Below are 54,687 nucleotides of genomic sequence, written 5' to 3'. Positions count from 1 at the left end.
CCGCGGGTCGAGCCCAAGGGCAGAACCGCTTTGGCGACGCTGCCCTACCCGCTGCGTGCCGTGGCCGTACTCAGCCCCGGCACGCGGACATAGCGGGCTTCGCGCTTGCGGCGGGGGATGGCAGGAAAAGCCTCCTTGCGGGCACGGATGCAGATGACGCCGCTCATGGCCGGTCCGAAAACGCGGCCGAAGCGCTCGAAGAAGCGCGGATATTTGAGCACCAGCCGCGACTGGAAGGGCGGCAGGAACAGCGCGTCGCGCCAGGCCTCGGGCACGAAGGAATGATCGCGCAGCAGCTTGTCGAGCTGGCCGCCCGAATAGGGATTGCCCTGGCCGAAGGGGGTATTGTCGCGCTGCGCCCAGATGCCCCGCCGGCGCGGCACGACGATCAGCAGGTGGCCATTGGGCGCCGTGATGCGCCAGAGCTCGCGCATCAGCTCCTCGGCATCGGCGACATGTTCGAGCGCGTGGACGACAACGGTCATGTCGACCGCCGCATCGGTCAGCGGCATTTCGAGCGGATCGCAGAGGACGGTGCGCGATGGACCCTCACGCGGCCAGGCCGAAGCGCCCTGTCGCTCCGGCATGAAGGCGAGGACCCGTTCGGCAGGCTCCAGCGCAAAGCGCAGATAGGGCGTCGCAAAGCCCAGGCCCAGCACCCGCTTGCCCTTGAGGTCGCCCGCCAGGGTGATGACCTGTTCGCGCACCAGGGCCCGGGACAGGCGTCCCAGCGGAGACTTGTAATATTCGATGAGGCGGACAACATCGGTCATGGCGCGACCTTGCCAAAGGCACGTGAACTTGTCCAATCCGGCATTGTCTTTGCCGCCCCCGATCCCTAGCTTGCCGGCGACTTGAAAGAAGGAGACATGAAGATGGGCCTTATCGTGGACGTCTTTGCCGCCCGCAGCGACAATTTTGGCTACCTGGTACATGACCAGGCCACCGGCCGCACCGCCGCCATTGACGCACCGGAAGCCGGCCCGATCCGCAATGCCCTGCTTCATCGCGGCTGGACCCTCACCGACATCTTCATCACCCATCACCATATCGACCATGTCGAGGCGATTGCCGAGCTGAAGGCCGCCTTCGGCGCCCGCGTCGTCGGCCCGCGCGCCGAGGCCGACAAGATCGATGGCCTCGACGAACTGGTTGGTGACGGCGACGTGATCGAACTGGGCGACAGCCGCTTTGCCGTCATCGCCACGCCGGGCCACACGCTGGGGCATATCGTGTTCTACAATGAGGACGGCGGTCATCTGTTTTCGGCCGACGCACTCTTTTCCCTGGGTGTCGGCCGCATGTTCGAGGGCACGCCGGGCCCGATGTGGGAGGGCGTCAAGCGCCTGCGCGACCTGCCCGACGCGACCCTGGTCTATTGCGGCCACGAGTATACCCAGAACAATGCGAAATTCGCCCTCTCCATCGACCCCGACAATGCGGCCCTCAAGACCCGCGCCGCCGAGGTGGACCAGCTGCGGGCGGCGGGTCGCCCCACCATCCCGTTCAATCTGGGCGAGGACAAGAAGGCCAACCCGTTCCTGCGCGCCGATGCACCGGAACTGGCGGCCCATTATGGAATTGAAGGCGCCGATCCCGCCGAGGTCTTCGCAGCCATCCGCAAGGGCAAGGACAATTTCTGACCGCTGGCAAACGCCACACGCCATGAGGGCCGCTCCGCAAGGGGCGGCCCTCAGACATTTGCCTGTGCACCAAATCCTCTTTGGGATCGAAATATCTTAACGAAACGTTACCATCTGGCACGGTGATTGCCCCTTAGGGGGTATAGACCCGCAAGGCCTGTGCCATTCCGGCACAGGACGGGCCAAAATGGTACAGACCATGTCCGATCTGGCACAAAGCGAAACAATCCGGGCGGCCCTGCCCCTGTCGCAGGACCCCGCGGGACCGCGGCCGTCGCTGGCTTTTTCGGCCCCGTCAGCCGCCTTTGTCAGCCAGCTCATCGCCGCCCGGGCCCATCTGCCCATCCAGCGCGCCCGCCGCATCGGCACATCGGAAGGCGCGGCATGCGCCTATGGGCAGACGGCCAAGCTCACCCAGCGGCGGATGCCGCAGGGCTATCGCAAGACCATTGTCGCCTGAGAAAGACCTGACCGGCGTCAGTTCATCGACACGTCGCGGCTGGCACTGGTGATCGAGACGGTAAAGCCCGCCACCACGTCGATGAGGCTCATCACCATCAGGAGGAAGAAGACCGAGCTGGAGGCGGCGCCCACCAGCAGGAATTCGACGAGGAAGACCACGAAAACCACCATGGACAGCATGTGCTCGACGATCGAGGAGCGCGCCGTATTGGTGGATTTGAGCACTTCGACAAACAGCAGCATGACCCCGACCACCAGGAGGAAATCCCCCGCGGTGATGGCCCAGGGCATGCCTGAGGGCATGGGCAGCGAGAACAGGCCCGCACCCCAATTGGCCGGATTGCCGCCAAAAAAGACCAAGACCACTAGATTGTAGAGCACCAGCGGCACGGCCAGCAGCGGGAAGATGAACCCATTGCTGCGCGGGCGCACGGCATGGGGGTGGGGTACCATGACGGTTTCGGTCACGTGTCGGGCCTCCGGTTCGTGGGGTCACCATGCCAGAGGATCCTCCCATGCGGAAGGGCTTGTCGAAGCAGCACGGGCTGGAACGTCGCATCCTTGCCGGCCATTGTCAGGCAGGCACCAAGCGAGGAGGACGACCCCATGGCCCAGGCCAAGAACACGATCTGCATCTGGTATGACAAGGACGCCGAGGCAGCGGCCAGTTTCTATGCCGCCACCTTTCCCGACACCCACGTGACCAGCGTCCACCGCGCGCCCAGCGACAATCCCTCGGGCAAGGCGGGCGAGGTGCTGACGGTTGAATTCACCGTCATGGGCATTCCCTGTATCGGCCTCAATGGCGGCCCGGCCTTCAAGCATTCCGAAGCCTTTTCGATGCAGATCGCCACCGAAGATCAGGCGGAAACCGACCGCTACTGGGACGCCATCGTCGGCAATGGCGGCGAGGAAAGCATGTGCGGCTGGTGTAAGGACAAGTGGGGCATATCCTGGCAGATCACGCCGCGCGCCCTGTCCGACGCCATGGCCAAGGGCGGCGAGGCCGGAAAGCGCGCTTTCGAGGCGATGATGGAAATGAAGAAGATCGACGTGGCGAAAATCGAGGCGGCGGTTCGCGGCTAGCAGGTCGCGGCTGAGCCAAAGGTTGTGATGGAACGCCATGGCCGGGAGGAGTCTTGTCCCAGTCCCTTTAGTCAGCATTGATCTGGTCATGCTTTTCGATTCCGAACGTGCCCTGGAAGAGTTCATCAGGGACCCCGCCTTTCCCTGCGTCGGCGCCAAGTCGGCGCTGGGGAAAGGCCAGCTCAGGACCTATGTCGCCCGCAGCATCGACAGCGCCTGGAACGATGTCGATATCCACGATCGGCTCATGCAGTTCGCCTGGGACTACAAGGAACAGCCGGCGCTGTTCACCAGCTTTGCGGTCATTTTCGAGGGCCCGCTGGACCTCGGGGAGGCCGAGTTCGAGCAGTTCTTGTGGGCTCGCGTGCAATCGCTGACGGAAAAGGACAGCTGGCGCGGCCAGCCGCCCGATCCGCGCGTCAGCACCGACCCCGACGACCCGCATTTTTCGCTGAGCTTTGGCGGCGAGGCATTCTTTGTCGTGGGCCTGCATCCCCATGCCAGCCGCCCGGCGCGGCGCTTCGCCCATCCCACCATGATCTTCAATCTTCACGACCAGTTCGAGACATTGCGCGAGCAGAACCGCTACGAAAAACTGCGCAGCTCGATCCTCGAGCGCGATATCGATCTGGCCGGCGATATCAATCCGATGCTGGCGCGGCACGGGACGGTTTCGGAGGCACGGCAATATAGCGGTCGCGCGGTTTCCGACGAATGGGCCTGCCCCTATCACCGCGGTGAGGCGAGGCCCGAAGTGGTTGATCCCTTGGCCGAGCGGGAGGATCTGTGATGGCAGTCGAAATCCCGCCGCGCTCCGGTTCGGCCTTCGAACTATCGGCCGGGCAGATCCTCACGGTCATCGATCCGCTGGGTGGTCAGGTTGCCGACCTGCTGGCGATTTCACCCGCCGATACCCGGGAAATGATCTCGTCGGGACGGACTCTCGACTATGCCGAAACGATTTACCTGACGACCGGCAACAAGCTCTATTCGAACCGCTCCAATGTGATGCTGGAGATCGTCGAGGACACGGTGGGGCGGCACGACTTCTTGCTGACGCCATGCAGCGAGGCGACATTCCGGCTTTGCTACGACAATGAACCGCCCCATCAGGGCTGCCATGGCAATCTCCATCATGCGCTGGAGCCGTGGGGGATCGCCGAGGACGCGATCCCGGTGGCGTTCAACTGTTTCATGAACGTGCCGGTGGATGGCGAAACGGGGAAATTCAAGGTCCTCCCGCCCCTGAGCAAGGCGGGAGACTATATTCGCTTCCGGGCGGCGATGGATCTGGTGATCGGATTGACGGCGTGTTCGGCACCGGCCAGCAATGGCGGGAGCTTCAAGCCCATTCACTATCAAGTGGAAGGCTAGCTGGCATGGGCAGCCATCACCCCACCCCGGCCCCACCCCATCAAGGGGAGGGATCAAGGGGTGGGGGCACAACAGGCGCCGAGAAGCGGCGCCAGACTTACTTCTTGAGCTTGAGCGGTCCGACCATCTGTTCGGGCTTCACTTCGGCGTCGAACTCCTCGGCGGTGAGCAGGCCCAGCGCGATGGCGGTTTCCTTGAGGGTGGAACCGTTCTTGTGCGCGGTCTTGGCGATCTTGGCGGCATTGTCGTAGCCGATCTTGCGGTTGAGCGCGGTCACCAGCATCAGCGACTGGTCGACCAGCTGCTTGATGCGCTTGTGATCGGGCTCGATGCCGATGGCGCAATTGTCGTTGAACGACTTGGCCGCGTCGGCCAGCAGGCGCACCGACTGCAGGAAGTTGTAGGCAATGACCGGCTTGAAGACGTTGAGCTCGAAATTGCCCTGGCTGGCGGCAAAACCGATGGCGGCGTCATTGCCCATCACCTGGGCGACGACCATGGTCATGGCCTCGGACTGGGTCGGATTGACCTTGCCCGGCATGATGGACGAGCCCGGCTCGTTTTCCGGAATGGTGATTTCACCAAGGCCGGAACGCGGGCCGGAGGCCAGCCAGCGCACGTCATTGGCGATCTTCATGAAGGCTACGGCGAGCTGCTTCAAAGCCCCGGACGTGCCGACAAAGGCGTCGTGGCCGGCGAGCAGCGCAAACTTGTTGGGGCCGGTGACGAAGTCGCGGCCGGTCAGATCCGCAATTTCCTTGGCCACGGCCACGGCATAATCGGGGTGGGCGTTAAGGCCCGTGCCGACGGCGGTGCCGCCCAGCGCCAGTTCCTTCAACTGCGGCATGGTCGCCTTGATCGCGGCCATCGCATAGTCGATCTGGGCCACCCAGCCGGAGATTTCCTGGCCCAGGGTCAGCGGCGTCGCGTCCTGCAGATGGGTGCGGCCGATCTTGACCACATCCATGAACTCTTCGGACTTGGCATTGAGCGTGTTGCGCAGCAGTTCGACGCGCTCGTAGAGATAACCCTCCACCGCCTCGACCGCCGCGATATGCATGGCGGTGGGATAAGTATCGTTGGACGACTGGCTCATATTGACGTGGTCATTGGGATGGACAGGCTTTTTCGTGCCCATCGTGCCGCCGGCCATTTCAATGGCGCGGTTGGAGATGACCTCGTTGACATTCATGTTGGACTGGGTGCCCGAGCCGGTCTGCCAGACCACCAGCGGGAAATGATCGCCGAGCTTGCCCGAGATCACCTCGTCGGCGGCAGCAACGACCAGATCGCGGGTCGCTTCGTCCATCAGGCCAAGCTTGTGATTGGCCAGGGCCGCGGCCTTCTTGAGAATGCCGAAGGCGGTGATGATCTCGGTGGGCATCTTCTCCCCGCCGATATCGAAATTCATCAGGCTCCGGGCGGTCTGCGCACCATAGTATTTATCGTTCGGAACCTCGATCTGGCCCATGGTGTCCGATTCGACGCGCGTGCTCATATTGCCCTTGGCTCCCGGTTTGGCCGCATACATTGGCGGCGGAAAAACAAAACGGCCGACCCTTGTGGGGGCCGGCCGTCGAAATATCAGAAAAAGCGCATCAGCGCCCGCTCGCCTTTCGGCTTAGTTCTTTGCCGCGAGGATCTGGCGACCGCGATACATGCCGGTCTTGAGATCAACGTGATGCGGACGGCGCAGCTCACCCGAATCCTTGTCTTCGACATAGGTGGGGTTGGCAATCGCGTCGGCCGAACGGCGGAAGCCGCGCTTCATCGGCGAGGTCTTGCGTTTTGGCACTGCCATGGTCGGTACTCCGAAATTCAAAATCGTTGCGCCGCCGAAAGCGGCCAGAGACGGGTCTCTCTGCAGGATTGGTGGGGTCTATAGAGGAGAACGGCGGGCTTGGCTAGGGGTTTTTGCGCCAGTTTTCCCCGCTCGACCGCACTATAGCGCCAATTGCCCATTCTGGCCCACGCAGCTGGCCCGCTCGCCATATTGGCGGGCCCGGTCCTCGACAATGGCCGCGACCCGCACAAGCCCCGCATTGGGACGGGCCGGATTGCGCAGGATCGGGTTGGGCAGCGTGACGGCCAGGAGGCTCGCAGTTTGCCAGTCGAGGTTTTGCGGCTCGCGCCCGAAAGCGCGCAGCGATCCTGCGGCGACGCCGAATTCGCCATCCGGCCCCCATTCGGCGATGTTGAGATAGATTTCCATGATCCGCCTCTTGGGCAGGACGAGATCGATATAGAACGCCAGCGGCACTTCCAGCGCTTTTCGCACCGCGCTCTGCCCATTCCAGAGGAAGAGATTGCGCGCTACCTGCATGCTCAGCGTCGAAGCGCCGCGCGCCTCGCGTCCGGCAAGGTAGTTTTCGACCTCCTCGCGCAGCGCCACCAGGTCAACCCCCCAGTGACGGCAGAATTGTCCGTCCTCGGAGAGGATGATCGACGCCTTCAGCCGATCCGAGACATCGTCGATATCGCGCCAATGACGGGTGACGGTCTGGCCGGTCAGCATGCGCGACAGCATGGGCACCGAAACCGGCTGCATGACGAGATAGAGCGGGGTCAGCACCAAAGGAATAGTGACCAGCACGGCGAGGATGCCGAGCGGAATGCGGATGATCCGCCAGAGGGTTTTCTTGCGCCGGGGCATGGGTGCTGTGTATCGGCATCGCCGTTGCAGGCCAAGGCCCCAACCTTGATCCTTCTCCCCTCAAGGCTCTCCACCGGAGAGACTTGCCCATTGGGACGGGTCGAAGCCCACAAGGGGGAGGGAGACGATGAACTCCGTCATTCGCCCCTGCGCCTCCCTCCCCTTGATGGGGAGGGAATGAGGGTGGGGTGAACCGGGGCGCAGAGGGGGATTGCCCCGCCTCCTTCGGCGGGCTAGCAACAGACCCATGTATGACTTTTCCGCCGACAGTGCCGATTGCGCCCGTTCCGTCGAGGCCGGGCTTTCCGACTATCTGGTCGCAGCCCGCCTGTCCGGTCCCGGCCCGGCATCGGACCGTGTGGTCGCGGCCATGCGCCATGGCAGTCTTGAGGGCGGCAAGAGACTGCGGCCGCTCCTAGTGCGACAAGCGGCGGCAATCTTTTCGGTACCGCGCGACCAGAGCCTGGCCGCCGGCCTCGCCGTCGAAATGGTGCATTGCTATTCGCTCGTGCATGATGACCTGCCGGCCATGGACGACGACGATATCCGGCGCGGCCGCCCGACGGTCCACAAGGCTTTTGACGAAGCCACGGCCATCCTTGCCGGCGATGCGCTGCTGACCCACGCCTTTGCGGTGCTGGCCGACCCCGCCACCCATGCCGATGCCCATGTGCGCATCCGCCTTGTCGCCGAACTGGCCGCCGGCAGCGGCACGGGCGGCATGGTTGGCGGGCAGATGCGCGACATCGAAGGCGAAACCAGCGGCTTCACGGAAGTCGAGATCGCCGTGATGCAGGCGATGAAGACCGGGGCGCTGATCCGCGCTGCCGTGCGCATGGGCGCCATTCTCGGCGGCGCCGAACCGCGGGCGCTGTCGGCGCTGACCGCCTATGCGGAGGCGGCCGGCCGCGCCTTCCAGCTGGCCGACGATATTCTCGATGTCACCGCCACGCCCGAAGCCATGGGCAAGGCGACCGGCAAGGATGCGGCCCTGGGCAAACAGACCGTGGTGGCACGGCTGGGCGTCGACGGCGCCCGCAAGATGCTCGACGCCACGGTCAACGAAGCGCTGCTGGCTCTGCGCACCTTTGGCCCCAAGGCCGATGGCCTGCGCGCCACCGCCCGCTATTTTGCAGCCCGGGAGAAGTAGCATGGCGTCGCTGGTCGCCGTCTGTATCGGCAAGGCCGAGCATATCGAGGGTTATGCGCCCCTGACCGGCATCAACAAGCGCCCGGCTTCCGGCCCGGTCCGGATCGGTGAGCTGGGCATTGCCGGGGACGCCATTGTTGAGCGCAAGCATCACGGCGGGCGCGACCAGGCCATCTATGTCTATTTTCAGGACGATTATGACTGGTGGGCCCGCCAAGGCGTGACGCCATCTCCGGGCCTCTTCGGCGAGAACCTCGTCATATCAGGCGCGGCCAGCGCCACTACTGCCATTGGCGACCGTTTTGCCATCGGCGATTGTCTTCTGGAAGTGAGCTATCACCGCACGCCCTGCATGACCTTCGCCGCGAAAATGGGCGACAAGTTCTGGGTCAAGCGCTTCCACAGGGCTAACCGGCCTGGCGCTTATTGTCGTGTACTGAGGGCGGGCAGCGTCGAGGCCGGTGACGACGTCGCCATCACGCCCTATGCGGGCGAGCGCATCACCGTGTCCGACCTGATGGAATTCGATGTCATCAAGGACATCCCGCTCGACTTCATGCGCCGTGCGGTCACCACGCCGATCCGCGAAAAGACACGCTTCAAATATGAAACGCGACTGGCGGATCTGTTTTGAGCCTCCTTGCTCCCATCCCAACCACCGTCCCGCCCTCGGACTTGATCCGAGGGCCAGTTGCCAGTTCCGCAGTCGTTTCGACTGCTCCTCGGGTCCAGCCCGAGGACGGCGCAGTGTGTTTTGATCTCTCCGTTTTCAGGACCATTTCATGAGCCTTGCCTCCGTTCGGACCGATCTCGCCGCCCGCGCGCCTGACCTTGCGGTCATCGTCACCGACCATTCCACCGCGACAGTGCAACTGGCGGCCCAGGTGCATGGCGTGGAGCCGGGCCAGATCGCCAAGACGCTCTGCATCCGCGTCAAGGACGAGGAAGTGCTGCTGGTGACGCGCGGCGATGCCAGGCTCGACAATCAGAAGTCCAAGAGTGCCTTTGGCGGCCGTCCGCGCATGCTGGGGCCGGAAGACGTTTTGCGTTTGACCAGCCATCAGGTGGGCGGGGTTTGTCCATTCGGCCTGCCCGCGCCGCTGCCGATCTATCTAGACAGCTCGCTGAAGGTCTATGACCTCGTCATCCCCGCCGGTGGCGATACGCATGCCTCGGTCAAACTCAGCGTCGACAGGCTGGCCGACCTCTGCGGCAATAACTGGGTGGATGCGTGCCAGCTCCCGGAATAGCGAGCGCGAAAGCCTTCATCCGGGAGCGCATGGTGCTGCGCGCCCTGCCCTTTCAGCCGGACATTTCCATTTACATGCCCACCCCGCAAAGCGGGCTCAATGCCTGGCTTGCCGGCGAGGGCCTCGATGACCACCCGCCCTATTGGGCCTATGCCTGGGGCGGCGGGGCGGCGCTGGCGCTCTATCTGCGCGATCATCCCGAGGTGGTTGCCGGCAAGACAGTGCTCGATTTCGGGGCCGGCTCGGGTCTTGTCGGCATTGCCGCGGGCAAGGCCGGAGCCGGGGCGGTAATGGCTTTGGAACCCAACCCGATCGGACAGGTGGCGCTGGCTCTCAATAGCGAGGCAAATGGCGTGGAACTGACATTATGGGACAGGCCGGGCCTGCCCAAAGTGGACGTGGTGCTGGCCGGCGATGTGTTCTACAGCGCCGAGGTCGTGGCCGAGACCCTGCCCGTGCTGACGCAGCTCAGGCAAAGCGGCGCCAATGTGCTGGTCGGCGATCCGTTCCGGAAGGACCTGCCGCTGGACCGGCTTGCGCTCGTGGCGCGCTATGCCGTGCCGGATATGGGCGGCCCGCACCCGGTCGATGCCGCAATCTTTGCCCTGCGCCCCGGGCATATCGGAAATGCCCCATGAACCTTGCCCCCCGCGTCGGGAGGTCCTATATCCCCGGCCAAGCGAGGACGGCCTCCGCCACTATGGGCACAGCGTTCGGGACGGCCCGGAATTCACCAAGGGGAATTCCATGCGCACCACCGCTGATCGTATCCGCCACGCCATTTCCTTCGAGATCATCGGCATCCTGGTCGCGACGCCGCTGGCCGCCTTTGCCTTTCACCTGCATGCCGGCGACAGCGCCGTCATCGTCGTGGGCAGCGCCACCGTCGCCATGCTGTGGAACTATGTCTACAACCTCGTCTTCGACAAGACGCTGAACCGCTTTGCCGGCACGACGCTGAAATCGGGCCCGATCCGGGTGCTGCATGCGGTGCTGTTCGAGATCGGCCTCCTGCTCATGCTGATGCCGCTGATCGCCCTCTATCTCGGGATTACGCTGTGGCAGGCCCTTGTCATGGATATGGCCTTCGCCCTTTTCTACATGGTCTATGCGCTGGTCTTTAACTGGGCCTATGACCGCATCTTCCCGCTGCCCGAATGGCAACAAAATGCGTGATTGCGGAATTAGGGCAGGTAGATCAACAGCCAAGGACAGACCATGCTGAAGCCGCTCGCCCTGATCGCCCTTACCCTGGCCGGAATCGGCGGCGCTTCCGCCGCCTCCGGCGACGCCTGGGCCGAATTTGCCGCCGAGGGCGAAGAGGCCTGCCGCACGGCGACAGCCGACTATCTCACCCATGCCAGTGTCGTGGTCGATCCGTTCGGCAGCGAGAGCTTTGGCCTCGCCATTGTCTCAAACCAAGCATCGAGCATTGTCTGTGTTTTCGACAAGCAGAGCAAAGCCGTGGAGATCGGTGGCGAACTGCCGGTCACGGTGACGGCCACCGAAACGCCTGCCACCTAGCCCGGCAATCGCGCCAGCAAGGCCGCGCTGTCGGCCGCAAAGGCAACGGCGCGGTCATTTTCCTGCATCACCGCAAATCCCAGACGCCGATGCAAGCGCAGGGAGGCTGCGTTGTTGCGCCGGACATGGCTTTCGAGCCGGACCGCGCCGATGTGCCGGATGAGGCTCGCCATTTCCCGGCCAAGCGCAGCCGTCACGGGCGCAGTGCGACAATCGGGATGGATGGCCAACCCACCGACAAACCAGCTGTCGCCATCCGGAAGCGGCCAAAGATAGCCATAGGCGACCAAGGCTCCGTCGCGGTGAACCGTTACCCATTCCGAGCGCGGTATGGATTGTTCGAGCGCGACACGATGCGCCTCGGCATCCAGCGGCCCGCCCTCGGGCGCCTCGAGGCAGAGAAGGTCCAGCGCCAGCACCTCGTCCACCTCGGGTCTCATCCCAGGTGGCCGGTCCATTTGAGGACGCCGAGCACGATGATCAGCATGGCCAGCCAGAACAGGCGGCGTTGGTTGCGCTCGGTCATTCCGCGGCGTTCTGCTTGCCGGTGCCGAACTTGCGCTCGATATAGTCGGCGACCATGACCTTGAACTGGTCGGCCACGTCGGCACCGCGCAGGGTCGCGACCTTCTCGCCATCCACGAAAACCGGTGCAGCCGGCGTCTCGCCGGTGCCCGGGAGCGAAATGCCGATATTGGCGTGCTTGCTTTCCCCCGGCCCGTTGACGATGCAGCCCATCACCGCCACCGATAGCGTCTCGACGCCGGGGTAGCGCTCGCGCCATTCCGGCATGGAGGTGTTGAGGTGATCCTGGATATCCTTGGCCAGCGTCTGGAACGTGGTCGAGGTGGTCCGCCCGCAACCGGGGGCAGGCGGCAACCACCGGCAGGAACTGGCGGAAGCCCATGGTCTGCAGCAATTCCTGCGCCACCTTGACCTCGGTGGTGCGGTCGCCGCGGCTCGGGGGTCAGGGAAATGCGGATCGTGTCGCCAATGCCCTGCTGCAGCAGAATGCCCAAAGCCGCCGAGGAGGCGACAATGCCCTTCGATCCCATGCCCGCTTCGGTGAGGCCCAGATGCAGCGCATAGTCGCAGCGGGCCGCCAGATCCTGATAGACCGCGATCAGGTGCTGGACGTCGGAAACCTTGGTCGAGAGCAGGATTTGGTTGCGCCGCATGCCCAGCTCCTCGGCGCGCGCCGCCGAGAGCAGAGCCGACTGGATGATCGCCTCGCGCTGTACCGCAGCCGCCGAAATCGGCGCAGACGAGGCAGCATTCTCGTCCATCAGTCTTGTGAGCAGTTCCTCATCGAGCGAGCCCCAGTTGACGCCGATGCGCACCGGCTTGTCATACTTGTTCGCGATCTCGATGAGGGTCGCGAACTGGGTATCGCGCTTGGCCTTGAAGCCCACATTGCCCGGATTGATGCGGTATTTCGCCAGCGCCTCGGCACAGGCCGGATGGTCGGTGAGCAGCTTGTGGCCGATATAGTGGAAGTCGCCCACCAGCGGCACGTCATAGCCCATGAAGGCGAGGCGGTCGCGGATGATCGGCACGGCGGCCGCGCTCTCATCCCGGTCGACGGTGATGCGCACGATTTCCGAACCGGCGCGGGCCAGTTGCATGACCTGTTTCACCGTCGCGTCGATATCGGCCGTATCGGTATTGGTCATGGATTGCACGACCACGGGAGCGCCGCCGCCCACCATGACGCCACCGACATTGACACCCACCGATTGCCTGCGCGGCGCTGGACCGGCCATCTCTAACCTCGAAAATCGCTTCCTCTTGGGAAATAGGCTTTCCCTCTACACCTGGCAACCGGACATTGGCATGACGGGATGCGCCATTTCGTGATCGGGCCGATCTTGAATCGGCGTTCAGCGGGGCCATTTTAGGGTCATGATGAACATGCTCCTCCCCCGCCTGATCCTGTTCCGCAAGGAAGTCGTGCTGCTCTGGAAGGCCTTCTGGGCCCCGCAGACGCCCTTCTATCTGAAGGCCGCAACGCTGTTTGCCGCCTTCTACCTGGTCAATCCGATCGACATCCTGCCCGATCTCATTCCGGTCCTGGGCTGGGTCGACGACATCGTGCTGGTGCCGATGATGGTGAGCTGGATCGTCTCGCGTCTGCCGGTCCCGGCAAAGGCTTATGCCGGCAAATATGGCCCGACGGTGGATGGCCGCTCGCGCCGGCTGTAGCGGTCCGGCGCCGATTTGACTTTGCTGGTGATATGGCCATGATGGCGCCCATGAACGCCTTTCCTGCACCAGACTGCCGCTTTTTGACTCGCCTCAGCCAGGCAGGCTGATCGCCTGGTGTTGCCACCTGCCCCAGGGCAAGCGCGACACCAGGTTTGCTGAACAGTTTTCCAAAAATGTTCCGGCATGCCCGCTCCATGCGCCTTGCGCAGGGAGGCCTCGGCATGCCCCAGCAAGGCGACAGAGATGACCTTCAAATATTCCGTAACCCTGCCGATCAGCGGCAGCCACAAGCTCAACCGCTTCCGCGCCTGGGCCGACACCAACCTGCCCGCGCTCAGCTACAGCCTGCCGCCCCAGACCCCCATCAAGACCGAGACCATGACCATCCGCCTGCGCTCGGTAGAAGACCGGGCGCTGGTGCTGCAGACCCTTGCCGCAACGCCGCTGGCCTGAGGGAGGGACACAAAGTGCAGATCCTGCGCTATTGCCGGTCCTGTACCGGCCCGCGCCCCCGGGCGGCTCGCCGCTGTCCGTGGTGCCATCGGCCCTATGGCATGCCGGCAGGTCCACCTGAACACCTGTTTGCCAGTTTCGAGCGCAAGGCTGGGCCCACCCAAGGAGGCACGTCATGACCACGATTTCGCTCGCTGACTGGACCCGATCGCCCGACATCGTCATGGGCAAGGACGAGCACAGGCGCCTGACCATCGTGGCGCTGACCGATCTGGGAGAGCGCGGGGACAATACCGATTTCCTGCTCTACGAGCTCGATCGCGCCACGCTCGTGCCCGACAGCATGCTGCCCTGCGATGTCGTGCGCCTCGGCTCCATGGTGCGCTATCGGCCCGTGCCGGGCCTCGAACGGATGGTGAAACTGGTCATGCCCGACGGTGCCGCGGGCGGGGAAGGCTATCGTCTCTCCGTCACTTCGGAACATGGCGCCGCCCTGATCGGCACCCGCCCCGGCCATATCATGGCCTGGCTGAGCCCCGACGGCACGATGCAGCGGCTCGAAGTGATCAAGGTGGCCAATACCGGTCCGACACCGCCCGAGCCGGACGACGACCCGGGGCCACGGGCGGCCTGAACGCGAAAGGCCCGGATTGGTCCGGGCCTTTCAATCCACCCGCTTCGCCTGGCCGGCGCGAAAACTGATCCAGACGAGATAGGCCTCGATGGCGCCAAAGAGCGCAATGGGGGCAATGGCGCCGGGCCAACCCGCCTGTTCGTAGCCAAAGCGAGCCACCGCGATCAGGAGGATCACCATGGTCATGGCCATGCCCACGAGCCCCGGCGTGCGCCATTCAAAGCTGCGGTGATAGCCGACCCAGAAGACGAAGCGCAGGGCGATCCATACCACTGCCGTGGCGGTGACAGCGCGCAGATCCTCGCCCGATTGCGCCTGCCAGGCCACAAGCAGCAGCGTGGGAATGAAGATCACCAGCTGTTCGAGCGTATTCTGCAGGTAGCGCAGATTGACCTTGAGTCGGGCGCTTTCCGCTCCTGCCAGGGGGTTGATCGCTGGCGTGAACAGGCGCTCATGCGCCACCGCCTCGACGCCGCTGAAAAGGGTCAGCAGGGTCGCCACCCCCAGCCAGCCCAGGGCAAAGCCGATCCGGTTGATCGGCTCCTCGGCCCCAGCAAGGGGTGGCGTCAGAACATAGAGCGCGACCCAGGCGCCCAAAGCGAGCGGCACGACAAGCGCGATGCTCGCCAACATGCGACGGCGGCTGGCAGCGACATCAATGTCCCCGCCCGCCGCCATTTTCTCAGTCCAGCCTGACAAGCAGGTCCTTGGCGTCGATCTGGTCGCCGGGCTTGATGAGGAGTTCAGCCACCACGCCGTCGACTTCGGCATGGATGGCGGTTTCCATCTTCATCGCCTCGATCGAGCAGAGCACGTCGCCGGCTGAAACCTTCTGGCCTTCCTTGACGGCAAGTGTCGAGATGACCCCCGGCATGGGCGCGCCGACCTGCTTGGGGTCGCCCACCGCAGCCTTGGCACGGACCTTGACCTCGCCGGCCTTGAGGCGATCGGGCACGACGATGGTGCGCGGCTGGCCATTGAGATCGAAGAAGACGCGGACTTCGCCCTTTTCATTGGTCGGCGCGCGACCCTGATAGGTGACGACCAGCGTCTTGCCCTTTTCGATGTCGACCAGCAGTTCGTCGCCCTCGTTGAGGCCGTAGAAATAGACCGGCGTCGGCAGCACTTCGGTCGGGCCGTAGCGATCCTGGGTCTTTTCGAAGTCTGAATAGACCTTTGGATACATGAGATAGGAGGCGAGCCTGAAATCATCGACCGGCATGCCGATCTCGTCAGAAATCTTCTTGCGCTCGGCTTCGAGGTCTATGGGCTTCAGATAAGAACCCGGACGCTCGGTGAGCGGCGTGCGCCCCTTGAGCACCTTCTTCTGCAGCTTTTCCGGGAAACCGCCCGGCGGCTGGCCGAGATCGCCGGCAAAGAAACCCACCACCGAGTCGGGGAAGGCAATGTCCTTGTCCGGATTCTCGACATCGGCGCGCGAAATGCCGGCCGAAACCATGGCCAGCGCCATGTCGCCCACCACCTTGGACGAGGGCGTGACCTTGACGATATCGCCGAACATCTGGTTGACGTCCGCATAGGTCTGGGCGACCTCGTGCCAGCGGGTTTCCAGACCCAGCGAGCGCGCCTGTTCCTTGAGATTGGTGAACTGGCCGCCCGGCATTTCATGCAGATACACTTCCGAAGCGCCGCCCTTGAGATCGCTCTCAAAGGCCCGGTACTGGGTGCGCACGGCCTCCCAATAGAACGAGATCTGGCGGATCGCCTTGGCGTCGAGGCCCGGGTCCCGGTCGCCATCGGCGAGGGCCGCGACCAGTGAACCGAGGGTGGGTTGCGACGTGGTGCCAGAAAGAGCATCCATGGCCGCATCGACCGCATCGACACCGGCATCGACGGCCGCCAGCACCGTGGCGGCAGCAGCGCCCGACGTATCGTGGGTGTGGAGGTGGATCGGCAGGCCGATCTCCTCTTTCAGCGTGGCGATGAGCTTCCTGGCCGCAGCGGGCTTCAGGAGCCCCGCCATGTCCTTGAGGCCCAGCACATGGGCGCCGGCGGCTTCGAGTTCCTTGGCGAGAGCCACATAGTATTTGAGATCATACTTGGCCCGGTCTGGGTCCAGCATGTCGCCCGTATAGCAGACCACACCCTCGGCAACCTTGTTGGCCTCGATGACAGCGTCGAGCGAGACGCGCATGTTCTCAACCCAGTTGAGACAGTCGAAGACACGGAAAATGTCGACGCCGCCCTCGGCCGCCTGCTTGACGAAGAATTTGACGACATTGTCCGAGTAGTTCGTATAGCCGACACCGTTCGAGCCGCGCAGCAGCATCTGGGTGAGGATGTTGGGCGCACCGGCCCGCACCTTGGCCAGGCGCTCCCACGGGTCCTCGTTGAGGAAGCGCATGGAGACGTCAAAGGTGGCGCCGCCCCAGCATTCGAGGGAGAAGAGGTTCGGCAGGCCGCGGCTATAGGCCTGGGCGATGCGGGTAATGTCGAAGCTGCGCATGCGCGTCGCCAGCAGCGACTGATGCGCGTCGCGCATGGTCGTGTCGGTGAAGAGCACGCGCTTTTGCGCCTTCATCCACTTTGCGAGGCCCGCCGGCCCGTCGCGGTCGAGGATCTGGCGGCTGCCTTCCACCACCGAGAGCGGCGGGAATTCCGGCACGAAGGGCGCAGCAGCATCGGCCGGCGGCCGGGGACGATCGCGCACTTCGGGATGGCCGTTTACGGTGACGTCAGCAATATAGGAAAGAAGCTTGGTCGCGCGGTCCTTGCGCGGCTTGAAGTTGAAGAGATCGGGCGTCGTGTCGATGAAGCGCGTCGTGTAGCGGTTCTCGAGGAAATCGGGATGGGTGATGATGTTTTCGAGGAAGGCCAGGTTGGTGGCCACGCCGCGAATACGGAACTCGCGCAGGGCGCGATGCATGCGGGCAATGGCCTCGTCCGCCGTCGGCGCCCAGCAGGTGACTTTTTCCAAGAGCGGATCGTAGTAGCGGGTGATGACCGCGCCCGAATAGGCAGTGCCGCCATCGAGGCGCACGCCAAAGCCGGTGGCGCCGCGATAGGCGGTAATGCGGCCATAGTCGGGAATGAAATTCTGTTCCGGGTCTTCGGTGGTGACGCGGCACTGGATGGCATTGCCGTTGAGCTTGATATCTTCCTGCTTCGGCACGCCTGACTCGGGGGTGCCGATGACGGCGCCGTCCAGCAGGTGGATCTGCGCCTTGACGATGTCGATGCCGGTGACTTCCTCGGTGACGGTATGCTCGACCTGGATGCGCGGGTTCACTTCGATGAAGTAGAACTTGTCGGTATCGGCATCCATGAGGAATTCGACCGTGCCGGCGCCGCGATAATTGGCGGCATTGCCCAGCCGCACGGCGGCATCGGTCAGCTCCTTGCGCACCGCGTCGGAGAGATAGGGCGCGGGGGCCCGCTCGACCACTTTCTGGTTGCGCCGCTGCACCGAGCAGTCACGCTCGAACAGGTGGACGAGATTGCCATGATCGTCGCCGATCAGCTGCACCTCGACATGGCGGGCGCGCTCGATCAGCTTTTCGAGATACATCTCGTCCTTGCCAAAAGCGGCCTTGGCCTCGCGCTTGCCTTCGCTGACTTCCGAGACCAGCGTCGTCTCGTCCATGATGCGGCGCATGCCGCGGCCGCCGCCGCCCCATGAGGCCTTGAGCATCAGCGGATAGCCGATCTCGGCGGCCATGCGCTTGACCTCATTCATGTCGTCGGGGAGCGCATCGGTGGCCGGGACCACCGGCACATTGGAGGCGATGGCCATGTTGCGCGCGGCAACCTTGTTGCCGAGGTCGCGCATGGTCTGCGCGCGGGGCCCGATGAAGATGATGCCGGCATCCTCGCAGGCATCGACGAATTCGGGACTTTCCGACAGGAGCCCATAGCCGGGATGGATGGCATCGGCGCCGGAAATGCGGGCGATGCGGATATATTCCTCGATCTGAAGGTAGGCTTCGACCGGGCCCTTGCCCTTGCCGATCAGATAGGCCTCGTCGGCCTTGAAGCGGTGCAGCGCCAGCTTGTCTTCTTCGGCATAGGCCGCGACGGTCTTGAGACCCAATTCATTGGCGGCGCGAAACACGCGAATGGCGATTTCGCTGCGGTTGGCGACGAGGATCTTCTTGATGGGCATCGATTTCAGTTCCGAGCAGGAGGGGGCGAGGACCCGCGAAGGGTCCGGCTCAGCAATTGCCGACGGAACGGACGGTTGACCGCCCAACCGCCGAAAACTTCAAATGTCTATTTCTGGCCGAGATATCCGGCCAGATGGCTCATGTCGTAACCCGCTTCGGCCGCCTGGGAGATGATCTCCGAAGCCGGGGCGTCCCCGGCCTGGCTCAATGCCCAGAGTGTCGTCGAGCGCGTGCCCGACCGGCAGAAGCAGAACACCTTGCCGTCGCTCCCCTCGAGCACGGCCTTGGTGGCATTGACGAGGTCGGGATTGACCCCTTCGCGACCCAGCGGAATGAAGTGATAGGCGAGCCCGGCAGCCTTGGCGGCGGCTTCGATTTCGGCTCCGGCCGGCTGGTCCGGCGACTCCCCATCGGGGCGATTGTTGACAATGGCGACAAAGCCCAGGTCCTTGAGCGTTTTCACGTCTTCCGGCTGGATTTGTCCAGAGACGCTGACGTGATCGTTGATCCGCTTCAATTCCAAGGCTGTTCTCCCAATAACCCCCGCAGCGCCGCCCTCTTGCACTCTGAGGACGAGCCGCAGACACGACGCTGGCGCACGCTTGGCCCGTTATAGCCATGCGCTTGGTGCCGACGCAACTGGGGCGGCATGCATTCCTGTCATGGAGCTGTCGCAAACCCCGCTCAGGCCGCCGAGACGAAGTGCGGCACGACCAGGGGGCGCGGGCGTCCCAGATAATAGCCCTGCATCGCCGTGCAGCCGGCCGCCGCCAGCTGCTGGAACTGTTCCTCGGTCTCGATCCCCTCGGCGACCACCTCGAGCGCCAGCGTGCGGGCAATGTCGCAGACCGCGGTGACGATCATGGCATTGACCGGATTGGCCGAGAAATCGGCCACATAGGTGCGATCGATCTTGATGATGTCGAAGGCGAAATCCCGCAGATAGTGCAGGCTCGCATGCCCGGCGCCGAAATCATCCACGGCCACGCGGATGCCCATGGCGCGCAGGGCCCTCAGATTATCCATCTCGACGCTGCCGGCCTTGAGCGGCGCATTCTCGGTGATCTCGACGATGATGCGCCCGGCATCGGAACCGGTCTCGACGAGGATATCGGAAAAGGCCTCGGCGAAGTCGGGGCGCCGCAGCTGCACCGGCGAGACATTGACCGCCACGGACGCTTCGAGCTGGGCGAGATCGGCGCAGACCCGTCGCAGCACCCATTCGCCCAGCCGGTCGATGAGATTGCTCTGCTCGGCGACCGGGATGAACTTGTCCGGAGCAATGGTACCGCGCACCCTGTGGCGCCAGCGCACCAGCGCCTCATGCGAGCGCACCGAGCGGGTCAGGCTGTCAAAGACCGGCTGGTAATGCAGTTCCAGCTCGTCCATCAGGATGGCGGCGCGCAGCTCGCGCTCGACAAAGCGGCGATGCCGCTCGTCGCCCAGCATGTCGGGATCAAAGGGCACGACACAGCCGCGCCCCGCCTGCTTGCCCTTGTAGAGGGCAAGATCGGCATTGGCGATCAGCTCATTGGGGTCGGTGCTGTCGAGCGGAGCCAGCGCCACCCCGATCGTGGCCGAAAGCCTGGTCATGCGCCCGGCAACGGCATGGGGCTCATTCAGCTGGCGCAGCAAGTGCTCGCCCAGCCGGCACAGAGCCGGCTTGTTGTCGTGGCCCGGGATCAGCACCCCGAATTCATCGCCCCCCAGCCGCCCGATAATGGCGCCGGGCATCAGCTTGCGCATTTCGCGCACCAGCGCCACCAGGGCCGCATCGCCTGCGCCATGGCCGGCGCTGTCATTGAGGACCTTGAGATTGTCCATGTCGATCTGCAGATAGCCAACCGCCGAGAGCGAGCCGCGCTGGGCGAAGCGATTGAGCTCGTCGAGAAAGTAGGAGCGGGTAAACGTGCCGGTCAATGCATCGCGATGCGCCGAGGCCAAGGCCTCGGTGACCGAGGCCTGCACGTCGGCAAGGCGCTGGCGCACCAGCCTCTGGGTCAGCAGCAGCATGAGGGGAATGGCGCTCGACAGGCCGGCCATGGTCCAGGCCAGAACCGGGTCCCAGGGTCCGCCCAGGGCAGTCACCAGGCTCAGCACCAGCAGCGCGCCGGCCAGGCAGCCGACGACGATACGCAGCCGGTCATAGGTCTCGACGACCAACGCAAAAGTGGGGCGAAGCTTCATGAAGCAACCTTGCTGCGCGACATTGCCACCACCTTGCCAACACAATCATGAATCAAAGCTAAAGGACTGAAAACACGAAATTTATTGGCGCGGGCAAACAAACGGGGCGCACGCTAGGGTCGCTCTGCAACAGGCAGATGACACTACGTGCGCCCCGATCAATCAGGACTAACAGCCGGTAAACGGCCTAACTGTCGCCAACTCCCGGCGTGTAGCGCGCCAGCGCCTGGATCACCCTTTTGGCGGTGACGCGGCCGATCTGCACGCCTTCGTCATTGGTGACGCCGACCCATTGATGCTCGGCGAAATAGGGCAGCACATCCTCGCAGCGGGCATTGGCCGGCACGGTGAACTGGCAGGGCTCGAAGGTGCCCCGCTCCATGATGGTGCGCACATGGATGGCGCGCGCCTTGTTCACCTCGCGCACGAATTCCTCGATATGTTCGTTGGCGGGCTTGAGCACGATATCCTCGGGCCTGCCCTCCTGCTGCACCGCGCCGTCCTTGAGTACGGCGATGCGGTCGGCGATCTTGAGCGCCTCGTCGAAATCGTGGGTGATGAAGAGGATGGTCTTGCCCAGGCTCTTTTGCAGTTCGACCAGCTGATCCTGCATGCCCGAGCGAATGAGCGGGTCGAGCGCCGAAAAGGCCTCGTCCATGAGGATGATGTCGGTATCGAGTGCGAGGGCCCGGGCGAGGCCGACGCGCTGCTGTTGTCCGCCCGAGAGCTGGCGCGGGCGGCTGTTTTCGTAACCGGCGAGGCCCACGGTCTCGATCCACTGCGCCGCCTTTTCCAGCCGCTCGGCCTTGACGACGCCCCGCGTTTCGAGCCCATAGGCGACATTGTCGATGACCGAGCGATGCGGCAGGAGGCCGAACTTCTGGAACACCATGGCCACGGTATTGCGCCGATAGGTGCGCAATTGGGGCAGGCTCATGGCGGTGACGTCGCTGCCATCCACGACAATTTCTCCCGATGTCGGGTCGATCAGGCGGTTGACGTGACGGATCAGCGTCGACTTGCCCGAGCCCGACAGGCCCATGACCACGAAAATCTGCCCGCGGGCAATGTCGAGCGAGACATTGTCGAGGCCCACAACATGATTGGTCTCGGCCTGGACTTCAGCCTTGGACTTGCCCTGTTCGAGCAGCGCCAGCGCGCCCTCGGGGTTGTCGCCAAAAATCTTGGTGACCCCGCGCATGCGGATGGCCAGATTGGTATCTGTGTTCATGTCGTGCATGTCAGCGCGCCTCCATCAGGCCGATGCGGGCCTGCAATTGCTTGCCGAAGGATTGGGTGATGCGATCAAAGATGATGGCCAGCGCCACGATGCCGAGACCGGCAAACAGGCCCCGGCTCACTTCGAGCCGGCCGATGCCCTGCAGCACCTGGTAGCCCAGGCCGCCGGCGCCGATCATCGAGGCGATGACCACCATGGAAAGCGCCATCATCGTGGTCTGATTGACCCCGGCCAGGATCGTCGGCAGCGAGAGTGGGATCTGCACGCCAAAGAGACGCTGGGTCGGCGTCGTGCCGAAGGCGCGGCTGGCCTCCATCACCGCCGGATCGACTGAACGCAGGCCAAGGTCGGACAGGCGCACCAGCGGCGGAGCAGCATAGACGATGGTGGCGATCAGCGCTGGGATCTTGCCAGGCCCAAAGATCATCACCGTGGGAATGAGATAAACAAAGCTCGGCAGGGTCTGCATCAGGTCGAGGAGCGGGGTGATCACGCCGCGCACCCGGGCCGACCGGCTCATCCAGACCCCGATGGGGATGGAGATGACAATGGCGGTGAGCGTTGCCGCGATCATCAGCGCCATGGTGGTCATGGCGTCTTCCCAAAGATCCATGATCCCGAGAAACACCAGCGAGACGAGGACGATGACCGGCAATTGCCAGCGGCGCGTGGCCAGCCAGGCAATGCCCACCAGGATCGCCATGATCAGCCACCAGGGGGTGGCGATCAGCACGTCCTCGATGAAGTTGAGCAGCATGAGCAGCGGATAGGCCGCGGCTTCGAATTCATCGCTCCAGTTGCGCACGACCCAGTTGAGGGCGTCGTCAATGGCGCGGCGCCAGGGGCGCGTGTCGATCAGTTCAGGAAACATGTCTTACTTCTCTTGGGGCGTCCAAACCCGAAGGCAGGTACGCGAGCCTGCCTGCCCTGGGGATCGAACGCGGAAAGCGGCCGGGTCGAAACCCGGCCGCCGTGAGGAAAGCTTTGGCGCCTTGGCCTAGCCGAGGGCGGCCAGCACCTTTTCGGCCACTTCAGCCGGAACCCAATTGGTCCAGACATCCTGCTTGGTCAGGAGGAAGTTTTCGGCAGTGGCTTCGGCGTCAGCCTGGTTCTCGTCGCCATAGACGAGGAGCTCTGAAATCTCCGCATTGGAGAGGCCGACCTTGGAGAAATACTCGGCCACGACAGGGGCTTCTTCCTGGATCCATGCAGCCGCGCCAACAACGGCGGGGCTCGAAGGATAGGCAGTGACGCCGGCTGGCTCGTCGCAATCGGGATCGGTATTGCAGGCATAGACTTCGGGCTTGGTCTCGCCCAGGTCGAGCTGCACGGCGGGATATTTGCCCAGGATGGCGGTCGGGCCCCAATAGTAGAAGAGGATAGGCTCTTCGCGGGTGAAGGCACGGGCAATGGACGCGTCCAGCGCACCGCCAGACCCGGGCGAGAAGAGGTTCCAGGTCTCCTCCATCCCATAGGCTTCGAACAGCGCCGACGTCGAAAGCTCGCAGGCCCAGCCCGGCGGGCAGGAATAGATCCGGCCCTGGCTATTGTCTTCCGGATCGGCGAACAGCTCGGGACGCGCAATCACGGCTTCGGCCGTGGTGAGGTCCGGATTGGCTTGCTGGGTATATTCGGGGATGAACCAGCCTTCCACCGTGCCATCGGTGATGGCGTCGGCCAGCTGGACGACTGTGCCCTCTTCGATGCCCTTGGCCCAGGCATCTTCGATGGCGCTGGTCCAAAGTTCGGGCGCCACGGCGGGCGTGCCGCGGGTCAGCATTGAGGAGGAGGTCGGCACGGTATCCCCGGTGACGATCTCGACATCACAGCCATATCCTTCGGCAAGGATCGTCGCATGGATATGCGCCAGGGCTGCGGCGGAGGGCCAGGTCATTTCGGCAATATCAATGGTGCGGTCGGTCCCGCACTGGGCGGCATCAGCTTCCTGGGCAAGGACGGGAAGGCTGCCAGCGGACAAAAAGGCAACGGCGATCGCGGCGGCAATGCCACCGGATTTCAAAATCATCAGGTCAACTCCTGCGGTTACGGAATGGAGCGGACCATAAAGGTGGCAGAATTGTGTGTCAAATCGAGCAATATTTTATCAATAACAGACGTCGCCACGCCTTTTTTCTTGATCGGATGATTGCTTGATTTGATCGGCAAACTGATGAAATCGGAAAACTTGACTGCTCAAGTCGCCACAACTCACGAATTCAACTATTTTCAAGTCAAAAGAATCTCAAAAAATCACCCGAGCTCCGGATCAGGGAGCGATGGCGACCCAGCTTTCCCAGAGGTCGGCCCGCTCGGCAACGAAACGGTCCGCCACCGATTCCACGCTCGCCCCGGTCTCGTTGAGCTGGGCGAGGAGCAGGTTCATGTCCTCGAGCGTAAAGCTGGCACGCTGGAAATAGGCGGCCACATCGGGCGCATCGGCAAAGACACGCTCGGCCAGGGCGATCACCACCGTTTCGGTGGGAAAGGCCGACGGCTGGGGATTGGCGCAGATGCGGTCGCCCAGGCACTGGGCCGCGTCTTCACTATATTCGCCCATGTCGAGGGCGACGAAATCGAGCTGGGCGAGAATGGCATTGGGTTGCCAATAGTAGAACAGGAAAGGCTCGCGCCGATTGACGCCCTCGGCAATCAGCCGGTCCATTTCCAGACGGTTGGCGGGTTCGACAATCTCGACAAGGTCTTCGAGACCATGTGCCGCGATCAGGTTGCGGTTGATGATCGAACAGGCCCAGTCGAGCGGACAGGAAACAAAGCGCAGCGGCTCGTCCAGCTCCAGCTCGGACAATGCCTGAGCGAGGTCGGCGGCCTTGGGTGTGGCGGTAAAGTTGCCGGCCAGCGCCGAAGGCATAAACCAGCCCTCGAACTGGGTCTCGACATAGCTCGTTGCGGCCGAACGGACCTGTTGGCCTTCCATCGCCCCATTCCACAGATCGGCAACGCGATTGACCCACATTTCAGGCGCCACCTGCGGCTGCCCGGTCGAACCCATGGACGAAATGGCCGCGCCGAGGTCCGTCTGCACCACCTGCACTGCGCAGCCGAATTCGCTGGCCAGGATGCGGGCATGGATTTCGGCGAGAAGCGCGGCGGAAGGCCAGCTCATGCGGGCGATGGTCATTGGTCTTGTGCCGCAGGGGGACGGCGGCACGGCGCCCTCTTCGGGCCGCGCCTGGGGCAGCGGTGGCGCCGCCTGGTCCTGGGCGCTGTCGAGCACGGTGACCTGCGCCAGCGCCGGCTGCGCGAGCATGGCCAGACAGACCAATGCGATGACATGGCGAAGAAATGGCATATCCGACCCTTGCCGTCCGTCCCGGAGCATGGGGCCAGTCTATGCCCAACGAGAGTGCGTTAAGCAACCGCAACGGCTAATGGATTTGGCGCGCAATCCCCGGTGACAGCTCTGCCCAGATTGTGCAACAGTCGCCTCCCAGCGGGGCGCGCATCGCGCCCCCTTGCCAGTTGCAGCGCCGCAAGAGGAGGTCGATCAAGACCTTCCCGGTGCGCAACCTGAAACAGAGGGACACGCATGTTCAAGAAAACCCTGACCCTGGCGGTTGCCGCCACTGCCCTGACCGTTGCCGCACCGGCACTGGCCCAGGACACCGGCGCCACCATCGGTTTCGTCGGCGGCCTGACCGGCCCGATCGAATCGCTCGCCCCGCCGATCCTGGCCGGCGCCCAGCTCGCTGTGACCCAGGTCAACGAACAGGGCGGCATCCTGGGTGGTGAGCTCACCATGATCTCGGCCGACAGCGCCTGTGACGCAACCGGCGGCGCCACCGCAGCCGACAAGGTCATCAATACCGACAACGTCGTTGCCGTCGTCGGGGGCCTGTGCACCGGCGAAACCATCGGCGCCTTCAACGGCTCGGGCCTTTCGGGCGGCGTGGTATTCGTTTCGCCGGCCTCTTCGGCTCCGGCCCTGACCACGCTGGAAGACAATGACCTTGTCTACCGCACCACCCCGTCCGACGCACTCCAGGGCGTGAAGATGGCCGAGCTGCTGCTCGCCAAGGGCATCAACGACATCGCCATTACCTATGTCAACAATGACTACGGCAAGGGCTTTGCCGACGCGCTGGCCGCTGCCTACACCGCCGGTGGCGGCACCGTGGCTGCCAATATCGCCCATGAAGAAGGCAAGGCCGACTACCGCGCCGAGCTGGGCAACCTGGTCGCCTCGCAGAACCTCGTCATCCTCGCCTATGCCAACGCCTCGGGTAACACCGTGCTGCGTCAGGCTGTCGAGAGCGGCAACTTCACCACCTATGTGGGCGGCGACGGCATGGTCGGCGACGACCTGCTGACCGGTATCGACGCTGCTGCCGTGGAAGGCCTGATCGCCACCCGCGCCGGCGCCCCGACCGGTGAAGCCGTGGACATCTACAATGCCTTTACCGGCGAAGGCTTCACCGCCAACGCCACCTATGCTCCGCAGGCCTATGACGCCGCCTTCCTGCTGGCTCTCGCCATCGAAAAGGCCGGCTCGACCGACCGTGCCGGCATTGCCGCCGCCCTGCGCGAAGTCGCTTCGGCTCCGGGCGAAAAGATCCTGCCGGGCGAATGGACCAAGGCCAAGGAACTGATCGCTGCCGGTACCGACATCGACTATGAAGGCGCCGGTGGCGCGCTGGACTTCGACGAAGCCGGCGACGTGGACGGCATCATCGTCGAACTGGCCGTCGAGGGCGGCTCGTTCGTCGAAAAGGGCCTGATCCAGTAACTCTGCTTCATCCGGCGCTTTGCGCGCAGGGCACGAACGCTCGATACACAGAGGCCCGGGAGCAATCCCGGGCCTTTTCTTTTGGAGGCAGATGGTGGCTGACGACGACACACTCCGCTTTTATGCCGACAATGCCGCGACCTATGCGCAGCACCGGACACGTCCGAGCGGCCCCCATCTCCACGCCTTCCTTGCAGCGCTGCGACGAGGTGCGCGCATTCTCGAACTGGGCTGCGGCAATGGCATGGACGCGGAGCACATGCTGGCACAGGGCTTTGACGTCGACGCCACCGATGGCACGCCCGATCTTGTCGCAGAAGCCCGAATGCGGGTCGGCGACAGTGCCCGCCTCATGCGCTTTGAGCATCTTGGGGCCGTGGCCGAATATGATGGGGTCTGGGCCTGCGCCAGCCTGCTGCATGTGCCGACGATGACCCTGCCCGATATTCTGGCCCGCATTCATCGCGCTTTGCAATCCGGCGGGGTGTTTGTCGCCAGCTTCAAGGCGGGCACGGGCGAAGGCCGGGATGGCCTGGGGCGGTACTATAACTATCCCACACCAGAAGGTCTGAATGCCGCCTATCGTGCGGCGGGCTGGACCGACCTCAGCCTCGAAACGAACATGGGCAGCGGCTTTGATGCGCTGCCCACTGAGTGGCTGTCGATGACGGCGAGGCGATAGCACCAGGGATGGGCTCGGCCTCGCCTTCCCTTCGGCATTGCCGGGCTTGTCCCGGCAATCCATCTTGTTGAGGCATCGCGTGGACCACCGGGACAAGCCCGGTGGTAACGTTGAACATGGGTTGCGCAGATGGGGACGTTCCCCAACCCCTACCCCTCGCGCTTGACCACTTCCGGAATAAGCCCCTTGGGCGCGAACCTGAGCGCAATGGTGACCACAAGGCCGAGCACGAAGACGCGCATCTGCGCCGAGCGGGCCTCGATTTCGGGGATGGCGCCCCAGCCCATATTGGTCGACCAGTAGCTGACAAGGTCGAACACGGCCTTGGAGAGCGGCTCTGAAATCACCCAGATCAGCCAGAGCAGGACCGCGCCGAACAGCGCACCCCAATTATTGCCGGCGCCACCGACAATGACCATGACCCAGATGAGGAAGGTGTGATTGATCGGCTGGTAGCTCGAGGGATCGAAGATCTGCACGAAACTGACCAGCATGGCGCCGCCAATGCCCATCAGCACCGAGCCGAAGACAAAGATTTCGAGCTGGCGGGCGGTGACATTCTTGCCCATCGAGGAGGCGGCGATGTGATTGTCGCGAATGGCGCGCATCATCCGGCCCCAGGGGCCGGCATAGGCCCGCGAGATCAACCACATGACCAGCGCCAGGATGACCACGGCCAGCACCAGGAACCCGGCGCGGGCGGCGATCAGCGAGGTGGCAATATCCATGCCCTTGGCCTGGTATTGCTGCGGCAGCGGCGTCGGCCACGGAATGGGCGAGACGGTCAGGGTGCCGCGGGTCAGCCAGTCCATGTTCTTGATCAGCGCGCGAATGATCTCGGAAATGCCGATCGTGGCAATGGCGAGATAGTCGGTGCGCAGCCCCAGGCAGATCTTGCCGATGATGAAGGCTATGCCGGCTGCCAGCACGCCGCCGAACAGCCAGCCCAGGATCGGATGGCCGCCCAGGCCGCCGACCCAGCCGCCGCCCGTCGATTCGATATAGGCCGCCGCCGGATCGATCTGGCTGCGATAGAGCACATAGGCGGCGAACCAGGCGATGACGATCAGCGCGCCCCGCCACTTGCCTGATATGCCGATGCGATGCACCTGCCGTGCGGCCAGCACGATGAGCGCGCCACCGGCAAAGGCGAAGAGCGCGCGGCCGAGCATCATGGGGCCGTCCGAATTCCAGAACGCAGGATTGACCGGATAGGAAATGAAGGTGACGGCGGCGCCGCCCACCATGAGGAAACCCATGATGCCGAAGTTGAAGAGCCCGCCATAGCCCCACTGGATGTTGAGGCCGAGCGCGATCAGCGCATAGGCGGCCGCTTCCACCAGGCGCGAGGTGGTGAAGGGCAGGCCCATGACCCAGCCGATGACGAGGATCAGCACGAAGAGGCCGCCAAAGAGCGCCAGGGACCGCTGGATCATGACGAGGCTCCCTTGAAGATACCGGTGGGTCGCACGAGCAGGGTCACCACGAGGATGACGAAGGCCACGGTGAGCTTGTATTCGGTCGGCACCAGCGCCAGCGTCGCCGGCAGCTGCATCCAGTCAGGCAGGATCGCATTGAGCGGCCGCAGCAGCATGGTCCAGTTGAACACGGCCAGCGTTTCGGCAAAGCCGATGAGCAGCCCCCCGGCAATGGCGCCATAGGCCTGGCCCAGGCCACCGACAATGGCGGCAGCAAAGATCGGCAGGATGATGTTGAAGGCGAGGTCCGGCTTCAGCGTCACGTCGAGCGCCAGCATGGTGCCGGCCATGCAGGCCAGTGCCCCGGCAATGACCCAGGTGACGCGCACGACCAGCGCCGTATTGATACCCGAGACCTGCGCCAGGTCGGCATTGTCGGCCATGGCGCGCATGGCCTTGCCCAGGCGCGAGCGGGTGAGGAAGAAATGCAGCGCCACCACCGAAATGAAGGTCACGAGGATCATCAGCACCTGCGGCTCGGTGATGACAAGCGGACGGGTCGAACCGAGGGCCGACATGTCGATGCGGAATACTTCCTTGGGCTCGGTCTCGAAGAAGGAGTAGGAACCGGCGCCGAAGAACAGGCGGATAAGGCCCTGGATCATCAGCGTCACGCCGATGGAGGCGATGAGCAGGGTCACCGGCCTGGCGCCGCGCTTGCGCAGCGGGGCATAAAAGCCCTTGTCGATACCCAAAGCCAGGATGGCGGTCAGCACCATGGCGATGGGCAGGACCACAAAACCCGTCGGAATGGGCGTGACAATACCCCAGGCGGCAAAGGCCGAGGCGAGCAGGAAGGCGATGAAGGCGCCGCCCGTCATCAGCTCGGAATGGGCAAAATGCGCGAAGCGCAGGATGCCGAAGATCAGGGTGATGCCTATGGCGCCCAGCGCGTAGATGCAGCCGAGCACGAGGCCGGAAATGACCACCTGATTGATGAAGAAAACGAGTTCGGTCATGCGGAGACCCGGATGTTCTGTGCGAGTAGGGACACACCCCTCATCCGGCGCTGCGCGCCACCTTCTCCCGCAAGGGGAGAAGGGTAAGAGGGGCAAGATGGTGCCACATCGCCTTCTCCCCTCGCGGGAGAAGGTGCCCGAAGGGCGGATGAGGGGGAGCAAAGCCGCATCATGACATCAGCCCCCCAGAAAGCTTTTGGCGACTTCAGGGTCGGCGATCAGCTCGGCCCCGGTGCCGGTATAGCGGTTCTGGCCGCTGGCGAGCACAAAGCCCTTGGTGGCAAAGGCCAGGGCCTGGCGGGCATTCTGCTCCACCATGAGGATGCCGACGCCTTCCTGGTTCACCCGCTGGATGGTCTCGAAGATTTCAAGGACATAGCGCGGCGACAGGCCCGCCGACGGTTCGTCGAGCATGAGAAGGCTGGGTTTGCTCATCAGCGCGCGGCCCATGGCGACCATCTGCCGCTGTCCGCCCGAAAGTTCACCGGCCGGCTGGCGGCGCTTTTCGGCGAGAACCGGGAACATCTGGTAGACCCAGTTCATGGTGGCGCGGAAATCGTCCTTGCGGGTAAAGGCCCCCATTTCGAGGTTTTCCTCGACGCTCATCGAGGTGAAGACGTTCTTTTCCTGGGGCACGAAGCTCAGGCCCTTGGGAACCAGTTTGTCAGGCAGCGAATTGGCGATGTTCTCGCCGCCGAAGTCGATAGTGCCGCCGGTGACCTTCAAAAGCCCGAAAATGGCCTTGAGCGTGGTCGACTTGCCGGCACCATTGGGGCCGACGATGACGCCGATATCGCTCTTGTCGATGGCGATATTGACGCCGTTGAGAATGGGCGCACCGCCATAGCCGCCGACGACGTGTTTCAGTTCAATCAGCGCCATGGTCATGCCACCTCGGCAGGCGAGCCGAAATAGGCTTCGACGATTGCGGGATTGGCACGGATTTCGGCCATTGGGCCCTCGGCGATCTTTTCGCCCTGCGCCATGACGATGACCGGATCACAGAGGCGACCGATCAGGTCCATGTCATGCTCGATGACGAAGAAGGTATAGCCCAGTTCCTGGTTCATGCGCTCGATATTGGAGGCAAGGTCGTTGAGGAGGGTCTTGTTGACGCCCGCCGCCACTTCATCGAGCAGCACGACCTTGGCATCCACCATCATGGTGCGCCCGAGCTCGAGCAGCTTCTTCTGTCCGCCCGAGAGATTGCCGGCCAGCTCGTCGCGCACATGGCCGAGCTTGAGAAAATCGATGACGTCGAGCGCCTTCTTGCGCACCTCGGTTTCGCGGCTGCGCACGAGACCGGGGCGGAACCAGGTATCCACCAGATGCTCGCCCGGCTGGTCGCCCGGCACCATCATCAGGTTTTCCAGCGCCGTCATCTGCGAGAATTCATGCGCGATCTGGAAAGTGCGCAGCATGCCGATGCGGAACAATTGATGGGGTTTCAACCCCGTCACGTCGGCACCGTCGAAGATCACCTGGCCTTCATCGGGGACGATATTGCCGGCCACCATGTTGAAGAGAGTCGATTTGCCCGCGCCATTGGGCCCGATCAGCCCGGTAATGGAACCGCGCTTGACCGAGAGCGAGCAGTTGTTGACGGCTCTGAGGCCGCCGAAGCGCTTTGAGACGTTGCGAACGTCGATGACCAAGTCAGAGGACAAGTGTTTGAAAGCCCCGATTTCCTGAATTTGCCGTGCCCTTGTCAATTCGGGCGATTTTGGGGCATCTGCTCACAGACGCGCGCCAAATTCAACCATTGACTAACCACTCAGACAGCGGCGAGCACGGCGTCCGCAGTGGATTTGTTGTTGGCCAGAGGCACATCATAGAGCGTGGCCAGACGCGTCAGCGCCTTCACATCGACGTCATGGGGCTGGGCCGAGAGCGGATCGATGAAAAAGATCAGGACGTCGAGCCGACCTTCGCAGATCATCGCCCCCAATTGCTGATCCCCGCCCAGCGGACCGCTCTTGAGCAGGCTGACGCTCAATCCGGTAGCCGCCATGATCCGGCTCCCCGTGGTTCCGGTGCCCCACAATTCATGCTCGACCAGCTTGTGCCGGTGCGCCTCCGCCCAGCGGCAAAGGTCGTCTTTCTTGTCGTCGTGGGCCACTAGACCGATACGTGCCATGGCGCTGCGCCTCCTGTGCCGCGCCTTCATGCCCGGACGGCGCGGAAAGGGCAATGGCCAGCGCGGCTCAAACCGCGTGCCAGTGTGCGGCCATTGCCGTCTCGTCCGGCGCCGGCCAGGCTAGGGTTTCAGCCGTCGTTTGCGTGGTCCCGGCAAACGCTTCCGACAGCGCGACCAGCCCGCCCGCCGCCGCCAGGCTTTGCGTCAACTGCGCCACGATGGCGCCGCCCTCGCCCGTCCCGGACAGCAGCGAAACGGTCAGCGCCTGCATCTGGGTTGCCCCGGCCAGGAGGCCCGAACATTCGCATGCCAGCCCTTTCAGCACGTCAAGTTGGTCTTCCAGGGCGCCCAGGACCTGTTCGGGAAACGCCAGCAGGTCAGGATCCGCCGCTGCCCCATCGGCCCGGTCGCTGTCGGCCCGCAAGTGTGCGGACACCTGCGCCAGGCCGGCCGCGAGGGCCCGCAGATCGGCTGCGACCGGCTGACCCTGCGCCAACCGCGCCGCGACCAGATTGGCGGCAAGGCCAAGCGCATCGACCTGCTCGACCAGCGCCCCGGCCTTGTCCACAGCCGGCTCCTGCCGCGCCAGATCGCGCCGCAGCTTGCCGCCACGCCGCTGCAGCGCCTTGGTCTGGCGCGCCACCGCGTCGAGCCCGCGCGCAAGCTCTCCGGCCTGCCGGAACTGCTGCGCGGCGGTCCGGCCAAGCTGATCAAGGCCTTCGTTGCAGGCGACACCATTGGCCACCAGCGCCTCTCCGCCGCGCAGAACGTCTGCGGCCAGGGTTTCCGCCGCCCGGCCCGCCACCTCGAGATCCGCAACAAGGCCGATCACCCGATCTGCCAGTTTTTCAGCGCCAAGCCGCAAAACCGCAAGATCGGGATCGTCCTCGGTGAGGCTGGTGTCGCACTGCCCCTCGGCGGCGAGAGCCAGCATCCTTCCCGCCGCTTCCACGGCCTGGGCGAGCTTTTCCTGCTCGGCCGCCAGCCGCGCCTCGGATGTCGGCCGGTGTGAAATCGTCGCCCGCCAGATAGGCGTGACGGGTCAATTGCGCTTCGGCAATGGCCAGCAGCCGGTCAAGGGCCGCCAGCGCTGCAGCAATGGCTGCCGGATCCTGCCTGCTGGGCGCGGTGCGGACCACGCGCCAGAAGACCGGGCCGGTAAAGCCCAGCGTCACATTGAGCTTGGCCCATTCGGCCCATTTGTCCACCTGGGCACGCCGCGAAGGATCGGAGGGCCAGAAGGTGTCCGACCCATAACGGCTGGCCAGGTAGCGCAGGATGGCGCCGGTCTCCCAAAGCGGATCATCGTTCCCATCGCGCAGCACCGGAACGGTGCCATTGGGGTTCATGGCCAGGAATTGGGGCGTGTCATTGCCGCCATGGACATGACCCACATCGTGGCGCTGGCATTCGAGGCCCAGTTCGCCGATGCACCACATCAGCGCCTGAACATTGGATGATGTCTTGCGGCCCCAGACGGTGAGCGTCATGACGACCCTCCCAGCACATCCTTCATGCTGACCGTGGCGCTGCCCGGGCGCAGCGGCTTCTGCTGGCTTTCATGCGGCACCCAGCCAGCGAGCCAGATGATTTCGAGCGTCGCCCGCACCCGTCCATCGGGGTCGGCGTCGCGTTCGGCATAGGCCTCTGCCGCCGCCGCCAGCAGGGTCCGCGTTGCAAAGCGGCGTGGACGGTCGGCCAGCGGGTTGCTGGCGCCGAGCGCCTTGAGTTCAGCCATCAAGGCAAAGGGCGTGGCATAGCGCACGCGATGGGTTTCGACGTCGGCGACCGGCAGGGCAAAGCCGGCGCGCTGCAGCAGCGCCCCCGCGTCGCGCACCTGCGCCATGGGCGCCACCCTTGCCGACGCGCCGCCCGAGACCATGAGGTCGGCCGTCAGAAAGGCTTCGCGCAGTTCCGCCAGGCTCTCTCCGCCCACAAAGGCCGCCATAAGCAGGCCATCGGGCCTGAGCAGGCGCCGCAGCCGGGCCAGATGCCCCGGCACGTCGTTGACCGCCTGCAGATGCAGCAGGGTCACGATCAGGTCCTGTTCGCCCTCGGGCAGCTCCGGAAAGTCCGCGCCGGAAAAGGCCTCCACGCGCTGGGTGGTGACCGGGCCATTGGCGGTGAAAAGCGTTGCCGGCAACGTTGCCGCATCGGGCCCGATCAGCACGGCGCGGGAGAAATCGCGCTTATAGGCACTGAGCCGATCCGCCAGATCCTCGAGCACCAGATCGCGCACGAAGTTGTCGCCGCCTCGGCGCCGGGCAAGGTTGCGGGCGATCTGGGCGGTGTCGAAGAGGCGGGGCGGATTGGTCATGGATTTGGGCTTTCGCCGGAGCCGGACGAGGGGCAATATCGCCCTTATGGACATGGGTTCCGGGGAAGTCAAAGACATCGGTCCGGGGGCGCGGCTGGGGCAGGGCCTTGTCGCCCTGGGCCGTCTCGTGCTCGACCAGCTCTATCCACCTGCCTGCATTGCCTGCCAGGCCCCGCTCATGGGCGGCGATTGCCTGTGCCCCGCCTGCTTTGCCGGCCTCAGGCAGATTGCCGCCCCGCTCTGCCCGGTTCTGGGCATTCCCTTCGATGCCGATCTCGGCCCCGAGGCCCGCTCGGCCGAGGCGCTCTCCGATCCGCCGCCCTTTGACCGGTCCCGCGCCGCGGTCCGCTATGGCGAAATTGCCGGTATTCTGGTCAGCCGCCTCAAATATGGCGACCGGCCCGAGCTGGCCCGCTTCTGCGCGCGGCTGATGGCGGTGGCGGGTCGGGACTTCTGGGACCGGCAACCGGTGCTGGTGCCGGTGCCGCTGCATGCAAGCCGCCTGCGGTCGCGCCGCTACAACCAGTCCATGCTGCTGGCGCAGCAGCTGTCCCGGCTGACCGGTTGCTCTGTCGACCCTCACCTGGTGCACCGGCATCGCCGGACGCGCCAGCAGGTCGGCCTTTCCGGCGACGGTCGCCTGCGCAATGTGCAGGGGGCATTTTCCGTTCATCCGCGCTTCCTGGAGCGGGTCCGGGGACGGCCGGTCGTGCTGGTCGACGATGTCTATACGACGGGCGCGACGGTCAAGGCGGTGACGCGGGCCCTCAGGCGCGCCGGGGCTGCCGAGGTCAATGTGCTGACCTTCGCCCGCGTTGTCATTGGCGAGGAATCCCCCATATAAAGGGGCATGCCCTTTGATTTCCGGAGCCGATCCTCATGGCCAAGGTCGAAATCTACACGACGCCAACCTGCCCCTATTGCCACGCCGCCAAGTCCCTACTTGCAGACAAGGGCGTGGACTATACCGAGATTACCGTGCTCGACCCCGATCTGCGCGAGCAGATGACCCAGCGCGCCCATGGTCGCCGGACCGTGCCGCAGATCTTTATCGGCGACACCCATGTCGGCGGCTATGACGACATGGCCGCGCTCGACCGCCAGGGCGGTCTTGACCCCCTTCTGGCCCAATAGAGCCCATGAAAATCGCTGCCATCCAGATGCGATCGGGTCTCGATCCCGATGCCAACCTTGCTGCGCTTTCACCGCTCTTGGCGGAGGCGGCCGCGGCCGGCGCCAGCTATGCGCTGACCCCTGAAGTTACCCTGATTTTCCCGGAAAACCGCGATCAGCTGCGCTCGGTCGCGGCGCCGTTCGAAGGGCATCCGCAGCTGGCGGCAGTGGGCGAGCTGGCGAAACTGCATGGCATGTTCGTCCATATCGGCTCGCTGCCCATCCCGCTCGCGGATGGACGCTTTGCCAATCGCTCGGTCCTGTTCGGGCCTGACGGTCAGCAGGTCGCCACCTATGACAAGATCCACCTCTTTGATGCCGATATTGCCGGGCTCAATGCTTACAGGGAAAGCGCCACCTACAAGGGTGGCGATCGGGCGGTAACGGCGCCCCTGGGCGATTTCACCCTCGGCTTTTCCATCTGCTACGACATGCGGTTTCCGCGTCTCTACAACGCGCTGGCCAATGGCGGCGCCAATCTCATCGCCGTTCCCGCCGCCTTTACCGTGCCCACGGGACAGGCCCATTGGCATGTATTGCTGCGGGCCCGTGCCATCGAGACGGGCTCCTATGTCATCGCCGCGGCGCAGGGCGGCAGCCATCCCAATGGCCGCGCCACCTATGGCCATTCGCTGGTGGTCGATCCCTGGGGCAAGGTCATTGCCGAGCTCGACCACGACGAGCCGGGCGTGCTGCTGGCCGAGATCGATCCCAATGCTGTTTCCGAGGCACGCGGACGGGTTCCGGCCCTCGCCAATGCCCGCGATTTTGCCCCGCCGGGTTTGCAGGCCTGAGGCCTGTGCCTATATCTGGGAAACAAGGGCGCTCCGGCGTCACAACCAAACGCGTTCAGTCCAGTGATCCAGTATTCGCTTCAATGCTCCAAGGGCCATCACTACGAGGCCTGGTTCAAAAGTGCGGCCGCCTATGACGAGCAGCAGGCCCGCGGCATCGTGACCTGCGCCCAGTGCGGTGACGTGCATGTGGAAAAGGCGCCCATGGCGCCCAATGTGGCCCGCACCGATTCCGAGCGTGTGCCGCTCAGTGCCGCGCATCCCGATGCCGCGAAAATCCGCGAGATGTTGCGCCAGTATCGTCAGAAGGTGATGAGCGAGGCCGAGAATGTCGGCCCCCGCTTTGCCGAGGAAGCGCGGAAAATCCACTTCGAGGAAGTCGAGGCCCGCGGCATCTATGGCGAGGCCACGCATGACGAGGTGGCGAGCCTGATCGAGGACGGCGTCGATTTCCTGCCGCTGCCCGATGTGGGTGACGACAATTGAGCCTGTTCGCACGACAGGGGTTTGACGCGGCGCTGTCGACCCTGCCGGGCGTGAGTTTCGTCGATCAATGGGACGCCCATGTCGCCAAGGTCGGGAGCAAGGTCTTCTGTCTTCTCTCCGACGCCGTGCCGCACCATCTGGTGTTCAAATGCGGCGAAGAGAGCTTTGATATTCTCACCGCCCTCGATGGCGTTGCCCAGGCTTCCTACTTCGCCAAGCGGCAATGGGTGAGCGTCGCCGAGGGTTCTGACCTCACCGAAGCCGACCTTTTCGCCTATGCCGGCCGATCCCATGCGCTGGTCGCCAGGGGGCTGACCAGGAAATTGCGCATGGAACTGGGCATCGCTTAGTTCCCTTAAGTTATTTCCATTGGAGATTTGACATGACCACACTCGACGCCACTCTGTCGGGCCGCTTTGCCATTGGCGGCGACCTCGAGGTCAACCGCCTCGGTTTCGGCGCCATGCGCATCACCGGCAAGGGCATCTGGGGTCCGCCGGACAGTCACGCCGACGCCATTGCCGTGCTCAAGCGCCTGCCCGAGCTCAATGTCGATTTCATCGATACGGCCGAAAGCTACGGCCCCTATATCAGCGAGGAGCTGATCGGCGAGGCGCTGGCGCCCTATGACAAGGGCACCGTCGTTGCCACCAAATCCGGTCTCACCCGCACCGGTCCGGATGAATGGCATCAGGTCGGCCGCCCGGAGTTTCTGCGTCAGGGCGTCATGACCAGCCTGCGGCGCCTCAAGCTCGAACGCCTCGATCTCTGGCAGTTGCACCGCATCGACGCCAGGACGCCGCGCGAAGACCAGTTCGGCGTCATTGCCGCCATGCAGCAGCAAGGGCTCATCCGCCATGCCGGCCTCTCGCAGGTCAGCGTGGCCGACATCAAGGAGGCTTCCAAATACTTCAAGGTCGCGACCGTCCAGAACCTCTACAACTTTGCCAACCGGCAGAGCGAGGATGTGCTCGATTATTGCGAAGCCAACGGCATCGGCTTCATCCCCTGGTTCCCGCTCGCCGGCGGTGATCTGGTGGAGGGCCACGACAAGGCCCGCTCGATCATGGACAAGCATGGCGCCAGCGGCAGCCAGATCGCGCTGGCGTGGCTCCTGAAGCGCAGCAAAGTCATGTTGCCCATTCCGGGAACGGGCAAGGTCAAGCATCTTGAGGACAATGTCGCTGCAGCCGCGATCGACCTCAGCGACGAGGATTTTGCGGTCCTTGACGCGATCGGCAGGCGTTGACGATTTTGGGGTTAGGGTCGGCCCGATAGGGAGGGTGGAATCCCCGCTATCGAGCCTGACCAGACCAGCGAGCCTTGGCAGGCCGCTGAGTGGCTGGGCGGGGTATTAGCACCGCCAACAGGGCTTGTCACGCGATTGTCGCAATGGCGGTTTGACGCATACCATCACGATGCCGTCCTCGGGCCTGACCCGAGGACCACTCGCCACTCATGCAACGCTTCAACTGGCCCTCAGGTCAAGCCCGAGGGCGGAACTGTCTGCAGGGCCCCGTGGCTCAGTTCCAGAGCTTGTCGATGGCTGCCGTGTCGCGCACGGCGCCCTTCGAGGCCGAGGTCACCAGGGCTGCATAGGCCTTGAGGGCGGTCGTCACCTTGCGCTTCCGCGGTTCGGCCGGCTTCCAGCCCCTGGCGTCCTGCTCGGCGCGGCGGGCGGCCATTTCGGCATCCGAAACCAGCACGTTGACGGTGCGGTTGGGGATGTCGATTTCGATGATGTCGCCTTCGCGCACGAGGCCGATGGCGCCGCCCTCAGCCGCTTCGGGCGAAGCGTGGCCGATGGAGAGGCCTGATGTGCCGCCCGAGAAGCGCCCGTCCGTGAGCAGGGCACAGGCTTTGCCCAGGCCCTTCGACTTGAGGTAGCTCGTGGGATAGAGCATTTCCTGCATGCCGGGGCCGCCCTTGGGGCCTTCATAGCGGATGACGATGACGTCGCCTTCGCGGATCTCGTTGGAGAGGATGGCCTTGACTGTCATGTCCTGGCTCTCGAAGACGCGGGCCGGGCCGGTGAATTTGAGAATGGATTCATCGACGCCCGCCGTCTTCACGATGCAGCCATCAAGCGCAATATTGCCCTTGAGCACGGCCAGGCCCCCATCCTTGGAGAAGGGGTGATCAGGCGAGCGGATGGCGCCATTGGTGCGGTCGGTGTCGAGTTCGGTCCAGCGATTGGACTGCGAGAAGGCCTGCGTGGTGCGCACGCCGCCGGGCGCGGCCATGTAGAAATTGCGCACGGCTTCGGAATTGGTCCGCGAAATGTCCCACTTGTCGATGGCGTCGCCCATGGTGGCGGCGTGGACAGTGTGTTCCTTGCGGTTGATGAGGCCCGCGCGGTCGAGCTGGCCCAGAATGGCAAAGATGCCGCCGGCGCGGTGCACGTCTTCCATATGGACGTCATTCTTGGCCGGGGCAACTTTCGAGAGCACCGGCACGCGACGGCTCAGCGCGTCGATGTCGTCCATGGTGAAGTCGACGCCGCCTTCATGGGCGGCCGCCAGGATATGCAGAACCGTATTGGTCGAGCCGCCCATGGCAATGTCGAGCGCCATGGCATTTTCGAAGGCCTGCTTGGTGGCGATGGAACGGGGCAGCACGGTCTCGTCGTCCTGCTCGTAATAGCGGCGGGCGAGGTCGACGATGAGGTGGCCGGCTTCCTGGAACAGGCGCTTGCGGTCCGAATGGGTGGCCAGGGTCGAGCCATTGCCGGGTAGGCTGAGGCCCAGCGCCTCGGTCAGGCAGTTCATGGAATTGGCGGTGAACATGCCCGAGCAGGAGCCGCAGGTGGGGCAGGCGGCTTCCTCGACAGCCTGCACTTCCTCGTCGGTATAGTGGTCGTCGGCGGCCATCACCATGGCGTCGACGAGGTCGAGCGCCTGCAGCTTGCCCTTGACGATTGCCTTGCCTGCTTCCATCGGGCCGCCCGAGACGAAGACCACGGGAATGTTGAGCCGCATGGCGGCATTGAGCATGCCGGGCGTGATCTTGTCGCAATTGGAAATGCAGACCATGGCGTCGGCAGTATGGGCATTGACCATGTATTCGACCGAGTCCGCGATGATGTCGCGGCTGGGCAGCGAATAGAGCATGCCGTCATGGCCCATGGCGATGCCGTCATCGACCGCAATGGTGTTGAATTCCTTGGCGACGCCACCGGCGGCCTCGATCTCGCGCGCGACGAGCTGGCCCAGGTCCTTCAGATGCACGTGGCCGGGCACGAACTGGGTGAAGGAGTTGACCACCGCGATGATGGGTTTGCCGAAATCGCCGTCCTTCATGCCGGTGGCGCGCCAGAGGCCACGCGCGCCGGCCATGTTGCGGCCGTGGGTAGTGGTGCGGGAACGATAGACGGGCATGGTGAAATCCTCGGTGCGATACCGGTGGGGCCGGTTTAGTGTGGCGATTGGTTTAGACCCATTCCATGGCGCGAGCAAGGAATTTCCGTACCGTACCGTACGGTACTCTCATTGCGGTGAAGCCGTTCGAGAGGAGGAGGCCACGAGAGCCGGACTCGAATGGCGTGGCGAATATTTTGTGTACCCATCGGTACGGTTGTTGTCGAAATCCTCTGCACCAGTGCGTTGCTGGCGTATCATTATCGCAAACCGCGCCCCAAGGAGGCCATATCATGCGCTATTTCATGAGCATTATTCCCCCCGCCGATCTCAAGCCCGAAGACATTTCGCAGGGCCTGATGGACGCCATGGGGCCCTGGATGGAGAAAAACCTCGCCTCGGGCGCCCTGGTGTCCACCGGCGGCCTGAAGGACGCCGGGGAGGGGCGACGCCTCAATGGCCGGACCGGCGTGATCATCGTCACCGACGGGCCGTTTTCCGAGGCCAAGGAAGTGATCGGCGGCTATGCCGTGTTCGAGGCGCCCGACCTTGAAGCGGCGACGGCACTGGCCGGCGAGTTCATGCAGTTCCATATCGACAACGGCATTTCCAACCTCGTGCTGGAGCTGCGCGAGATTGCCGGCGGGGCGAATTACTAGCACGGCAGCGGCCGGCACCCTTGCTGCGACGCGCTCAGCTGCGCGTGGCAGCAAGGGTCCGCCGGTCACCCCGCGCCGCGGGGCAGCAGGTCGAACCATGGTTAAGGTCAAAAAGGCCTTTAAATCCAATGCCCTGATCCGGACTTAACCACATGACTTTACCACGACGAGGAGCCAGTCGGCATGTCATAGGTAGAAGTTCGGATTTGCCGGCGAGACGATCGCCCGATGCTCCCAATCACGGTGGCACACGCCATCGCCTCATGGGAGATGATCATGTTGTACAAGCGTATGATTGCGGCCGTCATGGTGTCGGTCGTGTTGATGCCATCCATCGCTTCGGCCGAGGGCCTGCTGGGTGGCGTATTGGGCGGCGGCTCGGATGGGTCGAGTGTGCTGGGTATCATTGGCGGCGGCGAGAGCGGCGCCCTAATCACCCTGGAATCGGGCAATGCCGGTGACTCTGGCCTGGTCAATCTGGGCATCGGCGGCAGCGAGGGTGTGGTCACCGCCAATGTCGGTGCCAATGATCCGGTGGTCGGCGCCCAGGTGCTCGGTCCCCAGGGCATTGTCGATGTCGACCTCGACCTGGGTGATATCGGCGGCAATATCAATGTCGGCGGTCCCAACCTGATCGACATCGACCTCGACCTGCCCAATGGCGGGAACGGTGGCAATGGCGGCAATGGCGGCAACGGTGGAAACGGCAATGGTGGCAACGGCAATAACGGTGCCACCGGCAACAATGGCAACAATGGCAATAACGGGTCGATCTTCACCCGCAACAGCCCGTCTTCGAGCCATGGGGGCATGACGGCTGCCTGCGCCGGCTACAATACCAATCAGCTCGTTGCCCTGTTCAGCAACAGCACCAGGCGCGACTGGAACCGTGCCAGCGGCATCCAGCTCGTCCCGATCAAGGTGTGCGCCGATCTGCGCCGCCAGGTGGCGGCGTGGCTCGCAGCCAATGGTGACTATCATCAGATGATCGGGGCCGTGGCCCAGGATCCGCTGATCAACGCCGCCCTCAGCCGCACCCAGTACCGGCCAGGCCATGTGCTTGGCGTTCACCGGCAGGGGTCGACGCTGATGGTCTACGTGTTCTGATCCTGCCTCCGGTCAGGCCGTAGCGGACCGGCTGTCTTCCCCAGGGCAGCCGGTCTCATTGCGTCATGCGGCCGGCCGTTCGGCCAGCACCATGTAATTGACCCCCATGTCGGGCGAGGCGCGCCATTCATCGGCCAGCGGATTGAAGCTGACGCCGGTCTGGTCGATCACCCTGAGGCCATTGCGGCGGAGCTGGGCGCCGATCTCCTCGGGGGTAAGGAACTTCTTCCACTCATGGGTGCCGCGCGGCAGCCAGCGCAGCACATATTCCGCGCCGACAATGGCCAGCGCGAAGGAGCGTGCGGTGCGGTTGAGCGTGGCGGTGAACATCAGCCCTCCCGGCGCCACGAGGTCGGCGCAGCTCTTCATATAAAGCGGCACATTGTCGACATGCTCGACCACCTCCATGTTGAGCACGACATCGTAGCTTTCCCCGGCGGCCACCAGCGCCTCCGATGTCGTGGCGCGGTAGTCGATGGCGAGCCCCGCCTGCTCGGCGTGAATCCTGGCGATGGCAATATTGCGCTCGGCGGCATCGACCCCCGTCACGGTTGCGCCCAGACGGGTCAGGGGTTCGCACAAGAGCCCCCCGCCACAGCCGACATCGAGGATGCGCAGGCCCTCGAAGGGCCGGATCGAATGGGCGTCGCGGCCGAACTGGCGGATCAGATGATCGCGGATATAGCTCAGGCGCACCGGATTGAACTTGTGCAGTGGCTTGAACTTGCCCCTGGGGTCCCACCACTCCTCGGCCATGGCCACGAACTTGGCGATCTCGGCGTCATTGACGGTGCTGGCGGTCTCGGACATGGCGTGGCTCCTTATTGCCCCCTTATCGCGCTCCACTCGGCCAGGGGCAAGGCACGCCCTGTCGCAGGAGGTCCCGGCTGCGGCCGCATGCCCATTGATCGGCAGCCGCCTTTGTCGTATGTCCGCGCCCAACAACAAGCGTACCGTCGGGTTCGGCGGCGAGCATCTTAGATTTCCGGGGAAGCAAGTGGCCCGTATCGTCGTCAAGTTCGGTGGCACCTCCATGGCCAATGTCGAACGCATTCGTCATTCGGCGCGCCATGTGAAGCGCGAGATCGATGCCGGCAATGAAGTGGCCGTGGTTGTTTCGGCCATGAGCGGCAAGACCAATGAACTGGTCGGCTGGGTCAACGAGGCCAGCAAATTCCACGACGCCCGCGAATATGACGCCGTGGTTGCCTCCGGCGAGCAGGTCACTGCCGGTCTCATGGCGCTGGTGCTTTCCGAAATGGGCGTGCAGTCGCGCAGCTTTGCCGGCTGGCAGGTGCCTATCCATACCGACGACTCCCACGGTGCCGCCCGCATCACCGACATCGATCCCACCGAGCTCGACAAGCGCATGAAGGATGGCTGGGTGCCGGTCATCACCGGCTTCCAGGGCATTTCCCCCCATGGCCGCATCACCACGCTCGGCCGGGGTGGCTCGGATACTTCGGCCGTGGCCGTGGCGGCCGCCGTGGGCGCGGATCGCTGCGACATCTATACCGATGTCGATGGCGTCTACACCACCGATCCGCGCATCGTGCCCAAGGCCAAGCGCATGACCAAGATTTCCTTCGAGGAAATGCTGGAAATGGCTTCGCTCGGCGCCAAGGTGCTGATGATCCGCTCGGTGGAAATGGCCATGGCGCACAAGGTGCGCCTTCTGGTCCGCTCCAGTTTTGATGACCCGGACGCGCCGCAGATCGCGCCCGATGGCACTCCCGGTGTTCCCGGTACTCTTGTCTGCGATGAGGAAGAGATCATGGAAAAGCAGATCGTTTCGGGCGTGACGCTCGCCAAGGCCGAGGCCAAGATCACCCTGCGCGACGTCAAGGACAAGCCGGGCGTGGCCGCCGCCATTTTCGGCACGCTGGCCGACAAGGGCATCGTGGTCGACATGATCGTGCAGAACATTGCCGATGATGGCGCCACCACCGACATCACCTTCACCGTCCCTGACAGCGAGTATGACAAGGCGGTCAAGGCGCTTGAGGACAATGGCGGGCGCTTCGAATATGCGCGCCTTTCCGGTTCCAAGGGCGGGGCCAAGGTGTCGGTCGTGGGCGTGGGCATGCGCAGCCATGCCGGCGTCGCCTCCTCGATGTTCAAGGCACTTGCCGACAAGGGCATCAACATCCAGCTCATCACCACTTCGGAAATCAAGACCTCGGTTCTGATCGACGAAGAATATGCCGAGCTTGCGGTTCGCGCTCTGCACACCTATTACGGTTTGGACAGACAGGACGCCTGACCGAAGTCGAGGGGACACGGGTCGCGTCCTTGAGAAGGGGGGCGGCTTTGCGGGTCGCCTGGTAGAGGCATGGTCACGACCATAGGCGGCCCTCGGGTGCTGCTGCGGCAATTGCGCGAGACGATGGCGGAGCCGCTGGCTTCGCAGGAACGTCTCGACAAGATCGTCGCCCTCATCGCAGAGAACATGCGGGCCGACGTGTGCTCGTTCTATGTGCTGCGCGATGACGGTGCGCTGGAGCTTTTCGCCACCCGTGGCCTCAAGGCCGAATCGGTTCACCTGACCACATTGCGCCTGGGCGAAGGCCTTGTCGGCCTGATCGCGGCCGAAGCCGAGCCCCTGAGCCTCGACGATGCGCCCAGCCATCCGGCCTTTGCCTATCGCCCGGAAACGGGCGAGGACAAATACAATTCCTTCCTCGGCGTGCCGGTGCTGCGCGCCGGCCAGACCCTTGGCGTGCTGGTCGTCCAGAATGCCGAGCGCCGCCACTATGGCGAGGACGAAACCGAGGCCATGCTGACCACGGCCACAATCCTGGCAGAGATGATCGCTACCAGCGATTTCGACAATCTGATCAAGCCTGGATCGGATATCGACCTCAGACGGCCTCGCATGTATTCCGGCGTCAGCTTTACCGACGGCATTGCCCTCGGGACCGTGGTTCTCCACGATCCCCGCGTCGTCGTGACCAATTTCATTGCCGAGGATACCGACGCCGAAAAGCAGCGGCTCGATACGGCGCTGGCCTCGATGCGCGTCTCTATCGATGCCATGCTCGATCACGGCGACATGCAGCCGACCTCCGACCATCGCGAGATCCTCGAGACCTATCGCATGTTCGCCAATGACCGGGGCTGGGTGAACCGGTTGATGGAAGCCATCGACAATGGCCTTTCGGCCGAAGCGGCGGTCGAGCGGGTGCAGAACGATACGCGCGCCCGCATGCTGCGGCAGACCGATCCCTATATCCGCGACCGGCTGCACGATCTCGATGATCTGGCCAATCGTCTCCTGCGGGTGCTGACCAATTCGAGCCAGCCGGCGCATCGCGAATTGCCCGACAATGCCATTCTCGTCGCCCGCAATATGGGGCCGGCGGAATTGCTCGAATATGACCGCAAGAAGCTGCGCGGCGTGGTGCTCGAAGAGGGCGGCGCCACCGCCCACGTTGCCATCGTTGCCCGCTCGCTCGGCCTCGTGGCCGTCGGGCAGGCGCAGTCCATTGTTTCGATGTGCGAGACCGGTGATGACATCATCATCGATGGTCCCCTGGGCCAGGTGCATTTGAGGCCGACGCCCGATATCGAGCAGACCTATGTCGACAAGGTGCGCATCTCGGCCAAGCGCCGGGCCCATTATGCGGCGCTCAAGGACAGGCCGAGCATCACCAGGGACGGCATCGAGATCACCCTGCTGCACAATTCGGGCCTGGTCGCCGATCTGCCCATGCTCGACGATACCGGCGCTTCGGGTGTCGGCCTTTTCCGCACCGAACTGCAGTTCATGATCGCCAGTCGCCTGCCGCGCCTCAACGAGCAGGTCGAGCTCTATGCCGAGGCCATGGAAATCGCCGGCGACCGGCCGGTGGTCTTCCGTCTCCTCGATATCGGCGGCGACAAGGTCGTGCCCTATCTGCGCTCGGCGGCCGAGGAAAACCCGGCCATGGGCTATCGCTCGATCCGGCTTGGGCTCGACCGGCCGGGCCTGTTGCGCACGCAGATCCGCGCCCTCCTGATGGCGGCGCGCGGACGCCCGCTCAAGATCCTCGTGCCCATGGTCACGGAAACCTTCGAATTCCGCCAGACCAAGCTGGTGCTGAGAAAGGAAATGGAACGTCTCGCCCGCGCTGGCCAGATCGTCCCCGAAAAGGTCGAGATCGGGGTGATGGTGGAAGTGCCCTCGCTGCTGTTCGAGCTCGACCAGATCATGCCGGAAAGCGATTTCGCCTCCATCGGCTCGAACGACCTTGTGCAGTTCCTGACGGCGGCCGACCGCGCCAATCCGCGCGTCTCCAAGGCGTATGACCCGATTGCGCTGCCGCGTCTGCGGGCGATCAGGCTCGTCGTCGACGCCGCCAAGCGCCACAACAAGCCCGTCACCATGTGCGGCGAGCTGGCCGGCAAGCCGATGGAAGCGCTGGCGCTCATGGCCATCGGCATGACCAGGCTCTCCATGGGGCCGGCCTCGATCGGCCCGATCAAGGAACTGGTGCTCAATGTCGAATTGAAGCCCATTCAGGACGCGGTTGCCGCCGCCCTCAGTGTCGGCGCCGACGGACAGACCATCCGCCAGGTCCTCACCGACTGGGCGGAAAGACAGAACCTGCCCATGGGGTGATACTCCCGCAAGTGCTTGATGTTGGCGTCCAGCCTCATTAAACGCTCGGTGTCACCCCGGCGACGGCCGGGGTCCATGTTTTGAATCATCCGCAAGTCCGGCGCCTCGCGCCTGGATTCCGGCCTGCGCCGGAATGACTGAGCGGTTGTGACGAGGGCGTTGGCCCACAGGAATAGAAGATGCCCAGCCTGCCCCAGGACAAGCTCGACGCTCTTGAAACCCGCTTCCAGTATATCGAAGCGGCTCTGTCCTCGGGTGCGAGCCCGGATGAGCTTGCCAAGCTCTCCAAGGAACATTCCGACCTCAGCGAGATCGTGGGAAAGATCAGCGCCTACAAGAAGGCGCAGCGTGATCGTGCCGAGGCTGAAAGTCTGCTCAAGAGCGGCGACAAGGAAATGGCTGAAATGGCCGAGGCCGAGATCGAGGACCTCGACGAGACGCTGGAAACACTAGAGCAGTCCATTCGCATCCTGCTGCTGCCCAAGGACGAGGCGGACGAAAAGTCCATCATCCTCGAAATTCGCGGCGGCACCGGCGGCGACGAGGCGGCCTTGTTCGCGGGCGACCTCTTCCGCATGTATGAGCGCTACGCGGCCAACCGGGGCTGGAAAGTCACGGTGATGGAAGAAAGCCCCGGCGAAATGGGGGGCTTCAAGGAAATCATCGCCAATGTTTCGGGCAAGGGCGTCTATGCCCGCATGAAATATGAGTCCGGCGTGCATCGCGTGCAACGCGTGCCGGCCACTGAAGGATCGGGCCGGATCCACACATCCGCCGCCACGGTCGCCGTGCTGCCGGAGGTGGAAGACATCGACATCGAGATCCGCAACGAGGACATCCGCATCGATACGATGCGCGCCTCGGGCGCGGGCGGCCAGCACGTCAACACCACCGACTCGGCCGTGCGCATCACCCATTTGCCCACCGGCATTGTGGTGACCTCGGCCATGAAGAGCCAGCACCAGAACCGCGCCCAGGCCATGATCGTCCTGCGCTCGCGCCTTTATGAAATGCAGCGCGAGGAACGCGACAGCGCCCGCTCGGCCGAGCGCAAGGGGCAGGTGGGGTCCGGCGACCGTTCCGAGCGCATCCGCACCTACAATTTCCCGCAGGGCCGCGTGACCGACCATCGGATCAATCTCACGCTCTACAAGCTCGACAAGGTGATTGCGGGCGAAGCGCTCGATGAACTGATCGAGGCGCTGATCACCGAGAACCAGGCGGCGCAGCTGGCCGCCATGGAGCAGGTCAACTGATCGCAGGCATCAGCATCGGCGCGCTCTGGCGGGGCTGGCGCGATGTTCTCACCAAGCAGGGCTTTGTCACGGCCGCGCTCGACGCCAAGCTGCTGACCGGCCATGCCCTTGGCCTCGACGCGCTGGCGCTCGCGACACGCGAACAGGAGCCAGTCTCGGACGCCGATGCCGCCCGGATCGCGGACCTGCTGCAGCGCCGCATGGGCGGGGAATCAGTGGCGCGGATCATCGGCGAGAAGGCGTTTTACGGGCTCCCGTTCCGCCTGAGCGCCGCGACCCTGGAGCCGCGTCCGGATACCGAACTGCTGGTCGACCTGGCCTTGCAGCACCTGCCCCAGGGCGGGCGGCTGCTCGATCTTGGCACCGGCACCGGCTGCATTCCCATTGCCATTCTGGCCAGCCGCTCCGATGCAACCGGCATCGCCACCGACATCAATCCTGATGCGCTGGCCATGGCGCAAGACAATGCAGCACTGAACGGAGTCGGCGATCGCCTGAGCTTTGCCCAGGGCAACTGGTTCGATGCGCTTACCCCCACCCTAACCCTCCCCCTGGAGAAGGGGGAGGGGACCCAACGGCCGGCTCTTCCTTCCCCTCCCCCTTCTGCAGGGGGAGGCCGGGTGGGGGTGCCTGGGATGAAATTCGACCTCATCACCTCCAACCCGCCCTATATCGCCACCGCCGTGGTGGAAACCCTTTCGCCCGAAGTGAAGGACTTCGATCCGCGTCTGGCGCTCGACGGCGGCCCGGATGGTCTTGCGCCCTACAGGGTCATCGCCGGTGAGGCTGCGCACTATCTGCGGCCGGGCGGCGCCGTATTGGTGGAAATCGGCTATGATCAGGGAGCGGAGGTGGCGAATTTGTTCGCTGAACACGGATTTGCCGATATTGTCGTTCACAAGGACCTCAATGGCCTTGATCGTGTGATCTTGGCGCACCACTTCAAGGACAAGTAAACAGCCCTGTTAAGGCAAAGCGCAGTTTGTGCTGGCCAAGTCCGGGCGAAGCGGCTAGTTTGCCGTTGCTGTCAATGGCGCATCATGGGCGCCGCAGCGATCACCCGATCCAAAATGTATGTAGCTGCGACAAGCAGCGCGACTCCGGCGAGCCGGAGTGACGCGAGGGACGGGACGGACTTTTCCGTAGGTCGCTGCCGACCGCATTCGGTCTTCATGAAGCCAGACCAATCCCCGCACGGTGCGCACTTACCACCGCCGGGGTCACGGGCCGGATCGGGCCAATTTACCGGTCAGCCCCATGATGTGACGCTTAACTTCTAGAGTTAGACAAAGCGACCCGATGAGACCTAACCAGAACAAGAACCGGCAGCGCGGCCGGAATGGCGGACGCAAGCATGTCAATCCGCTGTCGCGCAATTACGAGAGCAATGGACCGGACGTGAAGGTGCGCGGCAACGCTGCCCATATCGCCGAGAAGTACCTGCAGCTTGCCCGCGACGCTCAGTCCTCGGGGGACTCGGTAATGGCCGAGAACTACCTGCAGCATGCCGAACACTATTTCCGCATCGTCTCCTCTGCCCAGCAGGCCATGAATGGCGCCCGTGACGGACAGAGCCAGGATGATGTCGATTTCGACGATGACAGCAACGACATCAATTCGCGCTTCTCCTCGCCCCAGCCGCAGCAGCATGTGAGTCAGGGCAGTGACAATGAGGCCGAGGGCAGCCAGCCCGATGTGCAGCCGTCGCAGTCCTCCGAGGAGCCGGCTGCCGTGGCCGCCGCATCCGAAGGCGAAGGGGAGCAGGCGCCGCGCAAGCCGCGTGAACGTCGCCCGCGTCGCCGCCGTCCTGCCGGTGGCGAAGGTGCCGCCGACGCCGGAACGGCGTCGGGGACCGAATTGCCCGCCTTCCTCACCGGCAATGTTGCCGAATAGAATAAAAAATGCCGGGCCCAGTGCCCGGCATTTTGCTTTTCTGTTGCGGCATCGGCCTAGCTGGTTGCGAGCGCCTGGGGCACTGGCGCGGGGCTGTCCTGCCTCCGGGCCCCATCGGCCTGCATGACCTTGCCGACGCTCCACCAGACGAGGCTTACGGCGGCGATGGAAAAATATCCATCCACGGCATAGTGCCAGCCCAGATATACTGAGCCGATCTGGATGAGCCCGACATAGATCCAGGCGAAGATGCCCAGATAGCGGTTGAGATTGGTCAGCATGCAGGCATTGAGGGTGACAATGGCCAGATGCATGCTCGGCAGCGCCGAAATGCCGGTGCCCATGCCGGCGGTCTGGTTTTGGTAGTTCGCCAGCAGGTAGGCCGAGGCTTCGGTCATGTAGTCGCCAAAGGCGCTGGCCTTGATGGAGGCGACGAGCCCGGCGAACCGGTCAGGGTCGACGAATTCCGCATAGAAAATCGGGCCAACGGAAGAGAAGGCCATGGCGGACACGGTGCCGAGCAGGCAGACCGTCAGCGCCATCGACCAGAAATAGCGCGTCCGCAGCCTTTCATTGTCGAGCAGGCTGACAAAGGCCAGAAGGCCAAACCAGAGGCTGAACCAGATCGGCCCGTAGAGATAGGCGAGCGGATATTCGGTCCAGCTGGGCAATAGGGCGTGGACGATGGCGCCAGGGTCGCCGCCATGCAGCAGATGGTCGAGGTCCGCGAGGAACGCGTCCGCATAGAAGGGCACGAAGTGCGGAATGGCCAGCTTGAGCGAGGTGAAGCCGGATATGCCGATACAGAAGAGGGCGGTTACGGCGAGCAGACGCGGCGTGGCCGTGCGCAGCACTTCTATCATCATCGTAAAGGGTGCGCGGGGACGGAGCAGCACAGACGCTATAGGCAGGGCGACGCTCAGGAGAAATGGCAGGACCGCGACCTGAGTAAGGTAGGACCGGAATACGGTGCCGTAGACAGACGGTGACACCGCGATGGCAATGGCTGCGTAGGCCAGAATGGCCAGAGGCAGCATCCAAACCTTGATCCGGTTCCCCATCGCGTCCATCCGGTTGAGAGGGCGTTTCGCCCGATACCGAAGACCCTAGCCACAGCAGGTTGCCCGCCGGTTAATCGGAAAGCTGCAGAATTCTGCGCCTGCCGGTTGGCCCATTCCTGCGAGAAGCAGCGATATTGTTCCACCACCACTGTTGTTCGCCGCGACAGCACCTACATTAGTCACGAACGATGTGCTGATCCGGGCATTGTTCAAATCGACGCTTCCGCCGTTGTGCCGGTGCCTTTGATGGGCCGCGCGACGGACGAGACAAGGAGAGTTGCATGAACATCGAAAAATACAGCGAACGCTCTCGAGGCTTCATCCAGGGTGCGCAGACCGCAGCTTTGAGCATGGGGCACCAGCAGTTCACCCCCGTTCACCTGCTCAAGGTGCTGATCGATGACGACCAGGGCATGGCCAACGGTCTGATCGAACGGGCCGGTGGCGACCCCAAGGCTGTGCGCGCCGGGGTGGAAGCCGCTCTCAACAAAATTCCGAAAGTGTCCGGCGATGCCGGTCAGCTCTATCTCGGGCGCGAACTGGCGCGCGTCTTCGACACGGCCGAGCAGGCCGCGCAGAAGGCCGGCGACAGCTTTGTTACGGTCGAGCGGCTGCTGCTGGCTCTGGTGATCGAGAAGGACACCGATGCCGGAAAGATTCTGGCCTCCGCAGGCGTCACCGCGCAGGGCCTCAATACTGCCATCGAAGCGATCCGCAAGGGGCGCACGGCCGATAGTGCTTCGGCCGAGAATACGTATGACGCGCTCAAGAAATATGCCCGTGACCTTACCGAAGACGTGCGCGAGGGCAAGCTCGACCCCGTGATCGGTCGTGACGAGGAAATCCGTCGTACCATCCAGGTCCTTTCCCGTCGCACCAAGAACAATCCGGTTCTCATCGGCGAACCCGGCGTGGGCAAGACGGCCATTGCCGAGGGCCTTGCCATCCGTATCGTCAATGGCGATGTGCCCGAGAGCCTCAAGAACAAGAGCCTGCTTGCCCTCGACATGGGCGCCCTGATTGCTGGTGCGAAATATCGCGGCGAATTCGAGGAGCGCCTCAAGTCGGTGCTGTCTGAGGTGCAGGCGGCCGAGGGCCAGATCATCCTGTTCATCGACGAGATGCACACGCTGGTTGGCGCCGGCAAGAGCGAGGGCGCCATGGATGCGTCCAATCTGCTCAAGCCTGCCCTGGCGCGCGGCGAACTGCATTGTGTCGGCGCGACGACGCTCGACGAATACCGAAAGCATGTCGAGAAGGACCCGGCTTTGGCCCGTCGCTTCCAGCCGGTCTTTGTCAGCGAGCCGACCGTGGAAGACACGATCTCCATCCTGCGCGGCCTCAAGGAAAAGTACGAGCTGCATCACGGCATTCGCATTGCGGACTCGGCCTTGGTGAGCGCGGCGACTCTTTCCAATCGCTACATCACCGACCGTTTCCTGCCCGACAAGGCCATCGATCTCATGGACGAGGCGGCTGCGCGCCTGCGCATGGCCGTCGACAGCAAGCCAGAAGCGCTGGACGAGCTGGACCGCAAGATCATGCAGCTCAAGATCGAGCGCGAAGCCCTCAAGAAGGAGACCGACGAGGGTTCCAAGACGCGCCTCGAGCGCCTGGAGCATGATCTTGCCGGGCTCGAAGAGCAGGCTCAGGTGCTCTCGGCCAAGTGGCTGGCGGAAAAGGAACGCCTGCAGGGCTCGACCAAGATCAAGGAAGAGCTCGATGCGGCTCGTTCGCAGCTCGAAATTGCGCAGCGCCAGGGCGATCTCGCCAGGGCCGGCGAGTTGGCCTATGGCGTGATCCCCGATCTCGAAAAGCGCCTCAAATCCGCTGACGATGCCAACGGTGATGGCAAGCCTGATCCAATCATGGCCAAAGAAACGGTCGAGCCCAGCGACATTGCCCAGGTCGTTTCACGTTGGACCGGCATTCCGGTCGACCGGATGATGGAAGGCGAGAAGGAAAAGCTCCTCCATATGGAAGCCTCGCTCGGCGCCCGCGTCATCGGGCAGGCCGAAGCGGTCAAGGCCGTCTCCAAGGCGGTGCGCCGTTCACGGGCGGGCCTGCAGGATCCGAACCGGCCGATTGGCTCGTTCATGTTCCTCGGTCCCACCGGTGTGGGCAAGACCGAGTTGACCAAGGCCCTGGCGCAGTTCCTGTTCGATGACGAGACAGCCATGGTGCGACTCGACATGAGCGAGTTCATGGAAAAGCACTCGGTTGCCAGGTTGATCGGTGCTCCTCCGGGCTATGTCGGCTATGACGAAGGTGGGGTGCTTACCGAAGCGGTGCGGCGGCGGCCTTATCAGGTCGTGCTCTTCGACGAGATCGAAAAGGCACATCCGGATGTATTCAATGTTCTCCTGCAGGTGCTCGATGACGGGCGCCTGACGGACGGGCAGGGCCGGACGGTCGACTTCCGCAACACGGTCATCATTCTGACTTCCAATCTTGGGGCCGAGTATCTGGTCGAGCTCAAGGATGGGGAATCGGTGGAGCTGGTGCGCGGCAAGGTGCTCGATGCAGTCAAGGGAGCCTTCCGCCCGGAATTCCTCAACCGGATCGACGAGATTCTGCTGTTCCACCGGCTCGGCCGTGAGCATATGGGCAATATCGTCGATATTCAGTTTGGCCGCCTCGAAGCCCTGCTCAGGGATCGCGACATTGCGCTCGAACTGACGCCCAGGGCCCGCGAATGGCTGGCCAATGAGGGCTACGATCCTGCCTATGGTGCGCGCCCGCTCAAGCGCGTCATCCAGCGCGAGGTGCAGGACGAGCTGGCCGAGGCAATCCTCTCGGGCAAGGTCGCCGATGGCAGCCGCGTCGTCGTCGATGCCGATGAGAGCGGAATCGTCCTGTTGCCAGGCGGCAAGAACGAGGCCGACGCCGCAGCCTAGGCGCAATCTGCATCCTCAGGGAGGGCCAGTCTTGGACTGGCCCTCTTTTCGCTTGCCCCCTATGGCGCTTCGCACTAGAACATAAGAAGAACAAAGTGGGCGAAAGAATGCATAGCACCAACTATTATGACACGCTCATCCTGCCCTCGCCCGATTGTCCGGTGACGGTTGCCAGTTTGCCGGGCAAGCCGGGCACGGTCGTATCGATGCAATATGAACGGCTTTCGGCCAGCCCCTATGCCTTCACCAGCGACGACCTGCAGTTCGAGATATTTGCTGATCGCAGGGAGATCGAGACGAACGAGCGCGGCCCGGCCCGCATGGAGTATTTCTCCAAAGGGCAGCCCTGCCTTCGGAGTTCTCCGCTGGTCAAGACGCTGGGTTGGGCACTGCACCATGATGCAGAGGGGCGGGTGGCCCTGGTCGATCCGGACAGTCCGGAGTTTGAGGTGCTCATGACCAGGCAAGACATCACCAAGCGACCCGGGCTGCGTTCCAAGCGCGCCTGAACAAGGAGAGATCATGACCGACCGCCTCGACTATATCGAATTCCCATCGGCCGATCGGGAGAAGAGCAGCACATTTTTCAAGCAGGCCTTCGGCTGGGGCATTACCAGCTATGGGCCTATCTATGACGGCATCGAGGGGGCGGGCATCGATGGGGGCATCGATGCGAGTGCCGAACGCGTGACGGCAACCATGGCCATCATTCGAACCGATGATCTCGACGCTGCCCAGGAAAGGGTCATTGCCGCGGGCGGTACGATCACGCGCGCGCAGTTCGATTTTCCTGGCGGTCGCCGGTTCCATTTCCGCGAGCCGGGCGGAAACGAGCTGGCCGTCTATATCGGCGTGGCCGAATAGGGATCAGTTTGCCGCAGCCACCGAGACGGGAGCCGGTTCGCGTGCCATCAGCTCATTGACCTGGGCGATGGTCTGGTCGAATTCCTCTCGGTATTGCGCGGGCAGGACATTGTCCTTGGGGAGCTTGACGCTGAGCGGATCGACGAGATTGCCGTTGATGAGGATTTCAAAATGCAGGTGCGGACCGGTCGATTGGCCGGTGGAGCCTACATAGCCAACCAGCTGTCCCTGCCGGACCT

59 protein-coding genes and 1 pseudogene (1 of these 60 only partly in view) are annotated in these 54,687 nt (G+C 63.8%); 33 read left to right on the top strand and 27 right to left on the bottom strand.

Annotation, left to right across the window (positions count from 1 at the left end; genetic code table 11):
- Positions 1-44: 44 nt before the first annotated feature.
- Positions 45-773, bottom strand: coding sequence for a class I SAM-dependent methyltransferase (locus MQW79_RS11325; protein WP_476584582.1), 729 nt, complete (start codon positions 771-773; stop codon positions 45-47).
- A 102-nt stretch (positions 774-875) separates the two neighbouring features.
- On the opposite strand from MQW79_RS11325, the gene gloB reads away from it, so the two are divergent.
- Both gloB and MQW79_RS11315 read left to right on the top strand, forming a co-directional pair.
- Positions 876-1,643, top strand: coding sequence for a hydroxyacylglutathione hydrolase (gloB, locus tag MQW79_RS11320; RefSeq protein WP_476584581.1), 768 nt, complete (start codon positions 876-878; stop codon positions 1,641-1,643).
- A 187-nt stretch (positions 1,644-1,830) separates the two neighbouring features.
- Positions 1,831-2,103, top strand: a complete 273-nt coding sequence (locus MQW79_RS11315; protein WP_476584580.1) for a hypothetical protein — start codon at positions 1,831-1,833, stop codon at positions 2,101-2,103.
- A 17-nt stretch (positions 2,104-2,120) separates the two neighbouring features.
- Here the strand turns inward: MQW79_RS11315 and MQW79_RS11310 are convergent, their stop codons facing one another.
- The gene (locus MQW79_RS11310) at positions 2,121-2,573 is read right to left on the bottom strand and encodes a hypothetical protein (protein ID WP_476584579.1); all 453 of its coding nucleotides are present in this window, start codon (positions 2,571-2,573) and stop codon (positions 2,121-2,123) included.
- A gap of 138 nt (positions 2,574-2,711) precedes the next feature.
- Between MQW79_RS11310 and MQW79_RS11305 the strand changes: the two genes are divergently transcribed.
- The 3 genes from MQW79_RS11305 to MQW79_RS11295 all read left to right on the top strand — a co-directional run bounded on the left by MQW79_RS11305 (position 2,712) and on the right by MQW79_RS11295 (position 4,565).
- A complete protein-coding gene (locus MQW79_RS11305; RefSeq protein WP_476584578.1) occupies positions 2,712-3,191 on the top strand; it encodes a VOC family protein in 480 nt (159 codons plus the stop codon).
- 88 nt (positions 3,192-3,279) lie between these two features.
- Complete coding sequence (gntA, locus tag MQW79_RS11300) at positions 3,280-3,981, top strand: guanitoxin biosynthesis heme-dependent pre-guanitoxin N-hydroxylase GntA (RefSeq protein ID WP_476584577.1); 702 nt, start codon at positions 3,280-3,282, stop codon at positions 3,979-3,981.
- On the top strand, positions 3,981-4,565 hold the full coding sequence (locus MQW79_RS11295; protein WP_476584576.1) for a DUF1989 domain-containing protein: 585 nt from the start codon (positions 3,981-3,983) through the stop codon (positions 4,563-4,565). Before gntA ends, MQW79_RS11295 begins: the two co-directional genes overlap by 1 nt.
- Before the next feature lie 97 nt (positions 4,566-4,662).
- Here the strand turns inward: MQW79_RS11295 and fumC are convergent, their stop codons facing one another.
- The 3 genes from fumC to MQW79_RS11280 form a co-directional block, all read right to left on the bottom strand.
- Complete coding sequence (gene fumC / locus MQW79_RS11290; RefSeq protein ID WP_476584575.1) at positions 4,663-6,063, bottom strand: class II fumarate hydratase; 1,401 nt, start codon at positions 6,061-6,063, stop codon at positions 4,663-4,665.
- Between the two features lie 123 nt (positions 6,064-6,186).
- Positions 6,187-6,366, bottom strand: a complete 180-nt coding sequence (gene rpmF, locus MQW79_RS11285; protein ID WP_086471861.1) for a 50S ribosomal protein L32 — start codon at positions 6,364-6,366, stop codon at positions 6,187-6,189.
- Positions 6,367-6,507: 141 nt separating this feature from the next.
- The gene (locus MQW79_RS11280; protein WP_476584574.1) at positions 6,508-7,218 is read right to left on the bottom strand and encodes a transglycosylase domain-containing protein; all 711 of its coding nucleotides are present in this window, start codon (positions 7,216-7,218) and stop codon (positions 6,508-6,510) included.
- Positions 7,219-7,465: 247 nt separating this feature from the next.
- On the opposite strand from MQW79_RS11280, the gene MQW79_RS11275 reads away from it, so the two are divergent.
- From MQW79_RS11275 to MQW79_RS11250, 6 genes are all read left to right on the top strand, one after another.
- Positions 7,466-8,368 carry a polyprenyl synthetase family protein gene (locus tag MQW79_RS11275; protein ID WP_476584573.1) on the top strand — a complete coding sequence of 301 codons (903 nt, stop codon included), beginning with the start codon at positions 7,466-7,468 and terminating at the stop codon, positions 8,366-8,368.
- A gap of 1 nt (position 8,369) precedes the next feature.
- Entirely contained in the window at positions 8,370-9,002 is a 633-nt protein-coding gene (locus tag MQW79_RS11270; protein WP_476584572.1) for an MOSC domain-containing protein, read from the top strand.
- A gap of 148 nt (positions 9,003-9,150) precedes the next feature.
- Positions 9,151-9,618: a YbaK/EbsC family protein gene (locus MQW79_RS11265; RefSeq protein WP_476584571.1), complete on the top strand. Its 468-nt coding sequence runs from the start codon at positions 9,151-9,153 to the stop codon at positions 9,616-9,618.
- A gap of 29 nt (positions 9,619-9,647) precedes the next feature.
- A complete protein-coding gene (locus MQW79_RS11260) occupies positions 9,648-10,256 on the top strand; it encodes a class I SAM-dependent methyltransferase (protein ID WP_476584570.1) in 609 nt (202 codons plus the stop codon).
- A gap of 109 nt (positions 10,257-10,365) precedes the next feature.
- Positions 10,366-10,794, top strand: a complete 429-nt coding sequence (locus MQW79_RS11255) for a PACE efflux transporter (protein ID WP_476584569.1) — start codon at positions 10,366-10,368, stop codon at positions 10,792-10,794.
- 42 nt (positions 10,795-10,836) lie between these two features.
- Positions 10,837-11,142: a hypothetical protein gene (locus MQW79_RS11250; protein WP_476584568.1), complete on the top strand. Its 306-nt coding sequence runs from the start codon at positions 10,837-10,839 to the stop codon at positions 11,140-11,142.
- Here MQW79_RS11250 and MQW79_RS11245 read toward each other — a convergent pair.
- Positions 11,139-11,582, bottom strand: a complete 444-nt coding sequence (locus tag MQW79_RS11245; protein ID WP_476584567.1) for an N-acetyltransferase family protein — start codon at positions 11,580-11,582, stop codon at positions 11,139-11,141. The genes MQW79_RS11250 and MQW79_RS11245 overlap by 4 nt on opposite strands.
- An 82-nt stretch (positions 11,583-11,664) precedes the next feature.
- Positions 11,665-12,905: pseudogene (gene ispG, locus MQW79_RS11240) on the bottom strand (flavodoxin-dependent (E)-4-hydroxy-3-methylbut-2-enyl-diphosphate synthase).
- Positions 12,906-13,053: 148 nt separating this feature from the next.
- On the opposite strand from ispG, the gene MQW79_RS11235 reads away from it, so the two are divergent.
- From MQW79_RS11235 to MQW79_RS11225, 3 genes are all read left to right on the top strand, one after another.
- Positions 13,054-13,344, top strand: coding sequence for a YkvA family protein (locus MQW79_RS11235; RefSeq protein ID WP_476584566.1), 291 nt, complete (start codon positions 13,054-13,056; stop codon positions 13,342-13,344).
- 246 nt (positions 13,345-13,590) lie between these two features.
- Positions 13,591-13,800 (top strand): hypothetical protein, encoded by a 210-nt coding sequence (locus MQW79_RS11230; protein ID WP_476584565.1) that lies wholly within the window; start codon positions 13,591-13,593, stop codon positions 13,798-13,800.
- A 175-nt stretch (positions 13,801-13,975) separates the two neighbouring features.
- Entirely contained in the window at positions 13,976-14,434 is a 459-nt protein-coding gene (locus tag MQW79_RS11225) for a GreA/GreB family elongation factor (protein ID WP_476584564.1), read from the top strand.
- Positions 14,435-14,464: 30 nt separating this feature from the next.
- On the opposite strand, the gene MQW79_RS11220 is transcribed toward MQW79_RS11225, so the two are convergent.
- From MQW79_RS11220 to MQW79_RS11190, 7 genes are all read right to left on the bottom strand, one after another.
- A complete protein-coding gene (locus MQW79_RS11220) occupies positions 14,465-15,112 on the bottom strand; it encodes an MAPEG family protein (protein WP_476584563.1) in 648 nt (215 codons plus the stop codon).
- Positions 15,113-15,116: 4 nt separating this feature from the next.
- Complete coding sequence (gene pyc, locus MQW79_RS11215) at positions 15,117-18,557, bottom strand: pyruvate carboxylase (RefSeq protein WP_476584562.1); 3,441 nt, start codon at positions 18,555-18,557, stop codon at positions 15,117-15,119.
- 107 nt (positions 18,558-18,664) lie between these two features.
- Complete coding sequence (locus tag MQW79_RS11210; protein WP_476584561.1) at positions 18,665-19,081, bottom strand: protein tyrosine phosphatase family protein; 417 nt, start codon at positions 19,079-19,081, stop codon at positions 18,665-18,667.
- Between the two features lie 161 nt (positions 19,082-19,242).
- Positions 19,243-20,745, bottom strand: a complete 1,503-nt coding sequence (locus MQW79_RS11205) for a putative bifunctional diguanylate cyclase/phosphodiesterase (RefSeq protein WP_476584560.1) — start codon at positions 20,743-20,745, stop codon at positions 19,243-19,245.
- Positions 20,746-20,932: 187 nt separating this feature from the next.
- A complete protein-coding gene (locus MQW79_RS11200; RefSeq protein ID WP_476584559.1) occupies positions 20,933-21,985 on the bottom strand; it encodes a quaternary amine ABC transporter ATP-binding protein in 1,053 nt (350 codons plus the stop codon).
- A gap of 1 nt (position 21,986) precedes the next feature.
- On the bottom strand, positions 21,987-22,856 hold the full coding sequence (locus MQW79_RS11195) for an ABC transporter permease (protein ID WP_476584558.1): 870 nt from the start codon (positions 22,854-22,856) through the stop codon (positions 21,987-21,989).
- A 126-nt stretch (positions 22,857-22,982) separates the two neighbouring features.
- On the bottom strand, positions 22,983-23,879 hold the full coding sequence (locus MQW79_RS11190; RefSeq protein ID WP_476584557.1) for a glycine betaine ABC transporter substrate-binding protein: 897 nt from the start codon (positions 23,877-23,879) through the stop codon (positions 22,983-22,985).
- On the opposite strand from MQW79_RS11190, the gene MQW79_RS11185 reads away from it, so the two are divergent.
- Positions 23,841-24,131 (top strand): hypothetical protein, encoded by a 291-nt coding sequence (locus tag MQW79_RS11185; protein ID WP_476584556.1) that lies wholly within the window; start codon positions 23,841-23,843, stop codon positions 24,129-24,131. The genes MQW79_RS11190 and MQW79_RS11185 overlap by 39 nt on opposite strands.
- A gap of 120 nt (positions 24,132-24,251) precedes the next feature.
- Here MQW79_RS11185 and MQW79_RS11180 read toward each other — a convergent pair whose 3' ends face one another.
- The gene (locus MQW79_RS11180) at positions 24,252-25,295 is read right to left on the bottom strand and encodes a glycine betaine ABC transporter substrate-binding protein (RefSeq protein WP_476584555.1); all 1,044 of its coding nucleotides are present in this window, start codon (positions 25,293-25,295) and stop codon (positions 24,252-24,254) included.
- Between the two features lie 237 nt (positions 25,296-25,532).
- Between MQW79_RS11180 and MQW79_RS11175 the strand changes: the two genes are divergently transcribed.
- Entirely contained in the window at positions 25,533-26,729 is a 1,197-nt protein-coding gene (locus tag MQW79_RS11175; RefSeq protein WP_476584554.1) for an ABC transporter substrate-binding protein, read from the top strand.
- Positions 26,730-26,823: 94 nt separating this feature from the next.
- A complete protein-coding gene (locus MQW79_RS11170; protein ID WP_476584553.1) occupies positions 26,824-27,411 on the top strand; it encodes a class I SAM-dependent DNA methyltransferase in 588 nt (195 codons plus the stop codon).
- A 149-nt stretch (positions 27,412-27,560) separates the two neighbouring features.
- On the opposite strand, the gene MQW79_RS11165 is transcribed toward MQW79_RS11170, so the two are convergent.
- From MQW79_RS11165 to MQW79_RS11130, 8 genes are all read right to left on the bottom strand, one after another.
- Positions 27,561-28,847: a branched-chain amino acid ABC transporter permease gene (locus MQW79_RS11165; protein ID WP_476584552.1), complete on the bottom strand. Its 1,287-nt coding sequence runs from the start codon at positions 28,845-28,847 to the stop codon at positions 27,561-27,563.
- Entirely contained in the window at positions 28,844-29,848 is a 1,005-nt protein-coding gene (locus tag MQW79_RS11160) for a branched-chain amino acid ABC transporter permease (protein WP_476584551.1), read from the bottom strand. Before MQW79_RS11160 ends, MQW79_RS11165 begins: the two co-directional genes overlap by 4 nt.
- A gap of 177 nt (positions 29,849-30,025) precedes the next feature.
- Positions 30,026-30,730: an ABC transporter ATP-binding protein gene (locus MQW79_RS11155; RefSeq protein ID WP_476584550.1), complete on the bottom strand. Its 705-nt coding sequence runs from the start codon at positions 30,728-30,730 to the stop codon at positions 30,026-30,028.
- A 2-nt stretch (positions 30,731-30,732) separates the two neighbouring features.
- Positions 30,733-31,515: an ABC transporter ATP-binding protein gene (locus MQW79_RS11150; RefSeq protein WP_476584549.1), complete on the bottom strand. Its 783-nt coding sequence runs from the start codon at positions 31,513-31,515 to the stop codon at positions 30,733-30,735.
- Positions 31,516-31,622: 107 nt separating this feature from the next.
- Positions 31,623-31,985, bottom strand: a complete 363-nt coding sequence (locus MQW79_RS11145) for a methylglyoxal synthase (RefSeq protein ID WP_476584548.1) — start codon at positions 31,983-31,985, stop codon at positions 31,623-31,625.
- Positions 31,986-32,052: 67 nt separating this feature from the next.
- The gene (locus MQW79_RS11140; protein WP_476584547.1) at positions 32,053-32,919 is read right to left on the bottom strand and encodes a hypothetical protein; all 867 of its coding nucleotides are present in this window, start codon (positions 32,917-32,919) and stop codon (positions 32,053-32,055) included.
- Positions 32,834-33,475, bottom strand: a complete 642-nt coding sequence (locus tag MQW79_RS11135; protein WP_476584546.1) for a glutathione S-transferase N-terminal domain-containing protein — start codon at positions 33,473-33,475, stop codon at positions 32,834-32,836. Before MQW79_RS11135 ends, MQW79_RS11140 begins: the two co-directional genes overlap by 86 nt.
- Entirely contained in the window at positions 33,472-34,302 is an 831-nt protein-coding gene (locus tag MQW79_RS11130; protein WP_476584545.1) for an SAM-dependent methyltransferase, read from the bottom strand. The genes MQW79_RS11135 and MQW79_RS11130 overlap by 4 nt, the downstream gene beginning before the upstream one ends.
- Between MQW79_RS11130 and MQW79_RS11125 the strand changes: the two genes are divergently transcribed.
- From MQW79_RS11125 to MQW79_RS11100, 6 genes are all read left to right on the top strand, one after another.
- The gene (locus MQW79_RS11125; protein WP_476584544.1) at positions 34,301-35,146 is read left to right on the top strand and encodes a ComF family protein; all 846 of its coding nucleotides are present in this window, start codon (positions 34,301-34,303) and stop codon (positions 35,144-35,146) included. The genes MQW79_RS11130 and MQW79_RS11125 overlap by 2 nt on opposite strands.
- Before the next feature lie 35 nt (positions 35,147-35,181).
- On the top strand, positions 35,182-35,436 hold the full coding sequence (gene grxC, locus MQW79_RS11120) for a glutaredoxin 3 (RefSeq protein WP_476584543.1): 255 nt from the start codon (positions 35,182-35,184) through the stop codon (positions 35,434-35,436).
- 5 nt (positions 35,437-35,441) lie between these two features.
- The gene (locus MQW79_RS11115) at positions 35,442-36,269 is read left to right on the top strand and encodes a carbon-nitrogen hydrolase family protein (RefSeq protein WP_476584542.1); all 828 of its coding nucleotides are present in this window, start codon (positions 35,442-35,444) and stop codon (positions 36,267-36,269) included.
- Positions 36,270-36,332: 63 nt separating this feature from the next.
- Positions 36,333-36,755 (top strand): DUF1178 family protein, encoded by a 423-nt coding sequence (locus MQW79_RS11110; protein WP_476584541.1) that lies wholly within the window; start codon positions 36,333-36,335, stop codon positions 36,753-36,755.
- Complete coding sequence (locus MQW79_RS11105; protein ID WP_476584540.1) at positions 36,752-37,105, top strand: MmcQ/YjbR family DNA-binding protein; 354 nt, start codon at positions 36,752-36,754, stop codon at positions 37,103-37,105. The genes MQW79_RS11110 and MQW79_RS11105 overlap by 4 nt, the downstream gene beginning before the upstream one ends.
- A 32-nt stretch (positions 37,106-37,137) precedes the next feature.
- Positions 37,138-38,004 (top strand): aldo/keto reductase, encoded by an 867-nt coding sequence (locus MQW79_RS11100; RefSeq protein WP_476584539.1) that lies wholly within the window; start codon positions 37,138-37,140, stop codon positions 38,002-38,004.
- Positions 38,005-38,278: 274 nt separating this feature from the next.
- On the opposite strand, the gene ilvD is transcribed toward MQW79_RS11100, so the two are convergent.
- Positions 38,279-40,132, bottom strand: a complete 1,854-nt coding sequence (gene ilvD, locus MQW79_RS11095) for a dihydroxy-acid dehydratase (RefSeq protein ID WP_476584538.1) — start codon at positions 40,130-40,132, stop codon at positions 38,279-38,281.
- A 272-nt stretch (positions 40,133-40,404) separates the two neighbouring features.
- Here ilvD and MQW79_RS11090 point away from each other — a divergent pair, with 272 nt between their 5' ends.
- On the top strand, positions 40,405-40,770 hold the full coding sequence (locus tag MQW79_RS11090) for a YciI family protein (RefSeq protein ID WP_476584537.1): 366 nt from the start codon (positions 40,405-40,407) through the stop codon (positions 40,768-40,770).
- Positions 40,771-41,046: 276 nt separating this feature from the next.
- Complete coding sequence (locus MQW79_RS11085; protein ID WP_476584536.1) at positions 41,047-41,877, top strand: hypothetical protein; 831 nt, start codon at positions 41,047-41,049, stop codon at positions 41,875-41,877.
- Between the two features lie 63 nt (positions 41,878-41,940).
- Here the strand turns inward: MQW79_RS11085 and ubiG are convergent, their stop codons facing one another.
- Complete coding sequence (gene ubiG / locus MQW79_RS11080; RefSeq protein ID WP_476584535.1) at positions 41,941-42,687, bottom strand: bifunctional 2-polyprenyl-6-hydroxyphenol methylase/3-demethylubiquinol 3-O-methyltransferase UbiG; 747 nt, start codon at positions 42,685-42,687, stop codon at positions 41,941-41,943.
- Between the two features lie 187 nt (positions 42,688-42,874).
- Between ubiG and MQW79_RS11075 the strand changes: the two genes are divergently transcribed.
- The 5 genes from MQW79_RS11075 (at position 42,875) to MQW79_RS11055 (ending at position 49,626) form a co-directional block, all read left to right on the top strand.
- The gene (locus MQW79_RS11075) at positions 42,875-44,140 is read left to right on the top strand and encodes an aspartate kinase (protein ID WP_476584534.1); all 1,266 of its coding nucleotides are present in this window, start codon (positions 42,875-42,877) and stop codon (positions 44,138-44,140) included.
- 69 nt (positions 44,141-44,209) lie between these two features.
- Positions 44,210-46,477, top strand: coding sequence for a phosphoenolpyruvate--protein phosphotransferase (gene ptsP / locus MQW79_RS11070; RefSeq protein WP_476584533.1), 2,268 nt, complete (start codon positions 44,210-44,212; stop codon positions 46,475-46,477).
- A gap of 179 nt (positions 46,478-46,656) precedes the next feature.
- Positions 46,657-47,733 (top strand): peptide chain release factor 1, encoded by a 1,077-nt coding sequence (prfA, locus tag MQW79_RS11065; RefSeq protein WP_476584532.1) that lies wholly within the window; start codon positions 46,657-46,659, stop codon positions 47,731-47,733.
- Complete coding sequence (locus MQW79_RS11060) at positions 47,730-48,689, top strand: N5-glutamine methyltransferase family protein (protein ID WP_476588221.1); 960 nt, start codon at positions 47,730-47,732, stop codon at positions 48,687-48,689. The genes prfA and MQW79_RS11060 overlap by 4 nt, the downstream gene beginning before the upstream one ends.
- A gap of 343 nt (positions 48,690-49,032) precedes the next feature.
- A complete protein-coding gene (locus MQW79_RS11055; RefSeq protein WP_476584531.1) occupies positions 49,033-49,626 on the top strand; it encodes a DUF4167 domain-containing protein in 594 nt (197 codons plus the stop codon).
- Between the two features lie 56 nt (positions 49,627-49,682).
- Here MQW79_RS11055 and MQW79_RS11050 read toward each other — a convergent pair whose 3' ends face one another.
- Positions 49,683-50,687, bottom strand: coding sequence for a phosphatase PAP2 family protein (locus MQW79_RS11050; RefSeq protein WP_476584530.1), 1,005 nt, complete (start codon positions 50,685-50,687; stop codon positions 49,683-49,685).
- A gap of 281 nt (positions 50,688-50,968) precedes the next feature.
- Here MQW79_RS11050 and clpB point away from each other — a divergent pair, with 281 nt between their 5' ends.
- The 3 genes from clpB (at position 50,969) to MQW79_RS11035 (ending at position 54,448) form a co-directional block, all read left to right on the top strand.
- Positions 50,969-53,584: an ATP-dependent chaperone ClpB gene (clpB, locus tag MQW79_RS11045; RefSeq protein ID WP_476584529.1), complete on the top strand. Its 2,616-nt coding sequence runs from the start codon at positions 50,969-50,971 to the stop codon at positions 53,582-53,584.
- Between the two features lie 107 nt (positions 53,585-53,691).
- Positions 53,692-54,093: a DUF6157 family protein gene (locus tag MQW79_RS11040; RefSeq protein ID WP_476584528.1), complete on the top strand. Its 402-nt coding sequence runs from the start codon at positions 53,692-53,694 to the stop codon at positions 54,091-54,093.
- A gap of 13 nt (positions 54,094-54,106) precedes the next feature.
- A complete protein-coding gene (locus MQW79_RS11035; protein ID WP_476584527.1) occupies positions 54,107-54,448 on the top strand; it encodes a VOC family protein in 342 nt (113 codons plus the stop codon).
- Between the two features lie 3 nt (positions 54,449-54,451).
- On the opposite strand, the gene MQW79_RS11030 is transcribed toward MQW79_RS11035, so the two are convergent.
- Positions 54,452-54,687 carry the end of a M23 family metallopeptidase gene (locus MQW79_RS11030; RefSeq protein WP_476584526.1) on the bottom strand. Its footprint extends 1,726 nt past the window's final position, so only the last 236 of its 1,962 coding nucleotides appear in the window; its start codon lies beyond the right edge, outside the window — the gene reads right to left on this strand; the stop codon is at positions 54,452-54,454.

The sequence above is a fragment of the Devosia sp. Micro-HW1 genome (assembly GCF_056341075.1).
Note: the sequence above shows the minus strand (reverse complement) of the source record. Positions and strands in the feature narration are given on the sequence as shown.

Excerpts from the sequence above, each read along its gene's own strand:
- MQW79_RS11245 (WP_476584567.1), bottom strand. The coding sequence starts at position 11,582 with ATGAGACCCGAGGTGGACGAGGTGCTGGCGCTGGACCTTCTCTGCCTC.
- grxC (WP_476584543.1), top strand. The coding sequence starts at position 35,182 with ATGGCCAAGGTCGAAATCTACACGACGCCAACCTGCCCCTATTGCCAC.
- MQW79_RS11255 (WP_476584569.1), top strand. The coding sequence starts at position 10,366 with ATGCGCACCACCGCTGATCGTATCCGCCACGCCATTTCCTTCGAGATC.
- MQW79_RS11130 (WP_476584545.1), bottom strand. The coding sequence starts at position 34,302 with ATGACCAATCCGCCCCGCCTCTTCGACACCGCCCAGATCGCCCGCAAC.
- MQW79_RS11220 (WP_476584563.1), bottom strand. The coding sequence starts at position 15,112 with ATGGCGGCGGGCGGGGACATTGATGTCGCTGCCAGCCGCCGTCGCATG.
- MQW79_RS11205 (WP_476584560.1), bottom strand. The coding sequence starts at position 20,745 with ATGAAGCTTCGCCCCACTTTTGCGTTGGTCGTCGAGACCTATGACCGG.
- MQW79_RS11305 (WP_476584578.1), top strand. The coding sequence starts at position 2,712 with ATGGCCCAGGCCAAGAACACGATCTGCATCTGGTATGACAAGGACGCC.
- MQW79_RS11140 (WP_476584547.1), bottom strand. The coding sequence starts at position 32,919 with ATGCTGGCTCTCGCCGCCGAGGGGCAGTGCGACACCAGCCTCACCGAG.
- MQW79_RS11155 (WP_476584550.1), bottom strand. The coding sequence starts at position 30,730 with ATGGCGCTGATTGAACTGAAACACGTCGTCGGCGGCTATGGCGGTGCG.
- MQW79_RS11230 (WP_476584565.1), top strand. The coding sequence starts at position 13,591 with ATGACCTTCAAATATTCCGTAACCCTGCCGATCAGCGGCAGCCACAAG.
- MQW79_RS11235 (WP_476584566.1), top strand. The coding sequence starts at position 13,054 with ATGCTCCTCCCCCGCCTGATCCTGTTCCGCAAGGAAGTCGTGCTGCTC.
- MQW79_RS11035 (WP_476584527.1), top strand. The coding sequence starts at position 54,107 with ATGACCGACCGCCTCGACTATATCGAATTCCCATCGGCCGATCGGGAG.
- MQW79_RS11295 (WP_476584576.1), top strand. The coding sequence starts at position 3,981 with ATGGCAGTCGAAATCCCGCCGCGCTCCGGTTCGGCCTTCGAACTATCG.
- MQW79_RS11165 (WP_476584552.1), bottom strand. The coding sequence starts at position 28,847 with ATGATCCAGCGGTCCCTGGCGCTCTTTGGCGGCCTCTTCGTGCTGATC.
- MQW79_RS11125 (WP_476584544.1), top strand. The coding sequence starts at position 34,301 with ATGGATTTGGGCTTTCGCCGGAGCCGGACGAGGGGCAATATCGCCCTT.
- MQW79_RS11050 (WP_476584530.1), bottom strand. The coding sequence starts at position 50,687 with ATGGGGAACCGGATCAAGGTTTGGATGCTGCCTCTGGCCATTCTGGCC.
- MQW79_RS11195 (WP_476584558.1), bottom strand. The coding sequence starts at position 22,856 with ATGTTTCCTGAACTGATCGACACGCGCCCCTGGCGCCGCGCCATTGAC.
- MQW79_RS11315 (WP_476584580.1), top strand. The coding sequence starts at position 1,831 with ATGGTACAGACCATGTCCGATCTGGCACAAAGCGAAACAATCCGGGCG.
- MQW79_RS11180 (WP_476584555.1), bottom strand. The coding sequence starts at position 25,295 with ATGCCATTTCTTCGCCATGTCATCGCATTGGTCTGTCTGGCCATGCTC.
- MQW79_RS11115 (WP_476584542.1), top strand. The coding sequence starts at position 35,442 with ATGAAAATCGCTGCCATCCAGATGCGATCGGGTCTCGATCCCGATGCC.
- MQW79_RS11265 (WP_476584571.1), top strand. The coding sequence starts at position 9,151 with ATGAGCCTTGCCTCCGTTCGGACCGATCTCGCCGCCCGCGCGCCTGAC.
- MQW79_RS11190 (WP_476584557.1), bottom strand. The coding sequence starts at position 23,879 with ATGACCTGGCCCTCCGCCGCAGCCCTGGCGCATATCCATGCGACGATC.
- MQW79_RS11225 (WP_476584564.1), top strand. The coding sequence starts at position 13,976 with ATGACCACGATTTCGCTCGCTGACTGGACCCGATCGCCCGACATCGTC.
- rpmF (WP_086471861.1), bottom strand. The coding sequence starts at position 6,366 with ATGGCAGTGCCAAAACGCAAGACCTCGCCGATGAAGCGCGGCTTCCGC.
- MQW79_RS11160 (WP_476584551.1), bottom strand. The coding sequence starts at position 29,848 with ATGACCGAACTCGTTTTCTTCATCAATCAGGTGGTCATTTCCGGCCTC.
- clpB (WP_476584529.1), top strand. The coding sequence starts at position 50,969 with ATGAACATCGAAAAATACAGCGAACGCTCTCGAGGCTTCATCCAGGGT.
- MQW79_RS11055 (WP_476584531.1), top strand. The coding sequence starts at position 49,033 with ATGAGACCTAACCAGAACAAGAACCGGCAGCGCGGCCGGAATGGCGGA.
- MQW79_RS11175 (WP_476584554.1), top strand. The coding sequence starts at position 25,533 with ATGTTCAAGAAAACCCTGACCCTGGCGGTTGCCGCCACTGCCCTGACC.
- ptsP (WP_476584533.1), top strand. The coding sequence starts at position 44,210 with ATGGTCACGACCATAGGCGGCCCTCGGGTGCTGCTGCGGCAATTGCGC.
- MQW79_RS11200 (WP_476584559.1), bottom strand. The coding sequence starts at position 21,985 with ATGCACGACATGAACACAGATACCAATCTGGCCATCCGCATGCGCGGG.
- MQW79_RS11085 (WP_476584536.1), top strand. The coding sequence starts at position 41,047 with ATGTTGTACAAGCGTATGATTGCGGCCGTCATGGTGTCGGTCGTGTTG.
- MQW79_RS11100 (WP_476584539.1), top strand. The coding sequence starts at position 37,138 with ATGACCACACTCGACGCCACTCTGTCGGGCCGCTTTGCCATTGGCGGC.
- fumC (WP_476584575.1), bottom strand. The coding sequence starts at position 6,063 with ATGAGCACGCGCGTCGAATCGGACACCATGGGCCAGATCGAGGTTCCG.
- MQW79_RS11145 (WP_476584548.1), bottom strand. The coding sequence starts at position 31,985 with ATGGCACGTATCGGTCTAGTGGCCCACGACGACAAGAAAGACGACCTT.
- MQW79_RS11040 (WP_476584528.1), top strand. The coding sequence starts at position 53,692 with ATGCATAGCACCAACTATTATGACACGCTCATCCTGCCCTCGCCCGAT.
- ubiG (WP_476584535.1), bottom strand. The coding sequence starts at position 42,687 with ATGTCCGAGACCGCCAGCACCGTCAATGACGCCGAGATCGCCAAGTTC.
- MQW79_RS11260 (WP_476584570.1), top strand. The coding sequence starts at position 9,648 with ATGGTGCTGCGCGCCCTGCCCTTTCAGCCGGACATTTCCATTTACATG.
- prfA (WP_476584532.1), top strand. The coding sequence starts at position 46,657 with ATGCCCAGCCTGCCCCAGGACAAGCTCGACGCTCTTGAAACCCGCTTC.
- pyc (WP_476584562.1), bottom strand. The coding sequence starts at position 18,557 with ATGCCCATCAAGAAGATCCTCGTCGCCAACCGCAGCGAAATCGCCATT.
- MQW79_RS11325 (WP_476584582.1), bottom strand. The coding sequence starts at position 773 with ATGACCGATGTTGTCCGCCTCATCGAATATTACAAGTCTCCGCTGGGA.
- gloB (WP_476584581.1), top strand. The coding sequence starts at position 876 with ATGGGCCTTATCGTGGACGTCTTTGCCGCCCGCAGCGACAATTTTGGC.
- MQW79_RS11185 (WP_476584556.1), top strand. The coding sequence starts at position 23,841 with ATGGATATGCGCCAGGGCTGCGGCGGAGGGCCAGGTCATTTCGGCAAT.
- MQW79_RS11090 (WP_476584537.1), top strand. The coding sequence starts at position 40,405 with ATGCGCTATTTCATGAGCATTATTCCCCCCGCCGATCTCAAGCCCGAA.
- gntA (WP_476584577.1), top strand. The coding sequence starts at position 3,280 with ATGCTTTTCGATTCCGAACGTGCCCTGGAAGAGTTCATCAGGGACCCC.
- MQW79_RS11280 (WP_476584574.1), bottom strand. The coding sequence starts at position 7,218 with ATGCCCCGGCGCAAGAAAACCCTCTGGCGGATCATCCGCATTCCGCTC.
- ilvD (WP_476584538.1), bottom strand. The coding sequence starts at position 40,132 with ATGCCCGTCTATCGTTCCCGCACCACTACCCACGGCCGCAACATGGCC.
- MQW79_RS11250 (WP_476584568.1), top strand. The coding sequence starts at position 10,837 with ATGCTGAAGCCGCTCGCCCTGATCGCCCTTACCCTGGCCGGAATCGGC.
- MQW79_RS11275 (WP_476584573.1), top strand. The coding sequence starts at position 7,466 with ATGTATGACTTTTCCGCCGACAGTGCCGATTGCGCCCGTTCCGTCGAG.
- MQW79_RS11270 (WP_476584572.1), top strand. The coding sequence starts at position 8,370 with ATGGCGTCGCTGGTCGCCGTCTGTATCGGCAAGGCCGAGCATATCGAG.
- MQW79_RS11135 (WP_476584546.1), bottom strand. The coding sequence starts at position 33,475 with ATGACGCTCACCGTCTGGGGCCGCAAGACATCATCCAATGTTCAGGCG.